Origin of the sequence: Citrobacter sp. Cpo037, from assembly GCF_030332945.1 — a bacterium.
Taxonomy (GTDB): Bacteria; Pseudomonadota; Gammaproteobacteria; order Enterobacterales; family Enterobacteriaceae; genus Citrobacter; species Citrobacter portucalensis.
Map to the genome: position 1 here is coordinate 1 of NZ_JAOWGW010000054.1, position 56,863 is coordinate 56,863.

Sequence of the window (56,863 nt, forward strand, 5' to 3'; positions counted from 1 at the left end):
TCATGATGTCCCTCTGGGATGCGCTCCGGATGAATATGATGATCTCATATCAGGAACTTGTTCGCACCTTCCTTAGATTTCAGGTCACGTAGTAAGTTACGCATAGCCAACAGAACACGTAATTGTGGGATATTTCGTGCGACCTGCTCAGGTTCAAAATCGCGGATATTCTTAAAGGTAAGGTTAATATCGTCCTTTCTGTCATCATCAGCTAACGTATTTTTAACACTTAAATTAACCACTGGTGAAAACTTGGCCAACACATCGTTAAAATTATTTTTATTAATATCTATCTTTTCACGCTCAGATAATGGTCGCTGCTCTCTGCCATTACTGAAATCACCGACAGTTAGTAGTTTTAAAGGCAATTCAACTTTCTTTTGAACGCCTCCGGTGTGTAAATCTAACTTAATATTAACGCGTGCCGTCGGCACTTCATTCTGAAAACTGTCACCCATACGTCCCTCTCAGACCGGCGACTCCTGCCGGTATTTTGCGTTTCCTAATGGAGCACGTTCCAATCGCTCAACATGTTTCTTACAACGTCATTTCTGCAGGCAGTTAACAATGGCTGTTGATGACAATTAACTATTATAATTATCACGCTAATGCAATCCGATATATTCCATAGGTAAAAACATGATCAATGTCATTAATTAATCGAATAACACATTATGTTTTTATATTTAAAATGACAATCAAGAAGATATTTATCTAATACAAACAACAATAATTATTTAATGATTAATGCATTCATTTAACGAATGCATTAATCATTAAATATCATTTACCATGAGAATATTTACTGTCATTTATATAAATATAGATACTCATTTAAATATAAGTGCTATCAATCTAATCATAAATAAAAAAAACCGGAGATATACTCCGGCTTTTCATATCTCACTCATGAGCGAGCAGAAAGATTAGTCTTCCTTCACCACAATCAGCGGTTCGATATCGCTCTCTTTTTTAATCACCAGCGACTCGTCACCACGCAGGCAGGTACCGCCATAGTTACCACCTACGGTAAAGGTACAAACCTGGATATATTTACCGGCAACTTTTGGCAGACACCAAAGCTGCTGATAAATGTTCTTCTGCTCGGCAAACTTACCGCTGGTTTTATCCAGTAGCTCTTCCTGATGACTCACCAGATCGATGTTGCTGCCACAACGTCCTGCAATAGGTTTCACCGCATAACCGGTTTGCGCCAGCTCTTCATTAACAGTGAAATCCGTATCAAGCAGATAACGGTGGTGCGGGAACAGTTGCCAAAGGATCGGCAGAATCGCTTTGTTGCCAGGGATAACCGTCCACAGAGGTTCGAAGACCAGCACTTCCGGGCGCAGCAACACATCGATTAAGCGCACTTCCTGATTCGTATGCCCGGTACGAATTGGCACCGCGGCGTACTCCGTTTCGCTGACCTCGCGCACCTGTTCAATTGCGGTTTCCCACGCCCAGGTCTTCCAGACGCAGTTCACCAGACGACCGTCCCCGTCAATCAATTGACCGGCGTCATCCCAGCGCAGTTCATCCAGACCTCGCAGAATTTTGCTGTCAAACCCGGCCTGACGCAGCGCCTGCTGCATAAACTGCGCGTGATAGTTTTCCTCGATATCCTTATCCTGCATGATGTGGACAAACGGACGTGCACGGCTGTGCTTCCAGGCACCTGCCAGTTCGTTGATCAACCCTTCAGCCGGGTTGTGTCCCTGCCCTGTGTAACCACGCTCGGCCCATCTTTCGAGAATCAAACCGGCTTCGGTATGGCACGATGCGGAATCGGCGTTGTACTCATACACCTTCAGTCCACGTTCATCCATACAGAAATCCATACGCCCCGTAATCATATGATGCCGACGACGCTGCCAGGAAAGGCGCAGGCGCGGCCAGAGGATTTTCGGGATATCAAACAGCGCCAGCAGGTTGTCGTCTTTCAGCACCTTGTCGGTCGCATGCAGATACATCAGGTGCAGCTCGTTGGTGGCTTTAATCAGCTCCTGCTCGGCGCTCTCGGTAATGGTGAAGTACTGATGAGGGTCCTGATTAATCACATGCCCATTCGCCAGCACGTAGGCTTTTTGCAGCGGATCCTGTTCATCCAGCCATTTGCCGTCAAACTGCCCATTATCTTCCAGTCGCGCACCGCTGATTTTCAGCGAGTCATTGGCGATCTCCGGCTGCGGCAGGCTGTAACGGGTATCATCGGTCTGAATCATCCAACCAAGGATAGTGGTGTCGTCAAAGGTATCACACAGGGTATAACAACCGTTCTCAACCACCATCTCCAGTTCGCGGGTCCACTGCTGTCCGGGAGGCAACGGCGTATGGAGCACGTTCTGCTCGGCAATACGGATTTTGTTTTCCAGCAACTGGGTGACGACCGCCACATGCCCGGTATCTTTAAATTCGCCGCCTTTTTGCCAGATAAGCAGAGCGCCTGCTACCGGCGCGCGGGGCGAACCATTCGGAAATGCCTGTAACGGTAGGATGTTGTCATTCACTACTTCGCGCAGGAAGCGTAAGGAGAAGATCTCCCAGGCCATACCCACATCGGTGAAGACCATGCCATAGTTTAGGAAGAGAAAGCGGCGTGCGAACTCTACGCACTGCCATTTGTGGCCCATGTATTCATCGTCGATATAGCTGCGAAATGCCGCATCATCGTCGTAGTCCCGTGGGTCGAGGGAGCTGTAATCTGAAGAGTAGATTGCTACGCCACCTGGGGCGTAGCCCAATAATGTCCCGAATGGGGCATCCTGACTGGTCGTTCCTTTGCTCATGCACCTTACCTCAAAACAATACAGCCTGAGCAGGTTGGCGTGAATTTTTCGCTCTGGTTGCCTGCTCTGCGACACTAACCGGACAGAGGTCGACATCATCATACACCTCAACGCAGCGGCTGGCGCTCAGAGGCGAAAAATTCACAGCAGGAACTACGCTTTGGTCAGGGTAACCGGTACGCTTTTATACGCCGGAGTCAAACTTTGCGTATCTACCGCATCCAGCGAAAGCAGGACATTCGCTTCTGGCAGATAGGCGCCAATTGAGCCAGCCGCCATGTTGTAAATCACCACCGTTAAACCGTACATGATGCGATCCGCGCAGGGCTGACCATTGTCGTCCAGCGCCTGAACGTTGACCACATCACCCTGGCTCAGACCGCGGCTCGTCGCTTCTTCGGCGCTTAAAAACACCACATCCCGACGACCGGTAATGCCACGATAGCGATCGTTCATCCCATAAATCGTGGTGTTGTACTGATCGTGGCTACGCAACGTCGCCAGCACCAGCGCATCGGCAGGCTGATGTTCCCGCTCCACCGCCCGCTGATTACTGACGATAAAGTTGGCTTTGCCATTCGCCGTTTGCCATTCACGGCGCGAAGCAGGCGTATCCATACGAAATCCGCCCGGCTCGGCAATACGTGCGTTGTAATCGTGGAACGCCGGGATCACGGCTTCAATGGCGTCACGGATCAACGCGTAGTCCCCGGTAAATGCTTCCCAGTTGATCGGTGAACGCGGTAGCGTGGCACGCGCCATGCCCGCCACAATCGCGGGCTCCGATTTTAGCCAGCGGGAAGCCGGCTTCAGCGCGCCGCAGGAAGCGTGAACCATCGACATAGAATCTTCGACGGTCACCGACTGGATCCCCGTCGCCTGCATGTCGCGCTCCGTTCGGCCTAATGCAGGTAGCAGGTAGTTATGCTTTGCCAGCAGCAGATGAGATCTGTTCAGTTTGGTCGCCACATGGACCTGCAGATCCAGATTTTTCATCGCCGCAAAGGTACGCTGCGGCTGGGGCATCGCTACCGCCAGATTGCCGCCCATGCAGATGAGCGCTTTTGCATCTCCCCGCTCGATGGCCCGAATACTCTCCACGCTGGAGCGGCCATGTTTGCGCGGAACACGGATAGAAAAATGCTTCTCAAGGCGTTGCAGGAAGTCTTCGGACGCCGCTTCGTTGATCCCTACAGAACGATCGCCCTGCACGTTAGAATGACCGCGTAACGGGCAGATCCCCGCCCCCGGCTTACCCATATTGCCTTTCAGCAGCAACAGATTTACCAGCTGCTGGACGTTCTCGGTGCCGTTTTTATGCTGAGTGATGCCCAGACCATAACAAACAATCGTGGCGCTGGATTTACTGTAGCTGTGCGCCAGATCTTCCATCTGACTGCGCGTCAGGCCCGAGTCCTGTTCCAGCTCAGCCCAGTTATGCTGACGTAAGTCGTCATACAGCGCTGCATATCCCGCGGTATGTTGGTCGATAAACGCATGATCGAGCGTCGGCTGCTGATCCAGTAGGATCCGCGCTTCGTCCATTTCGATTAGCGCCTTCATTATGCCTTTGAGCAACGAGGCGTCCCCGCCCATTTTTACCTGGTAGTAGTCGTTGCTCAGCTCCGTCGCCTGACCGGTGAACATCTCTTTCGCGCTTTGCGGGAAGCTAAAGCGCTCAAGCCCCCTTTCGTTCAGCGGGTTGATGGAGATAATTTTGGCTCCTCGTTTGGCAACGTCGCGCAAGGTGGTCAGCATGCGTGGATGGTTAGTACCAGGGTTATGCCCGATACAAATCACCAGATCGCAGTGGTCGAAATCATCAAGTTCAACGGTCCCTTTCCCAAGACCAATGGCCGGCGTTAGCCCTGCGCTGGTCGGTCCGTGGCACATGTTTGAGCAATCAGGAAAGTTGCTACTACCATATTCGCGGGCAAACAGCTGATACAGGAACGCCGCCTCATTTGACGTTCTGCCGGAGGTGTAAAATTCAACCTGTTGTGCTGAGTCATAGCTGCGCAGACGCTCGCCGATCTCCCGAAAGGCGAAATCCCAATCTACCGCCTGCCAGGTGTCTGACACTGCATCGTATTTCATTGGATGCGTCAAACGACCAATGTTTTCCAGTTCATAATCGCTGTAGTGCCAGAGTGTGGAAACCGGGTGACGGCTGAAAAATTCCGGTGACGCTTTCTTACTGGTTGTCTCCCAGGAAACCGCCTTAACGCCATTTTCGCACAGCTCCATTGGCGCACGATGCCCTGGGTCCGGCCACGCACATCCCGGACAATCGAACCCTTTCACCTGGTTCATTTTGAACATCGCGATAATGTCGCGCGCAACAGCCTTTTGCGAAAACACCGAAGCAGTGACGGCTTTTACCGCGCCCCACCCACCCGCAGGGCCCTGATAACCGCTTACTCCTGGAACACCATTTTTCATTATTACTGCTTATTCGCCGCCAATTTTTGATGGTGAATACGGTAGCAATTTCCGTCCAACATTGATTTCCTCTTCATGGAGTACGGGCCAGGTACAATGAACGGGTTAGATTTATCTTCCCCTTTCAGCACAAAGCGACATAAAGTCCCAATCTGTTAAATTGAGTTCTACCTAACTGCTACACTGCATCAACACAACCACTCAGAAGGCAGGTCAATATGTCAGACAATACCTATCAGCCCGCGAAAGTCTGGACGTGGGAAAAGTCGAACGGCGGCGCATTCGCCAATATCAACCGCCCGGTTTCCGGTGCCACCCACGAGAAAACGCTGCCGGTTGGCAAGCATCCGCTACAGCTCTATTCGCTGGGTACGCCAAACGGGCAGAAAGTGACGATTATGCTGGAGGAGTTACTGGCACAGGGCGTGAAGGGTGCGGAATACGATGCCTGGATTATCCGCATCGGCGATGGCGATCAGTTTTCCAGCGGCTTTGTTGAGGTGAATCCGAACTCGAAGATCCCGGCGCTGCGTGACCATTCGCAAAACCCACCGGTTCGCGTATTCGAATCTGGCGCAATTCTGCTCTATCTGGCAGAAAAATACGGTTATTTCCTGCCGCAGGATTTGGCAAAACGTACTGAAACGCTGAACTGGTTGTTCTGGTTACAGGGTGCGGCGCCGTTCCTCGGCGGTGGTTTTGGTCACTTCTATAACTATGCGCCGGTAAAAATTGAGTACGCGATCAACCGCTTCACCATGGAAGCCAAACGCTTACTCGACGTACTGGATAAGCAGTTAGCACAGCATCAGTTTGTGGCAGGAGATGAATACACCATTGCCGATATGGCGGTCTGGCCATGGTTTGGCAATGTGGTGCTGGGTAACGTGTACGACGCGGCAGAGTTCCTCGATGCAGGAAGTTACAAGCACGTGCAGCGCTGGGCAAAAGAGGTTGCCGCGCGTCCGGCAGTTAAGCGAGGTCGTATTGTAAACCGCACTAACGGGCCGCTGAACGAGCAGCTTCATGAACGTCATGACGCCAGCGACTTCGACACCAATACCGAAGATAAGCGCCAGGGTTAAAATGCCTGATGGCGACGCCGGGGCGTCTTATCAGGCCTACAAAGATGCCATGCCGTAGGCCGGATAAGGCGTTTGCGCCGCCATCCGGCATAAAATCACGCGCTGGTGACGTCGTACTCCATGCGGCGAAGTGCGTCTAACGTGGCTTTAGCTTCATCTTCATCAATGATGCTCATGGCGAACCCTACGTGCACCAGCACCCATTGCCCGACCAGCTCAGCGGTATCACCTTCACAAATTAGGGCAATATTGACATCACGTTTGATGCCGCACACTTCAACCTGCGCAAGCTGGTGAATATCTTCACCAACGGCCAGAACCTGACCAGGGACTCCAATACACATATCTGACTCCGCCCCATAGCAACCTATGGGTTATTCGACTTCAATACTTTTCACTTTCAGTGAATCGCCTGCATCAACCCGCAGACGATCGCCCTGACATAGTGGACACTGCGCATCATGCTGGGTGATTTCCACAACCTGACTGCAATCCCAGCACCATGCCTGGGCTGGTTTGTAATCAATATGCAGCTCACACCCTTGCGCCAGCGTGCCCTGACAGACGATGTCGAAACTGAAACGGACGGCGCTCTCTTCAACGCACGAGAGCGCTCCGATTTCCAGCCAAACGCCGGTTACACGTTTGACACCGTGCTGCTCTGCCTGCTGTTGAACAATCTCAACCGCGCTCTGACAAAGGGACAGCTCATGCATTTTCGCAGTTCCGACGACCCAGCAGTAGCGCGCGGCGATTTAGCTGCGGCGCATTCGGATCGCTCACCGGCAGCGATAACAGCATGCGCGCGCAATCGTCAGTCAGACGCACACCTTCTTGCGCCGACATGCTGTGCGAAAGCGGCGACATCAGTGAACAGGAAAGGTATTGCGATACGCCATCCAGTTCACCAACGGTAAAGGTCATCTCGCCATACGGCAGACGCAGCCCGATTTTTTCGCTGACTTTACGCACCGGCCAGATCTGGTCCGGTCCGGGGAAAATCAGTGCGCTGAGCATCCAGGGTGTGATAACACACCCCGTCCACTGCCCTTCAAACAGCGTAAAATCAGAGACATACACCGGCATGTTCGGATGCAAGAAAGAGAGATCGTGCATCGAACGCCGGGCAACCTCTTCAAACGCTGCCTGAATCTGCGTCTTCGGGGCCGTTTGAAAACCGACAAACTCCTCAGACATGAGCCGCCTCCCGAGGGATCGCTTCAACGCCTGATTCGCGAAGCGCGGCAAGAACCTGCTCCAGCGCCGGTTCAATCATCGCTTCAACCGTTGGCGTTAGCCCGATATGCGGTTCCAGCGATTCCGGAATAACGCCGACTAAGGTCAGCTTTTTCGGAAACTCGCCGGTAAAACGCAGGGCCGACAATACGTCGGCCAGGCCAAGCTGGTGCGGTGAGATTTTGTTGGTAAACAGCGCCGGGATCTCTTCATCCCGCAGGATCATCATCGTTCCTGGCGTGTTTTTCTTCGACACAATGGCGTCAGCAATGATCAGATGATCTCTGTTCGCCATATCGCCGAGAAGCTCCATCCCAGCCGTACCACCGTCCAGAACATCAACAAAGTCTGGCAGGATGTACCGTTGCTCTAATGCCTCAACGATACGTACCCCGATGGCTTCGTCGGTCAGCAAAATATTGCCGACCCCTAAGACTAATATCCGCATTACAGAACCTTAACTGAGACCACTTCGTTCCCGTCAACGTCCACCACATGCACCGCACATGACATACAAGGGTCGAAGGAGTGAATGGTACGAACCACTTCCAGCGGTTTGTTTGGATCGGCAATCGGCGTACCTACCAGCGAGCGCTCATATGGTCCCACTTCATCATTAAAGTTACGTGGGCCAGAGTTCCAGGTTGACGGTACAACCGCCTGGTAGTTGCTGATAATGCCGTCTTTAATCACCATCCAGTGAGACAGCATACCGCGTGGCGCTTCGAGGAAACCAACACCTTTGAATTCGCCCGTTGCCGGAATATCCGGTTTCACGAAGGTGGTGTGGTCGCCCTTACCGATGTTCACAATCAGCGCGTTGTACTGATCCTGCAGAACGTTCTGCAGTTCACAGCAGTGAACGGTACGGCCAATAATACGGCCCAGCGTAGAGTGCAACTGCGACACTTCGATAGTTTTACCAGTCAGCTTGGTGTAAATCGCGATGATTTCATTCAGCTTGGCATGGGTAGACTCGCGTTTGGCCGCCAGTTTACACAGCATGTTGGCCAGCGGACCCACTTCAACCGTTTTACCGTAGAAGGTCGGTGCTTTAACCCAGGAGTATTTGCCGTCGTCTGACCAACCGGTGTAATCAGGAACCGTTGTGCCTTCCCACGGAGCCTGCGGCGCTTCGTCTTTGTACCACGCGTGTTTCGCACTCTCCTGAATCCCTTTGATCAGGTACTCATCTGAGTGAGAGGTGATCGGACGATAGGTCGAAAGATCGGCATCGGTGATATAACCGCCCGGGAACAGGAAGCTGCCGTTTTTACCGTCTGTCGGGAATTCCGGCGCACTCAGGTAGTTAACCGCACCCTGACCACGTTCCAGCCACTCAGGATAGAACGCAGCAATAACCGCGGTATCAACCTTGTACACCTGCTCAACGAAGTCGCTCAGCTTATCGATGAAGGACTTGATGTACATCAGGCGTTCAAGGTTCAGCACACCGAGGCCGTCAAGGTTAATTGGGTTAGCAACCCCACCTACCGCCAGGTTCTGGATGTGCGGCGTTTTACCGCCTAACAGTGCCACAACGCGGTTGGCATCACGCTGGCATTCCAGCGCTTGCAGGTAGTGTGCGACCGCAATCAGGTTCACTTCCGGCGGCAGCTGCATTGCCGGGTGACCCCAGCAACCGTTAGCAAAAATGCCTAACTGACCGCTGGCAACAAGATCTTTGATCTTGTTCTGAACCTTGGTGAACTCTTCTGCGCTGTTCAGGTGCCAGGAGGACACGCCGTTCAGCATGGCAGACGCTTTCGCTGGGTCGGCTTTCAGTGCAGAAGTGATATCCACCCAGTCCAGCGCAGACAACTGATAGAAGTGAACAATGTGGTCATGCGTGGTGTGCGCGGCCAGAATGATGTTACGGATATACTGTGCGTTCACCGGAACATCAATATTCAGCGCACTTTCTGCTGCACGAACGGAAGAGATAGCGTGAGTGGTCGTACAAACGCCACAGATACGCTGCACAATCATCCAGGCATCGCGCGGATCGCGGTTTTTCACGATCTCTTCCATGCCACGCCACATGGTACCGGAAGCCCATGCTTTAGATACCACGCCATTTTCGATTTCGCAGTCGATGCGTAAATGACCCTCAATACGGGTTACCGGATCAATAGTAATTCTCTGGCTCATGCTTTGCTCGCCTCATGACGATTTTGATCGTTTTGTTTTAAAGGAGGAAGTATCGGCAGTAGACGAATGAGTACGATGTATGCACAAATCTCAATAGCCACAAAACCAATAGAAATCAACAGCTCTTCCCAGGTCGGGAAGTAGTGGTAGCCACCACCAGGATTGAACGCCACCAGCGAATAGGACAGACGCCATGTTGCACAACCCAGCAACGCGCTCAGCGCAGACAGATACAGCATGCGCGAGTCATTACGCAGCTTAGTGACGCGCAGCACCACCAGCGGGAAGACCATCAGCACGACTTCAAGCCAGAACATCAGGGAGTAAAGATCGCCTGAGAACGCATAGGACAGCTTGTCGCGATAGATCAGTTCGCCAAAGCGCAGGACGACGAAAATCGCCAGCAGCACGCTGATGGTATTCGTCAGCTTGATGAACAAACTTTTCTCGTCCGGACCGTTACCTTTCAGACCGGCTTGTACCAACGAGCCTTCAAAGATGACGATCGAGAAGCCCATAATAAAGGCGGTTAATACCGAGAAAAGCGGCAGCATTTCATAAGCTTGCCATAGCGGATGCACCTTATAACCCGCAGAAATCATCAATGAACCCATTGAAGACTGGTGCATGGTTGGCAGCAGCGCGCCGAGGGCAATAATAAAGAACATCACTTTATTCAAACGTTTGAGGGAAACTTTCCACCCCAGACGTTCAAACAGAGCCGGAGCAAATTCCAGCGCCATGATGCCGATATAGATGGTCATACAGACCGCCGTTTCGAACAGTACCGAGTTCACGTTGAAGTGGCCCGGAATGTAGAAATACGGCAGGTTCCAGTAACGACCGACGTCAATGGTGATCGACAGACCACCCAGCGAGTAGCCAAACAGGCTCGCCAGCAGCGCCGGACGAACCAATGGATGGTATTGTCCTCTGTTGAAAACGTACACCGCCCATGCCAGCGCCCAACCGCCGCACGCGAAGCCAGTACCAATCAACAGGTCAAACGCGATCCATACACCCCATGGGAAACCGCCGTTCAGATCGGAGACTGAGCCCAGTCCGAAGACCAGACGTTTCACGATCAGGAGCATACACAGGACGATAAGCGGCCCAAAAATAATGACCGGTTTGCTGATTATTTTTCCGCCCAGCGGTTTAGGATCATGACTCATGATCGTCTCCTCCATCGTGATGGTCGTTTTTCGTGTTACGACGAACCAGCACGGTTAAGCCCGCCAGCGCAGCCAGGGGTAATATCATGCCCTTGTACAGGGAATGTTGAACATGTTCGGAACGCGCACCAGTTGAAAGATCATCCAGCTTCGGCAGATCCAAATCCTCGTAAGGAACACCCGTCAGTACCATAACCTGCGTACCACCGCCTTCTTTCTCACCGTACAGGTGCGGGTAGTACTTCGGTACCGTATGCAGATAGGTATCGCCTGCTTTCACCGTCTGACGCGGATAGTGGTATTCGCTACCAGGCTTCAGCGCGAGACGTTTTTTCGCCTCAGCCATCAGCTCTTCACGCGTACCAAAAATCACCGCACCGGCAGGGCACACTTCAACACAACCCGGTAAACCACCTTTGTCCAGACGCTCAACGCCTTTCTGGTTACACAGTTCACATTTGTGAAGCGCACCAAACGGGTTGTTGTAGTCGTACTTAGGCACGTTGTACGGGCAGGCGACCATGCAGTAACGACAGCCCGTGCAGACATCTTTGTCATAATGGACGATGCCGGTTTTCGGATCTTTCTTCAGCGCGGAGACCGGGCAAACGGAAACGCAGTTCGGATCAACACAGTGCATGCACTGTTTCTTGATGTATGCGTAGCCATTTTCTTCCTGGTCTTTGTTAACGCCTGTTCCGCTACGCCACACCTGAATGATGTTATTGGTATACGGCGACAGTTTGTCGTTGTTCGACCAGGTTTGCTCGCCTTCCGGGTTACGCGCCGGGAAGTTGATATCCTGACACTTGGTGACACAGGCCTGGCAGCCTACGCACAGCGTCGAGTCATAGAGCATCCCAAGAGAACCTGGGATCGGCGGACGGTTTTCTGCAGCCGCATGGCTGATGGACGGCGCTGCGCCCAACAGCAATGCCCCGCTGGAGGCTGCTTTTATAAAGTTACGTCTGTTCACGGTTATTCTCCCCGTGAGTCAGCGTTATCTTTCTTCTGCTGACGCCCCAGTTCACGAACCGCCATCACGCTGACACCGGCAACCAGTCCTACTACGCCACCCAGCAGTCCAATCGCTCCGGCAGAAACATTGCCGCCTTCTTTCATGTTGACGTCAGGTTTCTCGGAACGCGGCGTTTGGTTTTCCACATGAGCAAGCTGGTGAATACCTTTATGGAAGCCGACGCCTTCTTCGTTACAGCCGTAGCAAGGGTGACCGATAGCCACCGGCCACACGCCACCCACATCGCAGAATTGCAGCGTTGAGCAGTTGCCGTAGGTTTCTGGCCCTTTACAGCCCAGATGGTAGAGGCACCAACCTTCACGGTGGCCTTCATCACCAAACTCTTTAGCAAAACGACCAGCATCGAAGTGCGGGCGACGTTCGCAGTGTTCGTGAATCAAACGGCCATAGGCGAATGTCGGACGGTTTTTGGTATCCAGCTTCGGCGGCTTACCATAAGTGATGATATGCGCGACCGTTGCGAGGAAGTTATGCGGGTTCGGCGGACAGCCGGGGATGTTGATGATGGTTTTGCCTGGCAGAACTTCTTGCAGGCCGACGGCACCCGTTGGGTTAACGCCAGCGGCAGCAACACCACCCCACGCGGCGCAAGAGCCGATGGCAATGATAGCGGCTGCGCCTTCTGCGGCCCGGCGGATGTGATCCACGATCGGCTCACCGGCAACCATGCAGTAAATACCATTATCTTTCAGTGGGATAGAACCATCTACTACCAGAACATATTGCCCTTTGTACTTCTCCAGAGCGTTATGTTTGTTCTCTTCGACCTGATGGCCGAAGGCGGCAGAGAGCACCTCATGGTATTCCAGAGAGATTGTCTCCAGAACGAGGTTTTCCACTGTAGGGTGTGTCGCGCGAAGCAGCGATTCAGTACAACCCGTACACTCCTGAGCACCAATCCAGATAACCGGTGGGCGCTGAGGACGAGAAACTGATTCGGCCATTTCTGCGGCGGCTTTGCTACTGAGCCCCATGGTAGCGGCCAGTGCTGCACAAAGCTTCATGAAATCACGGCGATTAATGCCGCTCGAATTGATGAGAGAGTTATCTCCAGTCATTTTATAGTTATTCCGTTGCGAAGACCTGGCTTTTATTTTGCACCATTCGCATGTTGCATATTGCGATCGGCGCGCCATTACCACACTTTTTATATGGTTATGTGCATTATAATACTTCGGCGGAGCAACAAAACGAAGGCGTAGGTCAATAGTGTAATTAATTAAAGCAAGATAATACCCCTTTCGGATCAAGCTTCGAGTCGATAGCCGGCCATGAAAAACCGAATTGTTGTACTGGACTGGTTCTCTTTAAAGAAATCCATCACCATCTCTTTATCCAGCCCATAACGGCGCGTCAGGATCCCCGCTTCCCACGCGCTGAGCTGTCGATCGCCCGTTTTTTCAAACATTCGATGTGAAAATCCCAGCACAAAACCACGCTTATAATCCGCACAAAAATTCGCCACCGAGCGTGCACTATCCGCACTTGAGGCGTTTAATCCGGCCATCAGACCTTTACCAAAATGGTTGTCCATGCATAACCTCCAATCGCTATATAATAAATTATATAGCGATTTTTTAAGCAAAGACCAGAGGTATCACGAACTTTTTATAACGGCTTAAAAGGACACCCACTCATCCGTTTTAGCGGCCGCAGACGTTTTGCTGTCTGCTGAAGAGGAAGCGGTTTGGCTGGCTGTGTATTGCACATCATTAGCGGAAAGGCGGAACTGTTGCACCGAGCGTTGCAGCTCCTCTGTTTGTCGTTCCAACGCTACTGCCGCGGCGGAAACTTGTTCTACCAGCGCAGCATTCTGTTGCGTTACGCTGTCCATCTGCGTGATCGCCACGCTCACCTGCGAGATACCCTTATTCTGTTCTTCCGAGGCAGAGGCAATTTGCTTCATGATGACAGTCACTTCGGTGGCGCCGCGCAGAATCGCCTCCATGGTTAATCCTGTTTCTTTAACCAAACGAGCACCCTGATCAACACGACGCGATGACTCGCCAATCAGCGTCTCAATCTCTTTCGCCGCCCCGGCGCTGCGACTGGCAAGGTTGCGTACTTCACCGGCAACGACGGCAAAACCGCGCCCCTGCTCGCCTGCCCTGGCTGCTTCAACCGCCGCGTTCAGCGCCAGAATGTTGGTCTGGAAAGCAATGCTATTAATAACTGACGTGATTTCCGCGATCTGTTTAGAACTGGCGGCAATGCCGTCCATCGTCTCAACCACTTCCGAAACCAGCGTGCTCCCTTTGCCTGCCGTTTCTGTGGCCGTATCGGCAAGCTGGCTGGCTTCACGCGCATTTTCTGCGTTCAGTTTTACCGTTGCGGTCAGCTGCTCCATGCTGGCAGCGGTCTCTTCCAGTGCCGCAGCCTGTTCTTCAGTACGTGAGGAGAGATCGTTATTCCCGGTCGAAATTTCCGTCGCCCCTCGCCAGATATTGTCACTACCTGAACGGATGGTACTGACGGCTTCACGCAGGCTATCCTGCATCGCGCACAATAACGGCACCAGTTGACCCACACAGTTACGACCAAAATCTTCGATGGGATGGCTGAGATCGCCCTGCGCAATCTGCTGGAACTGTTGGCGAATACGTCCCAGCGGTTTCACCATCATGGAAACAAGGTAGCGGTCGGTAAAGAAAAGGAGGGCAATCCCAAGGATAACGGCGGTGATAATTAGCGTCCGGATGATAGAGGTTTTGCCATCGACCATCACGCGGGTGGTATCGAGTCGCTCGCCTGCCGTGGCGTTAAATCGCTCGGCACTGGCGCCAAATTCACGGCTCAACGCGGGTGTAATAGTGCTGGCATGCTCCGCAAAGGCCGTAAGCGTACCCTGCTGCGCCAGCTGCATTTGCGGGATCACGCCGTTGTCCAGCAGCGCCTGCCACTTCGTCAGTACTGCGTTAGCGACGTCAGGGTCCATAGGGCCCGGAGATAATGTTTTCATCTCCTGGAGTTTTTTGCTCATATTCTCAAGGGACTGTTGCGCCGGCGCAAAATCAGGCGTTCCGCCACTCATTTTGACATCCATGGCGCGACTTAAGCGCGTTACGAAGCGAAAGTACTGATCGTTGCCCTGACTGAGAACCGTCATCTGATGGACAAGATGACGGTCAATATCATTGCCTTCAGATATTTTTGATAACGAATGAAGACTGAATAAACCCACGCCTGACCAGAGCAGGCAAAAAAGTCCCAGTATTGCCAACATGACAATACGAATAGTGAAGTTTTTCAGCAAACGCATAATAATTTCCTTGCCGTTGATGAGGAATTCGCCATCAGGCGATACTTATCCTTGTTATCGGCAGGCAACAGAGAAGATATAATGCGTTCTTTATTTTTTTACTTTCTTAAGTACATCCACTATCTCTCCACACTATATCAATATGAATGCTAATGAAATTCGGTAGCATTATTATTCAGGTAATTAGTTATAAGCATTAAATAATCTATTGTTTTCTATCGTAAATATTTGTTAAACCACGCAAGAGTACGTTCCCAGGCTAAATCAGCGGCAGCTTTATCATAACGGGGGGTCGAATCGTTGTGAAAGCCATGATTAACGCCGGGATAGATATAGGCTTCATAGACTTTCTTATTGGCCTTAAGCGCCGCTTCATAGGCAGGCCATCCTTCATTAATACGTGTATCTAATTGCGCATAGTGCAGTAATAAAGGCGCGTTTATTTTAGGGACATCTGACGCAGGAACCTGACGCCCATAAAAAGGCACCGCGCAGGCCAGTTCCGGGAATGCCACTGCGGCGGCATTCGATACGCCACCACCGTAGCAAAATCCGGTGATACCTACCTTTCCCGTGGTCCCCGAATAATGTTGCATAAATTCAATGGCGGCAAAAAAGTCGTTCATTAACTTTACGGGGTCAACCTGCTGCTGCAATTCCCGACCTTTATCATCATTGCCTGGATATCCCCCTACCGAACTTAATCCATCAGGCGCGAGTGCCATAAAGCCCGCCTTCGCCACCCGTCGCGCCACATCTTCAATATACGGATTCAGCCCACGATTTTCATGTACTACCACCACCGCCGGAACATTCCCCGTCACCTTCGCAGGTTTAACTAAATACCCCCGCACATCACCATGCCCTTCAGGCGAAGGATAGGTAATATATTCCCCCAGAATATCGGGATCGGTAAATTCTACCTGCGTTGCGAGGGCATAGTTGGGTTTCAATAAATTGAATAAGGCCAACGCCGTCATGCCACCCACTGCATATTTCGCTGCCAGATTGAGAAACTCGCGTTTCGTTATTTTGCCATGCGCGTAATAGTCATAGTAGTCGAGCAGTTCTTGCGAAAAATCTTTGGCAGTCAAACGCGGCATCGTCGCACTCCTGATTGATGTTTTTTTAAGCAAAGCACAGTGACCTGTTTTTGCCCAGTTTTTCATCTCAGTGTGACCTGGTGAACGGGATATTCACCGTGAACCCGCTAGAATAGAAACGTTGTTTCGAAATTCACCTGCACTAAGGAGATCTCATGGCCTGGTTTGCCAATCCTGAACGTTACGAGCAGATGCTCTATCGCTACTGTGGGCGCAGCGGTTTGCGTTTACCCGCGCTATCGCTGGGTTTATGGCACAGTTTTGGGCACGTTCAGGCGCTGGATTCACAGCAAGCCCTGTTGCGTAAAGCATTTGATTTAGGCATCACGCATTTTGATTTAGCCAATAACTATGGGCCGCCACCAGGCAGCGCAGAAGAGAATTTTGGCCGATTGCTGCGCGAGGATTTTGCACACTATCGCGATGAACTGATTATCTCCACCAAGGCAGGCTATGACATGTGGCCTGGGCCATATGGTTCTGGCGGTTCGCGCAAATACCTGCTCGCCAGCCTCGACCAGAGTCTGAAACGCATGGGTCTCGACTATGTCGATATCTTCTACTCTCACCGCGTTGACGAAAATACGCCAATGGAAGAGACCGCCTCGGCGCTGGCCCACGCCGTGCAAAGCGGTAAAGCGCTGTATGTCGGCATCTCATCCTATTCCCCGGAACGTACGCAGAAAATGGCCGAGCTGATGCGGGAATGGAAAATTCCATTGCTGATCCATCAGCCGTCTTACAACCTGCTTAACCGCTGGGTAGACAGCAGCGGCCTGCTGGATACGCTGGAATCCAACGGTATGGGCTGCATCGCATTTACGCCGCTGGCTCAGGGACTGCTGACGGGGAAATACCTTAACGGTATTCCGGAAGGTTCACGCATGCAGCGTGAAGGGAAAAAAGTTCGTGGGTTAACGGAAAACATGCTGACGGAAGAAAACCTTACCAGCCTGCGTTTGCTTAATGAGATGGCGCAACAGCGTGGACAGTCGATGGCACAAATGGCCTTAAGCTGGCTGCTAAAAGACAACAGGGTAACGTCGGTATTGATTGGCGCCAGTCGACCGGAGCAACTGGAAGAGAACGTTCAGGCGCTGGCGAATCTGACGTTCAGCGCCGAAGAACTGGCGCAGATCGATAAGCACGTCGCGGACGGTAAGCTGAACCTGTGGCAGGCCTCATCTGACAAATAACCGTAGGTAATCCCGTGCCGGGTAGCAACGTTGTTCTTCCCGGCACGTAATACGGGCCAGCCAGCTCCTCACACCTCTTCTGCTTTGATTTCTGGGCGCTGATATTCCGGCCACACCAGCGCGACAAGTGCAGGATAGGCTTCCAGGCTGAACTCCCTGAAGCACTGACGTAAGTTAAGCACGTCCAGATCGGCATGCGGGACTTTCTCGCCACTTAGGCAGCGTTTTTTAATATTGTCGTAATATTTATACACCGCAGAGTTGAGATCGCTGCAACGCCGCTGTGCATCAAATAGCCCTGGCGTCTCATTCAGCTCCACCATTGTCATCCGTTTGATCGTCGAGTGGATAAAATCGATATATTCGTGATTGACACGCCAATACCAAACCGGAGTAATCGAATTCATCAGTACCGAGAAATGATCTTCACCCTCTTCTTTACTCAGTATTTCCGGCTGGTTTTCAGCGTATCCATTTTCTGCATTACGGTTTTTATTTGCACTGTGCATCAACAAAAGTACCCCGCAAGTCAGCAATAGCAGGGTAATAACAGAATAAAATATACTGTTCATATACTGGCTCCATTTTTTTTGATTTTAAAATTACGCCATGCTATTGTCAACGAGGCATGGTTTATTTAAAACAACATATCATTGGCATCAAAGGATATTTCAACATGCTTCCCGAGCATCTTGTTCCCTCGCGTTTTCACTTATCCAGCTCACCTGACAATACCACCTCTACAGATAATAGTGAAAATTTGACTCAGGGGAAGATAACATTAAGCGATTACGAATCCGATATTTTGATTAGCTCAACCGCTACCGGTCAGTCACGGAATATGCTATTTGAAGAGTGCGACCGCCATTTAAAAGAGCGTCTATTTCGTGCAGCAAAAATTGAGTCATTCTCTCGCCTGCTCAATTCACTACAGGCAGAAGGCGACATTAATGCACAAGAATTAAGTAAAATTTTGACTCAAAAAACAGCCATCATAAATGAACAGGGCAACAAAATTTGGCTTAATTTAATTACCCGTGAAACCAGCGATCCTATTTTTTATTCTCTGGAAGAGAAATAAAATGAAAGATGTTGAGGATAATAATGTTTATTTGGCTTTAGATAACCATAAAAGCGATGAGTTTGTCTTAAAGCAAAATTTAGCCGTGTTGATTGCCAATAAAAACACGACACTGGAAAGCGTTGCTCAGGAGATAGCCTCTATTCCCGCTGCACTGGTGCGGATGAAATGGCAAAATCGCCGTGAAATTTACTCGCTACAGGCTAAAGAAGAGATCTACGGTGCCGCGATCGAAGCCATTATGGAGCAGCAACCAGAACTGCGGGACAAAATCATGGCCCGACTGGAAAGCACCTACCAGCATATACTCGCGCGGGAAACGGCCACCTTACGCCTGACGCGAAAGCTGTCTGAAGGGAACTACGAACCCACCAGAATAACCACGGTCGCGTTAGATGAGAACAGATAAGAACAAGTGTGCGAGGGAGTTGAATCAGGAGAGGCACGCCGGGTAAGGCGGCAACCATTACCCGGCATGATGAGGATTACTTCGCTTTCACAGTCTCTTCGCCAACCAGACCAATCTTCAGGAAGCCCGCCTGATGCAGCGTATCCATCACCTTCATCATGGTTTCATAATCAACGGTTTTATCTGCCCGGAAGAAAATCGTGGTGTCTTTCTTCCCTTCAGTTAGCGCATTTAGCTCGTTAATCATGGTTTCATCCGTCACCTGATTGTTGCCAATAAACATACTCTTATCGGCTTTAACTGACAGGTAAACCGGTTTTTCCGGACGCGGCTGCGGCGTGCTGGTGGAGGCAGGGAGATTCACCTTCACATCTACGGTTGCCAACGGCGCGGCAACCATAAAGATGATCAATAAAACCAACATAACGTCGATAAACGGCGTCACGTTGATTTCATGCATTTCACCGTTATCGTCCAGGTTTTCATTAAAGCTCATTGCCATGGAACATTATCCTACACGTAATTTCTGCGCTGCACGTACCGGATGCGCGGATGCGCTCGCGTTCAGGTCCAGATCGCGGCTTTGCAACAACAGCACCTGTGCCGCGACGTCGCCCAGCATCGCTTTATAGCTGCCAATCTGACGTGCGAAAATGTTGTAGATAACAACCGCTGGAATTGCTGCGACCAGACCGATTGCGGTCGCTAACAGCGCTTCTGCGATACCCGGCGCAACAACGGCCAGGTTGGTCGTTTGGGTTTGTGCAATCCCGATGAAGCTATTCATGATGCCCCATACGGTACCGAACAGACCGACGAAAGGAGAGATAGCCCCGATGGTGGCCAGGTATCCGTTACCGCGGCCCATATGGCGACCTACCGCAGCCACACGACGCTCCAGACGGAAGCCGGTACGCTCTTTAATGCCTTCGTTATCTTCGCTGCCTTCTGACAGTTCCAGCTCGTTCTGCGCTTCGTTAATCAACTGTGCGCCCAGGCTTTTGCCATCGAATCCTGCGGCAATCTCACTTGCCTGATCTAAAGAGCGGGCTTCCGCCAGCAGTTGCTGTTCACGCTTAAGGCGGCGTTTCTGAGTAAAGAACTCAAGGCTCTTACTAAAGAAGATAGCCCAGGTGACCACTGACGCCAAAATCAGCCCAATCATCACGCACTTAACCACGATATCGGCGTGCTGATACATACCCCAGACGGAAAGATCCGTCTGCATCAAATTATTACCCACTCTGTATCTCCAGGACGCAAATCACAAAATCTGAGCGTAATCATATCAAAACGACGTCGAATTGATAGTCGTTCTCATTACTATTTACATATTGCCGCACCTTTGGTTTCTTTTCCTTGCGCTCACGCAGTAAAAAAGTCACCAGAAGCATTTTGAGATTATTTTCTACTGTATGGCCGTTCTGCAGGATGCGTCATCTTTGATTCATGGTAGTTTAGACATCCAGACGTATAAAAATAGGTAAGACAACATGGCAGATAAGCAACTTGAAACCAAACTCGTTCACGCAGGACGCAGTAAAAAGTACACGCTGGGCTCGGTAAATAGCGTTATCCAGCGCGCTTCTTCGCTGGTTTTTGACACCGTAGAGGCCAAAAAACAGGCCACGCACAACCGGGCGAACGGCGCACTGTTCTATGGACGTCGCGGAACCCTGACGCATTTCTCTCTTCAGGAAGCGATGTGCGAACTGGAAGGTGGCGCGGGTTGCGCACTGTTCCCCTGCGGTGCGGCGGCCGTTGCCAACACCATCCTTGCCTTTGTGGAGCAAGGGGATCATGTGCTGATGACCAATACCGCCTATGAACCCAGTCAGGATTTCTGTACCAAAATTCTCGGCAAGCTCGGCGTGTCCACCGGCTGGTTCGATCCGCTGGTTGGCGCCGATATCGTTAAGCACATACAGCCGAACACGAAAGTCGTATTTCTGGAATCTCCCGGCTCTGTCACTATGGAAGTGCATGATGTTCCCGCTATTGTTGCCGCCGTCAGAAGCGTCGCGCCGGATGCAATCATCATGATTGATAACACCTGGGCTGCCGGGATGCTGTTCAAAGCGTTGGATTTTGGCATCGATATCTCTATTCAGGCAGGCACCAAATATCTGATTGGTCATTCTGACGGCATGGTCGGCACGGCGGTATCTAATGCCCGCTGCTGGGATCAACTGCGCGAAAATGCCTATCTGATGGGGCAAATGCTGGACGCCGATACCGCCTATATGACCAGCCGTGGACTGCGTACGCTGAGCGTTCGCCTGCGTCAGCACCATGAAAGCAGCTTAAAGGTCGCCGAGTGGCTGGCCAGCCATCCGCAGGTCGCCCGCGTGAACCACCCGGCACTGCCCGGCAGTAAAGGCCATGAATTCTGGAAGCGTGATTTTACCGGCAGCAGCGGCCTATTCTCCTTTATATTGAATAAGAAGCTCAATAATGAGGAGCTTGCTGCGTATCTGGATCACTTCAGCCTGTTCAGCATGGCCTACTCCTGGGGCGGTTTTGAGTCGCTGATTCTCGCCAACCAGCCGGAACACATTGCGGCAATCCGTCCGCAAGGCGAGGTGGATTTCAGCGGAACGCTCATCCGTTTACATATCGGTTTAGAGAATGTTGACGATCTGATTGCCGATTTGGCCGCAGGATTTGCCCGAATCGAGTAAAATTGCCACAGATGGACATATATGCAGACACTTCTGGTGGAAAAGTCTGCAATTGTTGCGTCCGGGATCAAGGCATCCCGGGCAATTCAGGAGTACAATCCACACATAAACGCTGTTCCACAGGAAAGTCCATGGTAGTCATTCAAGATATTGTCTCCGCGCTCTGGCAACACGATTTTGCCGCACTGGCGGATCCGCACGTGGTGAGCGTGGTGTACTTCGTCATGTTCGCCACGCTGTTTTTAGAAAATGGCCTGCTGCCCGCCTCCTTTTTACCCGGAGACAGCCTGTTATTACTGGCAGGAGCGCTGATCGCTCAGGACGTGATGAGTTTTTTACCTACCATAGCTATTCTGACGGCCGCAGCCAGTCTGGGCTGCTGGCTGAGTTATATTCAGGGACGCTGGCTAGGCAACACGCGCACGGTGAAAGGCTGGCTGGCGCAATTACCGGAAAAATACCATCAGCGCGCAACCTGCATGTTTGACCAACACGGTCTGATGGCGCTGCTGGCAGGGCGTTTTCTGGCGTTTGTTCGCACCTTGCTGCCAACGATGGCGGGCATTTCAGGGCTTCCTAACCGTCGGTTCCAGTTTTTTAACTGGCTGAGTGGCCTGCTGTGGGTCACCGTCGTCACCAGTTTCGGCTATGCGCTGAGCATGATCCCGTTCGTTAAACGCCATGAAGATCAGGTGATGACCTTTTTAATGATCCTGCCGATTGCCCTGTTAACCGCAGGTCTGTTGGGAACATTGTTCGTGGTGATTAAAAAAAAATACTGTAGCGCCTGAGTATTATCCGTAGCCGGGGTAATCCCCGGCATTTTGCCTGATGGCGCGCAGCTTTATAGCCTACGGTGTACCTGTCAGGCCTACAAGAAATCAACTCCCCTGCATCATACGAATTCTTGCCGCATCTTCCCCCGGCGTTACGCCAAAGAAACGTTTGAACTCCCGACTGAATTGCGATGCGCTCTCATAACCGACGCGCATGGCAGCCGCACTGGCCTTCATTCCATCGTGAATCATCATCATCCGCGCTTTATGCAGGCGATAACTCTTAAGATATTGCAGCGGCGACGTGCTGGTAACCGCTTTAAAATTATGATGAAACGCCGACACGCTCATGTTCGCCTCTGCCGCCAGCTGTTCTACATTGAGGTTTTCGGTGTATTTGGTTTCAATCCGCTTCAGTACCCGGCTTATCAAACTGAAATGCGTCTGGCGACTGACCAGCGCAAGCAAGGCACCGCCACGCGGCCCGGTCAACACATGGTAGAGGATCTCGCGAATAATCTGTTTCCCCAGAATGCGCGCATCCAGCGGCCGCTCCATTACATCCAGCAGGCGCTCTGCGGCACAGAGAATTTCGTCAGAGAGTGTCGCAGAGTTAATCCCACTGGCAGCCATGGCGGGCTGGAACAGTTCGTCTTCCCCAATGTCCATCAGCAGCTCCTGCAATTGCAGAATATCGACATTCAGGTAAATACCGGCCAGAGGAACCTCCGGCGTCGCATAGGTTTCACATTCAAAGGGTAAAGGTACGGTTAGCAGCAGGTATTCGTTGGCGTCATAGCGAAATATGCGCTCATTGATGTAACCAATTTTATGTCCCGAAAAGAGAAATATGATGCCTGGCTGATACATGACTGGTGTACGTGCCGCCGGCTCCGTACCGTATAGCAGGCGGACATCTGGCAGCAGTTCGTTAAGTCTATTTTCATTGCTTTTCAGCTGCTTAATTTTATCTGTCAGCAGAAGGCAGATCTCATCACGGTTCATGGAGCACCATTTCATCATCGGTTTTCGACCCTGACATAATGCGCAGATTTATCCGTTTTCTCCAGCAGTATGTAGAAATGGGCAAGACATCGGCAGAAATGAGCATTGAGAGCAGCGCGGCGGGCGACCACAATGTTCATCATCCGGCAGACACTCTCCTGCCCTCTTTTATTACCCACCAAAGGGAACGAGCAATGAACAACTTTAATCTCCATACCCCAACACGTATTTTGTTTGGTAAAGGCGCGATTGCTGAGCTGCGCGATCAAATTCCTCAGGACGCTCGCGTACTGGTTACCTACGGCGGCGGCAGCGTGAAAAAAACCGGCGTCCTGGCACAGGTTCAGGACGCGCTAAAAGGCCTGGATGTGCTGGAGTTTGGCGGTATCGAGCCAAACCCGTCTTACGAAACGCTGATGAACGCAGTAAAAATCGTGCGTGATGAGAAAGTGACGTTTCTGCTGGCAGTAGGTGGCGGTTCAGTGCTGGACGGCACCAAATTCATCGCGGCAGCGGCACAGTACGCTGACAGCATCGATCCATGGCGCATTCTGGAAACCCACGGCAGCGACGTAACAAGCGCCATCCCGATGGGCTCCGTATTAACCCTGCCTGCAACCGGCTCTGAATCTAACTCCGGCGCGGTAATTTCGCGTAAAACCACCGGCGATAAACTGGCCTTTATGACCCCGTTTGTGCAGCCAGTATTTGCCGTACTGGATCCGGTTTACACCTACACCCTGCCGCCGCGTCAGGTTGCAAACGGCGTTGTGGATGCTTTTGTTCATACCGTGGAACAGTATGTGACTTATCCGGTAGACGGGAAAATTCAGGATCGCTTTGCCGAAGGCATTCTGCTCACGCTGGTAGAAGAAGGTCCGAAAGCCTTGCAGGAGCCGGAAAACTACAACGTGCGTGCGAACGTCATGTGGGCGGCAACCCAGGCGCTGAACGGCCTGATTGGCGCAGGCGTACCGCAGGACTGGGCAACGCATATGTTGGGCCATGAACTGACCGCAATGCATGGTCTGGATCATGCTCAAACGCTGGCCATCGTTCTGCCAGCGCTGTGGAATGAAAAACGTGATACCAAGCGTGCCAAACTGCTGCAATACGCAGAGCGTATCTGGAATATCACCGAAGGTTCCGACGACCAGCGCATCGACGCCGCCATTGCCGCTACCCGTACTTTCTTCGAACAAATGGGTGTACCCACTCGCCTGTCTGACTACGGCCTGGACGGTAGCTCTATCCCGGCATTGCTGGAAAAACTGGAAGCACACGGTGGTACGCAACTGGGCGAACATCAGGACATTACGCTTGAAGTCAGCCGTCGGATTTACGAAGCTGCCCGCTAAGGTTTTTTAACCTCCGCCTTTCGTTTTTGGGTATTTATACCAGGCTTAAGTCACACCTAACTCACCGGGGGCTGCCCCGGTGACTGTAATCCAGGGGGGGAATTATGACCGGTCCAACCATTATCAAACTACAGGATGGTAACGTCATGCCGCAACTGGGCCTGGGGGTCTGGAAGGCAAGTAACGAAGAAGTCATCACCGCCATTCATAAAGCGCTGGAAGTGGGGTATCGCTCAATTGATACCGCTGCTGCGTACAAAAACGAAGAAGGTGTCGGCAAAGCAATACGCGATGCTGGCGTACCACGGGACGAGTTATTCATCACCACCAAGCTGTGGAATGATGACCAAAAACGCCCCCGGGAAGCCTTGCTCGAAAGCATGGAAAAGCTCCAGCTTGATTACCTCGATCTATACCTGATGCACTGGCCGGTTCCGGCGATCGACCACTACGTTGAAGCGTGGGAAAACATGATCGACCTGCAAAAAGAAGGTCTGATTAAGAGCATCGGCGTGTGCAACTTTCAGATCAATCATCTCCAGCGGTTGATGGATGAAACCGGCGTACCTCCAGTGATTAACCAGATCGAACTTCATCCGCTTATGCAACAGCGCCAACTGCACGCCTGGAACGCAACGCATAAAATCCAGACCGAATCCTGGAGCCCGCTGGCGCAGGGCGGCAAAGACGTCTTTGATCAAAAGATCATCCGTGACCTCGCCGAGAAATATGGCAAATCACCGGCGCAGATTGTCATCCGCTGGCACCTGGATAGCGGGCTGGTGGTGATTCCGAAATCAGTCACCCCGGCGCGTATCGCAGAAAACTTTAACGTCTGGGACTTCCGCCTGGATAAAGACGAATTAGGCGAAATCGCGAAACTCGATCAGGGCAAACGTCTGGGGCCAGACCCGGATCAGTTCGGCGGTTAACCCCTTCCCTCCAGCCCGACACTCTCGTCGGGCCTTTACTGATTTGAAATATCAGGAAACAATTCACGCACATATATTGATGTATTTCTTGCAGTCGCTGGAGCAGCATTACGCAACATAACCTGTTAATTATTAAATAAATATATTTATTTGATGAATATATTCACCATATCCATAGGTGCGTAAGCGTGACTGAGAAAAAAAGTAGCGGAGTCAAATGGCTCCCATTAATTCTTATAATATTCATTTCTGCCGGACTGTGGCAACTTACCCCTCCCTCGGGGTTAAGTGCGCCAGCCTGGCATTCGGCAATTATCTTCGTCGCGACGATTGCCTCTATCGTGGCAAAAGTTTTACCCATCGGCGCGGTCGGTATTATTGGGATTACGGTTTTTGCACTCGCCTATGCTGCCGGGGATAAAACCGCCAGCGGCGCTATCACCACGGCACTGAGTGAGCTGAACAGTTCACTTATCTGGCTTATCGTCGTGGCTTTTATGATTGCCCGCGGATTTATCAAAACTGGCCTCGGACGACGCATTGCGCTGCAGATGATCCGTCTGCTCGGCAAGCGCACGCTGGGACTCGCCTATGGTCTGGCTTTTGCCGATCTGATCCTCTCCCCGGCAATGCCGAGTAATACAGCACGCTGCGGCGGCGTCATCTATCCGATTGCTGACTCTCTGGCACGCAGTTTCCATTCGAACCCGGAAGATGAGTCCCGCAGTAAAATCGGTACCTTTCTTATCACCTGTATTGGCAACGTCAACGACGTCACCGCCGCGCTCTTTATGACCGGCTATACCGGCAATCTGTTGGCGGTGAAACTGGCGGCCAATGCAGGCGTCACGCTGACCTGGGGCGGCTGGTTTATGGCGGCGCTGCTGCCATGCCTGGTGTCCTTACTGCTGGTTCCACTGCTGGTCTACTGGATCGTGCGCCCGGAAATTAAGCACACGCCGGATGCCCCGAATCTGGCGCGCAAAGAGCTGGTGGAAATGGGCAGTATGTCTCGCGGCGAATGGCTGATGCTGGCTACCGTCGGCGTACTGCTGGTGCTATGGATTTTTGGCGATACGTTAGGCGTCGACGCCACCACTGCCTCGTTCGTGGGGCTGTCCATTTTATTGCTAAGCGGTGTTCTGAGCTGGGAAGATGTGAAGAGCGAGAAAGGTGCATGGGACACACTGATTTGGTTTGCCGCGCTGTTGATGATGGCGAACCAGCTGAAAAAACTGGGCTTCACCACCTGGTTTGGCAATCTGATCGGCGATAGCCTGAGCAGTACTATGCACGGTACCAGTTGGGTGATCGTCCTGCTGCTGCTGAACGCCGCCTACTTCTATACCCACTACTTTTTTGCCAGCGGTAATGCACAGATTGCCGCGCTGTACGCCGTTTTCCTCGGCGTCGGTCTGCATCTGAATATTCCCGCAGCCCCCACGGCATTAATGCTGGCCTTCACCAGCAGTTTGTACTGCTCGCTCACCCAGTACACCCACGCTCGCGGTCCAATCCTGTTTGGTGCCGGGTATGTTCCAACGGGCGTCTGGTGGCGCACAGGATTTATCATCAGCTTGTTTAACCAGGCGGTGTTTATCACCGTGGGTCTGATGTGGTGGAAGGTGTTGGGTCTGTACTAAACTGACTGCGTCCAGACGAATCACCTTACCTGCGGAGAAAAGGAATGACCTGTATTTTCTGTCAAATAGTTGAAGGTAAAGCCCCCTGCCATAAGGTCTGGGAAGACGAGCATCATCTGGCTTTTCTGTCGATTTTCCCGAACACCGACGGTTTTACCGTGGTGATCCCGAAAAAGCATTATCCCAGCTATGCCTTCGATATGCCGCCGCAGGCACTGGCTGATCTGATGCTGGCAACCCAAAAAGTGGCTAAGAAACTGGATAAGGCTTTCCCGGATGTCAGTCGTACAGGGATGTTCTTCGAAGGTTTCGGCGTAGACCATGTACACAGCAAATTAAGCCCCATGCATGGCACTGGCGATCTAACCCACTGGAAACCGATTGAAGCGCGGCAGAATAAATTTTTCGAGCAATATGAAGGATATCTGTCGTCACATGACCACGAACGAGCGGATGATGCAAAACTGGCCGCATTAGCGGCCAGAATTCGTGAAGCATAAATACTGCGTCTTTCTACCGGATGGCGGTACAAGGAACTTATCCGGCCTACAAAACTGTGCTGTACGTAGGCCGGATTAGCTTTCACCATCGGGCAAGACAGATTAGCGCCCTGCCACTTTCCCGCGTTTTTTGTTTGCAGCAGGCGTCTGGCGCTGATGCGCCACCGGTGTGTGCTTGGTCAACGCCGGACGGGTATGACGGTTCTGGCGACGCGCCTCGCGCATCTCTTCCAGCGTAGGTGCCGGGACCAGACATTCGCGACGACCGCCGATCAGATGCTTTTTACCCATATCTTCCAGCGCCTGGCGGATTAACGGCCAGTTAGCTGGATCGTGGTAACGCAGCAGGGCTTTATGCAAACGACGCTGCTTATCACCTTTCGGCACCACCACATCTTCACTCTTATAACCAATTTTACCCAGCGGGTTTTTCCCGGTGTAATACATGGTTGTGGAGTTCGCCAACGGCGATGGATAGAAGTTCTGCACCTGATCCAGACGGAAACGACGTTGCTTCAGCCACAACGCCAGATTCACCATATCTTCGTCACGCGTACCTGGGTGCGCGGAAATAAAGTACGGGATCAGATACTGCTCTTTACCCGCCTGTTTAGAGTAGGTATCGAACAATTCCTTAAAGCGATCGTAGCTGCCCATCCCCGGCTTCATCATCTTCGACAGCGGGCCTTCTTCGGTATGCTCTGGCGCAATCTTGAGATAACCGCCAACGTGGTGGGTCGCCAGCTCTTTGATATAGCGTGGGTCTTCAACCGCGATGTCATAGCGCACGCCCGAAGCGATGAGGATCTTTTTAATGCCTTTCAAATCACGCGCTCGACGATAAAGGTTAATCGTCGGTTCGTGGTTGGTGTCCATATGCGGACAGATATCCGGGTAGACGCATGACAGACGACGGCAGGTCTGTTCCGCGCGCGGTGACTTACAGCGCAGCATATACATGTTTGCCGTTGGGCCGCCGAGATCGGAAATCACGCCGGTAAAGCCCGGAACGGTGTCGCGAATGGCTTCGATTTCATTGATGATCGAGTCTTCAGAGCGGCTCTGGATGATACGACCTTCGTGCTCGGTGATCGAACAGAACGAACAGCCGCCAAAGCAGCCACGCATAATGTTGATCGAGAAACGGATCATCTCATAGGCCGGAATGCGGCTGTCGCCATACGCCGGATGCGGCACGCGTTTGTACGGCAGCGCAAAGACGCTATCCATCTCTTCGGTAGAGAGCGGAATGGCTGGCGGGTTGATCCAGATGTAGCGATCGCCGTGCTTTTGCATCAGCGCACGCGCACAGCCTGGGTTGGTTTCGTGGTGCAGGATACGCGACGCATGCGCATACAGCACTTTATCGCTCTTCACTTTTTCGAAGGACGGCAGCAGCACGTAGGTTTTTTCCCACGGTTTCGGGCGCGGCGGCTGTACGGTTACCGCTTTCGCTTCCTGCTTTTTCGGTGCGACCGGTTTGTTGTCAGCACACGGCAGATCTTCACCATACGGATGCGGGATCGGGTCAATCTTGCCCGGCGTGTCGAGGCGCGTGGAATCCACCCCACTCCAGCCCGGCAGCGCTTCTTTAACCATAATCGCAGTGTTACGCACGTCGCGGATCTGATCGATGGTTTCGCCCATCGCCAGACGATGCGCCACTTCCACCAGCGGACGTTCGCCGTTGCCGAACATCAGCATGTCGGCTTTGGAATCCACCAGAACAGAGCGGCGAACGGTATCAGACCAATAGTCATAGTGCGCGGTACGGCGCAGGCTGGCCTCAATACCGCCGAGAATAACCGGCACATCTTTCCATGCTTCTTTACAGCGCTGGGTATAGACCAGCGTGGCGCGGTCCGGACGTTTGCCCGCAACGTTGTCCGGTGTGTAGGCATCGTCATGGCGCAGTCGGCGATCTGCGGTGTAGCGGTTGATCATCGAGTCCATGTTGCCTGCGGTCACACCAAAGAACAGGTTCGGTTTACCCAAACGCATAAAATCGTCTTTGTTGTTCCACTCCGGCTGGGCGATAATCCCTACGCGAAAGCCTTGTGCTTCCAGCATACGTCCGCAAATTGCCATGCCAAAGCTGGGATGATCGACGTATGCATCGCCGGTAACCAGAATGATGTCGCAGCTATCCCAGCCAAGTTGGTCCATTTCGTCGCGTGACATCGGCAAAAACGGTGCCGGGCCAAAACAGGCAGCCCAGTACTGCGGCCAGGAGAAAAGGTCTCTGTCCGGCTGGATCAGGGATATTGCGCTCATAATGCTTCCAAAAATGGTAAAAAAATAATCAAAGGCCGAGGATTATACGCTGTATATCGGCAAGAAATGAAGTGGAGTCTGAACCAGACCAGTAGAAAGTTATATAAATTGTTAAATTTTACGACGATCATTTTTATCAATCATAATTAACACCATGCCAGCCAGCTGAGATAACTCTTTTTCGGCGGGGGATTTTTCATTGCGACTCAACGATTCACTGCATATTTCCCAGTTACGGGTTGTTGTTCACCTGTGCGGATTTCTGGTTCTTCTCTACAGCTTTTCTATGCTGCCACCGATGCTCATCGCTTTGTTAAATAAAGAGCGGAGCTTGTTCGCTTTTTTCAGCACATTTATGACTTTCTTCACCCTCGGCGGCGGGGCGTGGTTGGCAACCAAACATGCGGGTATTCAACTGCGCACCCGGGATGGTTTCGTCATTATCGTCCTGTTCTGGCTGTTGTTTTCGTTTATCAGCGCGATGCCGATGTGGATGGACGATGGCTTAAACCTCTCTTTTGCGGATGCCCTGTTTGAAGGAGTTTCTGGAATTACCACTACAGGCGCAACGGTGATTGATGACGTCAGCGCCTTGCCGAAGTCGTATCTGTACTATCGGGCTCAGCTCAATTTTATTGGCGGTCTGGGTGTTATTGTCCTCGCCGTAGCGGTATTGCCGCTGCTGGGTATTGGTGGCATGAAGCTGTATCAGTCTGAAATGCCAGGCCCTTTTAAAGAAGAACGCCTCACGCCAAGACTTGCTGATACTGCACGTACGCTGTGGATGACCTATGTCATTCTGGGTCTGATCTGTACTCTGGCCTACTGGGCTGCCGGGATGTCGTTTTTCGACGCCTTATGCCACGGGCTTTCGACGGTCTCTCTCGGCGGATTTTCCACTCGCAGCGAGAGCATCGGCTTTTATAACAGCCATGCCATTGAGCTTGTCGCCGGGATATTTTCACTGCTGTCTGCATTTAACTTCACCCTCTGGTACGTTGCTATCGTGAAACGTACCTTCAAACCCTTTCGTCGTAATGCCGAATTGCGTTTCTTTTTGCTTATTGCGTTGGTGGTCACTCTGATCGCCACCTGGCAAGTTTGGCGGGCAGGCATGTACGGATTAACGGACAGCCTGGTGCATGCTTTTTTTCTGGCCAGTTCGATGCTGACAGATAATGGCCTGTCGACGGCGGATTACGCGCAGTGGCCTTCGCACACGATCTTCATGCTGCTCAGCGCCAGTTTCTTCGGCGGTTGTGTGGGATCGACCTGCGGGGGGATTAAGGTGCTGCGCTTTTTGATTATGTTCAAGCAGTGCCGCCAGGAGTTACACCAGCTCGCGCACCCTCGCGCCCTGCTGAATATCAAAGTGGGCAATAGCGTGGTAAGCGACCGGGTAGTGCGTTCGGTATGGAGCTTTTTCTTTCTCTATGTTTTGCTCACCAGCTTTTTTATCTGGGCGCTCAATCTGATGGGCTACGATCTATTCTCCTCTTTCGCCACCGTCGCCGCCTGCATCAACAATATGGGGCTAGGATTTGGCGTCACCGCCACGACATTTGGCACCCTAAACGAGGAAGCAAAGCTACTGATGTGCGCGGCCATGATCATGGGGCGTCTGGAGATTTACCCCATTCTGATCCTGTTCTCGCGCATGTTCTGGCGGGCGTAACGAATACCCCGGCGCATTACGGCGCCGGGTTCACCAACATCTGTCCGATTGAGCCACGATCCGCCATTTCCAGCGTCTGGCTATTAAAGTAGAACGGGAAATGGGCCCAGGAAGGCTGTCCGTAATAAACCAGTAATTCAACCTGGCCATCAACCCAGACAGTATCTTTCCAGCCTCTGTCTTCCGGGAACGGCATCGCGCCATTCACATTACGGATCAGGAACGAGACGCCTTCAATATGGAAGGACTGGGGCATATCCGCCCGCACCGTCCAGCGCTCCCAGGAGCCCTGCTGGGCAGTAATATCCATACGATTGACGTCCCACAGCTGACCGTTGATGCCAGGATCGTCGTCCAGGCTGATATCACGGCTGCGAATCGGCGAACCGCTGAGGATTTCCGTTGGCAGCAGGCGCATTGGCAGGCTGTCAGTCACCAGCGGCAGAAGACCTGTCGGGCGCAACGTCAATACCAGCGTGGAGATGAGAATACTGGAAGGCTCAAAGAACCCGCGGATCCTGTCGACAATACTGGCCGCCTCACCACAGGTGATAGAGACCTCATTACCATTAGTCATATCCACCAGGATCTCACGACGCTCGCCCGGAGCCAGCGAGAGCTGCTTCACCGAAACAGGCGCAGGTAAAAAACCCTGATCGCCGGAAATCACATGCAGAGCACGGCCATCACTCATTTGCAGCTGGTAACGACGCGAGTTTGAAGCGTTCAGCAAACGCAAGCGCACCCAGCCGCGGGAGACTTCGACATACGGGCTTTGCGCCCCATTGACCAGCAGCGTATCACCGACAAAGCCACCGCTGCCGGGCTCGCTGTATTCCGGCGTGCCAAAGTTGTCCAGCCGCTTGTCCTGGATAATGACCGGAAAATCATCCACGCCATAGTGGTTGGGAATAGACAGTGATTTACTCACTTCATCTTCAACCAGCCACATCCCGGCAAGACCGTTATAGACCTGCTGAGCAGTACGATTTGGCGTATTAGCGTGATACCACAACGTGGCGGCATTCTGGCGAATCGGTAGCACCGGCGCCCAGTCAGCATTCGGGGACATCATGCGCGCCGGGCCGCCCATCAGCGGGCCAGGTACCTGTAACCCGGCGACGGTCATCGAGACATTTTCAGTCAGACGGTTGCTGTAGATAAGCTTGACGTCATCCCCTTTCCAGACGCGGATTGTCGGTCCCAGATAGCGGCCGTTAATTCCCCAGACAGGTGCGCGCGTGCCTTGCGTAAAGGACCAGTGCGCACGTTGCAGCGTCATAAATAGCGGCTGCCCCCGGCGGGATTCCAGCAGCGGAGGCACGGGTAACGGTTGTTGCTGACCGGCAGCATTAGCCTTCAGCGGAACAGCACCTGCACACAGTGCGATCCCCGATGCCTGAATGAACTGACGCCGACTGAATGACATATAAACTCCAAAAAAAAACTGGCTATTAACACGCAGGAAGTCATTTCCTGTAAAAAACCCGAATTGCGCGGATTAAACCTTACCGGCGGCTTCCCGCTCAGCAACTTCTTTATCGAGTTCTGCGATTTTTTGTTCCATCAGCGTGCGGCAATGCGCTGCCAGTTCACGAACCTGATCTTTCCCAAAGTGGCTAATATCCACCGGCGGCAACATCTCGACAATCGCCAGACCATTATTGAGTCGATTGAGTTTTATCTTGTTCGAGGTTGTGGAAACGCACACCGGAATGACCGGGACACCTGCAGCAATCGCTGCATGGAACGCACCGGTTTTAAACGGCAGCAGACCGCGACCACGGCTACGCGTCCCTTCCGGGAACATCCAGATAGAAATGCGACGTTTTTTGAAATGATTCACCACGGCAGCAATGGTGCTGTGCGCTTTAGCGCGGTTGTTTCTGTCAATCAACAGGTTACCGGTTAACCAGTACAGCTGCCCGAAGAAAGGGATCCACAGCAGGCTTTTTTTACCTACTGTCACCGTCGGCGGCTGAACGATATTCGCAGCGGTAACCATGTCATAGTTGTTCTGATGGTTACAAATATAGATAGCATTACCATAGTTCTGCGCGTCTGCCGGCATGCGGCACTCGACCTTCAGGCCATAAAGGGGAGCCAGGCGGCCAAACATATGACCGAACGTTGCGACGTGTTTTGGATTTCGTGGGCTGAACAGACAGTATATGCAACCGAAAATACAGACCAGAACGCAGTAAATAACAGTAATAATTAAACGAAAAATATATAGCATAACAACCTCTAAGGCCTAAGAGCCTGGCATTTTACGTCACCTGATTCATCATGCGGTATCAGGTTAGGGCTTTGTTAAGGGCGGCTCTCTGGAAAAGCGTATTGTTAATCGCAACGCACGAATAAACAACGGTTTCACGGGAATTTTTAACGTTGGCTCTCCCTGGGCTTTAACAGGGAGAGCCGGACGGTAGCGTTATTCTTCGCTGTCGCCGTGACTGGCGCGTCGAGGCGAGTCAATCTCAATGCTGTCGATACGCTGCAGACCACGCATTAGCGTGCCGCGACGACCGCGCTCACCGGTCACTTTCTGCAACTCTTCAGGACGCAGTTTGATTTTGCGCTTACCGACGTGGATGGTCAGCGTGCTCTGCGGCGGCAGCACGTAAAGTTGCGCCAGACCATCCTCGCCTTTCGCCGCTTCCGCTGAAGGGATATTAATGATCTTGTTCCCTTTGCCTTTCGACAACTGCGGTAAATCGCTCACCGGGAACATCAACATGCGACCGGCCTGGGTAATAGCCAGTAGCATGTCGGTTTCATCTTCAATCACCACCGGCTGCATCACGCGCGCATTTTCTGGCAGCGTAATCAACGCCTTACCAGCACGGTTACGTGCGACCAGGTCATTGAAGGTGCAGACAAAACCGTAGCCCGCATCGGAGGCCATCAGCAGTTTCTGATCGTCGCCTTCCATCAGCATGTGCTCAACCGTCGCGCCTGGCGGCAGCGTGAGCTTCCCGGTCAGCGGTTCACCCTGACCACGCGCCGACGGCAGCGTAATCGGGTCGATGGCATAGCTGCGTCCGGTCGAGTCCACGAACACCACCGGCTGGTTGCTCTTACCCTTCACTGCCGACTTAAAGCTGTCGCCCGCTTTATAGCTTAATCCCGGTGCATCGATGTCGTGGCCTTTGGCGCTACGCACCCAGCCACTTTGGGACAACACAATGGTCACCGGCTCAGATGGCAGCATGTCGTGCTCGCTCATCGCCTTCGCTTCTTCGCGCTCCTGCAACGGAGAACGACGATCGTCGCCATAGGCGTCTGCATCGGCCTGCAGCTCTTTCTTCAGCAGGTTACTCATTTTACGTTCGGAAGCCAGAATGGCCTGCAACTGATCGCGCTCTTTCGCCAGCACATCCTGCTCACCGCGGATTTTCATCTCTTCGAGTTTGGCAAGGTGGCGCAATTTCAGCTCAAGGATGGCTTCAGCCTGGGTTTCAGAAATGCCAAACCGCGACATCAGCTCAGGCTTAGGTTCATCTTCATGACGAATAATTTCGATTACTTCGTCAATGTTGAGGAACGCCACCAGCAAACCTTCAAGGATGTGCAGGCGCTTGAGCACTTTTTCCAGACGATAATTCAGGCGGCGACGCACGGTATCGCGGCGGAACGCCAGCCATTCGGTGAGGATCTCCAGCAGGTTTTTCACCGCCGGACGACCATCAAGACCGATCATGTTCAGGTTGATACGGTAGCTCTTTTCCAGATCGGTAGTGGCAAACAGGTGGTTCATCACCTGCTCCATATCCACACGATTCGAGCGCGGGACAATCACCAGACGGGTCGGGTTTTCGTGATCCGATTCGTCGCGCAGGTCGTCTACCATCGGCAGCTTTTTATTGCGCATTTGAGCGGCGATCTGCTCCAGCACTTTTGCCCCGGAAACCTGATGCGGCAGCGCGGAAATCACCACCGCGCCGTCTTCTTTCGTCCATACCGCACGCATACGTACGGAGCCGCGTCCGTTTTCGTAAATTTTACGAATCTCCGCGCGAGAGGTAATGATCTCCGCTTCGGTCGGGTAATCCGGCCCTTGCACGATATCCAGCAACTGATCCAGCGTCGTTTTCGGCTGCTCAATCAGAGTAATCGCTGCTTTTGCCACTTCACGCAGGTTATGCGGCGGAATGTCCGTTGCCATACCAACGGCAATACCGGTCGTGCCGTTCAGCAGAATATTTGGCAGACGCGCAGGCAGCATCTTCGGCTCCTGCATGGTGCCGTCGAAGTTTGGCACCCAGTCCGACGTTCCCTGACCGAGTTCGCCCAGCAAGACTTCCGCATATTTAGACAGGCGTGATTCGGTATAACGCATCGCCGCGAAGGATTTCGGATCGTCCGGTGCCCCCCAGTTCCCCTGCCCGTCAACCAGCGGGTAACGGTAAGAGAACGGCTGCGCCATCAGCACCATCGCTTCATAGCAGGCGCTGTCGCCATGCGGATGGTATTTACCCAGCACGTCACCGACGGTACGGGCGGATTTTTTAAATTTGGCGCTGGCATTCAGCCCCAGTTCGGACATCGCGTACACGATGCGACGCTGAACGGGTTTCAAACCATCGCCAATAAACGGCAACGCCCTGTCCATGATGACGTACATGGAATAGTTCAGATAGGCGTTTTCCGTGAATTCATGCAGCGCCAGGCGCTCTGCCATATCGCTCATTAATCGTGGTTCCTCAACTTTGTACCCCTCTATTGAAGGGCAATATTGCCGCAGATACTACCCTATCTGGCGTGTTGAGTCACAAAGAAAAGGGCCGCGAATGCGGCCCTGATTGGGATTACTTAGCAACTTTGGTAATCTGTTTCACGTCGATCTCAACGGAGTTCCAGTCTTTATCCACTTCACCCTGGATTTCAACCACATCCTGCGGTGTGACGGTTACGCCGTTCCAGCGCTTGTGGTCGATATCCACATTCACCGTGCCGGTCGCATCTTTAAACACGTACAGGTCGTCGGAAATACGCTCAACGATGTTCCCACGCAGGGTAACCCAGGTGTCATCACGCAGTGATTTGGCGCTTTCTACCGTCGTGCTGCTACCGTTCGGGCCGACAAATCCGCCGTTTTGGCTCTGCGTGATGGTTGTCGTTGGCCCAGAGAAGCCGCCCTGCTGAGCTGCCAGAACAGGTGCGGAACACAGTGCCATTACGGCAACCATTGCAGCTAATTTTTTCATCGTCATGTCTCCCTTTCATGTTGGTTTACGACTATTAAATAAGTTAATCCTTAACAAGTTCTTAAGGCAAAAAAAGATACTTTTTTTGCTGTACAGAGACTGTAGCCACAGGTTTACTGACTGCAAATGAGTTATCGCAGGGATGAACATATGCGTATTTTACTGATCGAAGATGACACGTTGATTGGCGATGGCCTGAAAACAGGTCTGAGTAAAATGGGTTTCAGCATCGACTGGTTTACCGAAGGTCGCCAAGGGAAAGAAGCACTCTACAGCGCACCTTATGATGCGGTAATCCTCGACCTGACGCTGCCGGGCATAGACGGACGGGACATTTTGCGCGAATGGCGAGCCAACGGAAAGCAGGAGCCTGTGCTGATTCTGACCGCTCGAGACGCGCTGGCAGAACGCGTTGAAGGCCTGCGCCTGGGCGCAGATGACTATCTATGCAAACCCTTTGCGCTGATCGAAGTTGCCGCCAGACTGGAGGCACTGGTACGTCGTGCCAGCGGCCAGGCCAGCAACACATTGTGCCATGGCCAGGTAACGCTCGATCCCGGCGCGCTGGTCGCCACGGCGGCGGGTGAACCTTTGTCACTCAAACCTAAAGAGTTCGCGCTGCTGGAACTGCTGATGCGCAACAAAGGTCGCGTCCTGCCCCGCAAACTGATTGAAGAAAAACTGTATACCTGGGACGAAAATGTCTCCAGCAATGCGGTTGAGGTCCACGTCCATCACTTACGCCGTAAGCTCGGCAGCGACTTTATCCGTACCGTGCATGGCATTGGCTATACCCTGGGTGACGCATGAAACTCACACAACGCCTCAGCCTGCGAGTCAGGCTAACGCTTATTTTTCTGATTCTGGCATCAGCGACCTGGGCCGTATCCAGTTTTGTGGCCTGGAGGCAGACTACCGATAATGTCGATGAACTGTTTGATACGCAGCTGATGCTGTTCGCCAAGCGGCTTAGCACGCTGGATATCAGCGATGTCACCACCTCAAGCACGATGGCCCGCACGCCAAAAAAACTGAAACATGGCCATATTGATGACGACGCACTGGCGTTTGCCATCTACTCCACCGACGGCAAAATGGTGCTACACGATGGCGACAATGGCCAGGATATTCCCTACAGCTACAGCCGGGAGGGGTTTAGCGACGGCCAACTCAGGGGCGACAACGATTCCTGGCGCTTCCTGTGGCTGAATTCCGCTGATGGAAAATATCGCATTGTGGTGGGCCAGGAGTGGGAATACCGGGAGGATATGGCGCTGTCGATCCTTACCGCACAGTTAACCCCGTGGCTGGTTGCGCTGCCGCTGATGTTGCTGATCCTGGTGGTCATGCTGAGTCGCGAACTCAGGCCGCTAAAAAAACTGGCGCAAGCTCTGCGCTGGCGCGCCCCGGAGTCAGAAGAACCGCTCGACCCGAAAGGTGTGCCAAGCGAAGTGCGCCCGCTGGTTGAATCGCTTAATCAGCTGTTTACCCGTATCCACTCTATGATGGTCCGCGAACGACGCTTTACCTCTGACGCTGCTCACGAGCTACGCAGTCCGTTGACCGCGCTGAAGGTGCAAACCGAAGTGGTGCAACTGTCAGACGACGACCCGCAAACGCGGGAAAAAGCGCTGGTGCAGCTGCATGCGGGAATTGAACGCGCCACCCGACTGGTCGATCAGCTCCTGACGCTTTCGCGCCTCGACTCCCTCGATAATCTTCAGGATGTGGCAGAAATCTCGCTGGAGGAGCTACTGCAATCCGCGGTGATGGATATCTACCACCCGGCCCAGCAGGCGCATATTGACGTACGTTTGCAGATTAACGCACACAATATAACGCGCACAGGACAGCCGCTGTTGCTGAGCCTGATGGTACGAAATCTGCTGGATAATGCCATTCGCTACAGTCCGCAGGGGAGCATTGTGGAAGTGACACTCAACGCCCGTAACTTCAGCGTCAAAGATAATGGTCCTGGCGTTGCGCCGGAGGTACTTACACACATCGGTGAACGCTTTTATCGTCCGCCGGGACAAAGCGTGACTGGCAGCGGTCTCGGTCTGTCGATTGTCCGCCGTATCGCGATATTACATGGGATGTCAGCCTCGTTTGGCAATGCCCCGGAAGGTGGCTTTGAAGCAAAAGTCAGTTGGTAATTGCGTTATTGTTGCTCACATAGCAAAAGACTTTGCACATTTTGCTAATTTCACCGCACCGCTGGTGGGAGTAAAATCGTCCTCAAACGTATTTCCTTGAGGACACAAAATGAGCAACATTCTAATTATCAACGGGGCGAAAAAATTCGGCCATTCTAATGGTCAACTGAATGACACCCTGACCGAGGTCGCGGACGGTATCCTGCGCGACCTCGGGCATGATGTTAAAGTCGTACGCGCAGACAGCGATTATGACGTAAAAGCAGAAGTGCAGAATTTCGTCTGGGCCGATGCGGTTATCTGGCAGATGCCTGGCTGGTGGATGGGCGCACCGTGGACCGTGAAAAAATACATCGATGACGTGTTTACCGAAGGTCACGGTACGCTGTACGCCAGCGACGGCCGCACACGTTCAGATGCCTCTAAAAAATACGGCTCCGGCGGGCTGATTCAGGGCAAAAAATACATGCTGTCCCTGACCTGGAACGCACCGATGGAAGCCTTCACTGAAAAAGACCAGTTTTTCCATGGCGTTGGCGTTGATGGCGTCTATCTCCCGTTCCATAAAGCAAACCAGTTCCTGGGAATGGAAGCGCTGCCGACCTTTATCACCAATGACGTGATTAAAATGCCGGACGTCCCGCGTTATATCGCAGAATATCGCAAGCATCTGACCGAAATTTTTGGTTAACTGGTAACCTGGAATTAGAAGGAGTTAACCATGCTTACCGTTATTGCAGAAATCCGTACACGTCCAGGTCAACATCACCGCCAGGCGGTACTGGATCAGTTTGCCAAAATCGTTCCGACCGTACTGAAAGAAGAAGGCTGCCACGGCTATGCGCCGATGGTGGATCATGCCGCAGGTGTGAGTTTTCAGACCACAGCGCCAGATTCAATCGTGATGGTTGAGCAGTGGGAAAGCATCGCGCATCTTGAAGCGCATTTGCAGACCCCGCATATGAAAGCCTACAGCGAAGCCGTGAAAGGTGACGTGCTGGACATGAATATTCGTATTCTGGAGTCGGGCATTTAAGATTGTCGATTTGCCGGGTGACGCTTAGCTATCCGGCATAAATCGCTTCGTCAGATGAGAGCCGGATAAGGCATTTTACGCCCGTCTCCGGCTTTTCTACATGCAATTACCCTTCGAGATCCGCCAGGTCGCCTTTCTCTTGCAACCAGTTTCGACGATCTTCAGAACGCTTTTTGGCCAGCAGCATATCCATCATTGCGTTGGTACGCTGATCGTCTTCATCATCGATAATGAGCTGCACCAGGCGACGGGTGTTCGGATCCAGCGTAGTTTCACGAAGCTGCATCGGGTTCATTTCACCCAGACCTTTAAAGCGCTGCACGTTCGGCTTGCCTTTCTTGCGCTTTAACTGCTCCAGTACGCCCGCTTTCTCTTCTTCCGTCAGCGCGTAATACACCTCTTTACCAAGGTCGATACGGTATAACGGCGGCAGCGCCACGTAGACGTGACCGTGTTTCACCAGCGTGCGGAAGTGTTTCACAAACAGCGCGCACAGCAGCGTGGCGATGTGCAGGCCATCGGAGTCCGCATCCGCCAGGATACAGATCTTGCCGTAGCGCAATTGGCTCAGATCGTCGCTGTCCGGATCGATGCCGATCGCCACGGAAATATCGTGAACCTCCTGCGAAGCCAGCACTTCATCGGAAGAGACTTCCCATGTATTGAGGATCTTACCTTTCAGCGGCATGATCGCCTGATATTCACGATCGCGCGCCTGCTTGGCCGATCCGCCCGCCGAGTCACCTTCGACAAGGAACAGTTCGGTGCGATTAAGATCCTGTGCGGTACAGTCCGCCAGTTTACCCGGCAGCGCCGGACCGCTGGTCAGCTTTTTACGCACTACTTTTTTCGCCGCACGCAGACGACGCTGCGCGCTGGAAATCGCCATCTCAGCCAGCAGTTCGGCTGACTGCACATTCTGGTTCAGCCACAAACTGAATGCATCTTTCACCACGCCAGAGACGAATGCCGCACACTGACGCGAAGAGAGGCGCTCTTTGGTTTGTCCGGCAAACTGCGGATCCTGCATTTTTACCGACAACACATAAGCACAGCGATCCCAGATATCTTCCGCCGACAGCTTCACGCCACGCGGCAGGATGTTACGGTATTCACAGAACTCGCGCATCGCATCCAGCAGTCCCTGACGCAGACCGTTAACGTGCGTACCGCCCTGCATGGTTGGGATCAGGTTCACATAGCTTTCGGTCAGCAGCTCGCCGCCTTCCGGCAGCCAGAGCAGCGCCCAGTCCACCGTCTCCGTCTCACCGCTGAAATTACCGATAAACGGTTTTTCCGGCAGCGTCGGTAAGCCATTCACCGCTTCGCTCAGATAGTCATTTAAACCATCCTGGTAGCACCAGCGCTGCTCGCTGTTGTTGACCTCATCCTTAAAAGTGATCTCAACGCCTGGGCACAGTACCGCTTTTGCTTTCAGTACGTGCGTTAAGCGCGAAACAGAAAAACGCGGGCTGTCAAAGAAGCTTTCATCCGGCCAGAAGTGCACGCTGGTCCCGGTATTGCGTTTGCCGCAGGTACCGACAACCTGTAAATCCTGCACTTTATCGCCATTCTCAAACGCGATGTTGTATACCTGCCCGTCGCGGCGTACGTTCACTTCCACACGTTTGGACAGGGCGTTGACGACGGAGATACCCACACCGTGCAGACCGCCGGAGAACTGGTAGTTCTTGTTAGAGAACTTGCCGCCCGCGTGCAGACGACAGAGGATCAGCTCAACCGCCGGAACGCCTTCTTCAGGGTGAATATCTACCGGCATGCCGCGTCCGTCATCAATGACTTCCAGTGACTGGTCGGCATGTAAGATCACGTCCACGCGTTTTGCGTGACCCGCCAGTGCTTCATCCACACTGTTATCAATCACTTCCTGTCCAAGATGGTTCGGACGGGTCGTATCGGTGTACATCCCAGGGCGACGGCGTACCGGCTCAAGCCCAGTGAGTACCTCAATGGCATCAGCGTTATAAGTTTGCGTCATGGTTTAAATAAGCAATTCGAATTGATCGTCAGAAACTGTGCAGTCCAAGGAAATCGACAATCGGGTTGAAATAATCTTCGAAGCCCGTGAATGCGTGGTTTCCGCCCTCAATAACTGTCTGACGGCAGGAGGCGTAATACGCCACCGCCTGGCGGTAGTCCAACACTTCATCGCCCGTTTGTTGGAGCAGCCAGATCAAATCCGGCGCTTCCAGCGGGTCAATCTGCATGACTTTAAGATCGTAAATATGGCGTGACTCTAGCACATATTGCTGCCCCGTGTAGGGGTTCTCGTTTTGACCGAGATAGTCGACCAGCAGTTCATAAGGCCGTACGGCAGGGTTCACCACCACTGCCGGCAGCATAAAACATTGCGACAGCCAGGTGGCGTAATAGCCGCCTAAAGAGGAACCGACAATCCCCAGCGACTCTCCGCCGTGTTCAAGAATGATCGATTCCAGCATCTCTGCGGCCTGCGCCGGATACGGAGGTAGCTGCGGCACGATCATCTCAACGTGCGGGTGGTGTTCCGCCAGCCAGTTTTTCAGTAAACACGCCTTCGCCGAACGAGGAGAGCTATTAAATCCGTGAAGATAGAGAAGCGTAGACATCAGTAGCCTTCTGAAGCGGTATCAGGGTGGAACCGATTACCCTGCAGGCGACGTACCTGAGTCTGCAACGTCCCGTCGGCAAAAAGCTCCAGCGTCCGCCAGCCTGGGCTGATGGTATCCAATGTGAAGTTGGAACAGTGCGGTTTAAACTGCACGCAGGTCGACGGCGTCGCCAGCAGACGGCGACCGTTCCAGTCCAGATCCAGCTCCTGATGAATATGCCCGCACAATAGATACCTGGCGCGAGGATAATTCACCAGCACGTTATCCAGCTCAGCGGCATTTCGCAGACTGTGCTGATCGAGCCAGCTGCAGCCCGCAGGCAGGGGATGATGATGCAGTAGTAGCAAGGTGTTACGCTCTGGCGCATCAGCAAGTTTACGCTCCAGCCATTCGAGCTGGAATTCACTTAACTCACCGTGGGGAACGCCGAACACCTGGCTGTCGAGCAGCAATATTTGCCACTGTTCGCCAATGAAAACGCGTTTGGCCGGGGAAATGCCCGCATCCTGCAGCGCGCTGTACATTGCCGGCTGAAAATCGTGATTGCCCGGTAGCCAAACGCAGGGCGCACGAAAACTTGCGATGCCCTCAGCAAAATGCTGATAAGCCGCAGCGGATTGATCCTGCGCCAAATCACCCGTCGCGACGATCAGATCGTACTCAGGCGACTCTGCATGTATTGCATCCAGTACGGATTGATAGCTGTCCCAGGTGTTCACACCCAGCAGCGTTTCATGCTTTTCGGCAAACAGGTGAGTGTCTGTAATTTGTAAGATCCTGACTCTGGCCTCACCAGCCAAAGGAAGGGTTAACAGGCTTTCCAAATGGTGTCCTTAGGTTTCACGACGCTAATAAACCGGAATCGCCATCGCTCCATGTGCTAAACAGTACCGTAACCAGTCGGCCAGAAACTGATTAATTTGATGCTTTTCGTCGCGTTGATGCAACTTTTTATTTGGATAATCATACCGCGCTTTGAAGCGAAAGATCTGCTGACTTGAACACACTTCAGCCACCCTTGCGTCATGATACAGGCGCACAGTCAATGACGGCAGGCTCCAGTAAGTGACGGCCGGTGCCGTTTGTTCGATCGCGACAAGCGTAGTGTATCGGGTCGATTCAACGATCGTTAACCGATATTGTGCGTTTGCTACCTGATAGCTCACTGTTTCACCGGCTGCATCATTACGTGGCAGCAGGCGGCGCAATTGCGAATAGTTGGTTTCGCACAGACGCATCATTTCAGGGAAGTCAGGTGTGTAACGCTTCATTTTTTCCACTCAGTTTTTAACTCTTGATAGTGCAGCTGTAACCATTGCAAGGCGATGACAGACGCTGCGTTGTCGATTTTCCCCTCTTCTACCCATTGGTAAGCCTGTTCCCGGCTTACCACATGAACACGAATATCTTCGTTTTCATCAGCCAGACCGTGTATTCCGCTCGCGGTCGTGGCGTCCACTTCGCCGACTAAAATAGACAGACGCTCACTGGTGCCACCCGGGCTTGCCAGATAGCTCAGAACGGGTTTCGTCCTTTTAACTTCCAGCCCGGCCTCTTCCATTGCTTCACGACGGGCTACATCTTCAACGGTTTCGCCCTCTTCGATCATTCCGGCTACCATTTCCAGTAGCCACGGGCTTTCGCTGGTATCAAATGCCGCAATACGAATCTGCTCGACCAGCACAACTTCATCCCGCTCAGGGTCAAAGGGTAGCAAGACAGCCGCGTGTCCGCGCTCAAAAATTTCGCGCGTTACCTCACCGCTCATCCCCCCGTTAAACAGGCGGTGGCGAAACCGATAAAGATCCAGTGAAAAAAAACCGCGGTATAGCGTTTCTCGTGCAATAATTTCTACATCATTTTTAGTGAAAGTCATTGGCAAGTTGTCTGGTTTACGCATTGTGCTGTCCTGAAACCAATAGTGATTAAAATGTGAATTTCAAGGTCGTTTGACTGATGTTTGAACGCCCTTGTGTTAAATTGATGCAAATTAACGCCGTATGGCACGTAACGCCAACTTTTTGAAGTGGCGGATTCTGCTAGAATCAGCAAATATTTTTACAATTTGATCAGCGCTAAATACTGCTTCACAACAAGGAATGCAAATGAAGAAATTGCTCCCCATCCTTATCGGCCTGAGCCTGTCGGGGTTCAGTACTTTGAGCCAGGCAGAAAACCTGATGCAGGTTTATCAGCAAGCACGCCTGAGCAACCCGGAATTGCGTAAATCCGCCGCCGATCGCGATGCTGCATTCGAAAAAATTAACGAAGCGCGTAGTCCATTGCTGCCGCAACTGGGTTTAGGTGCCGATTACACCTACAGCAATGGCTACCGTGATGCAAATGGCGTCAACTCCAATGCAACCAGCGCATCTTTGCAGTTAACTCAGTCTATTTTTGACATGTCTAAATGGCGTGCCCTGACGCTGCAAGAAAAATCAGCGGGCATCCAGGACGTGACCTATCAGACCGATCAGCAAACGCTGATCCTGAATACCGCCACAGCCTATTTTAACGTATTGAACGCAATTGACGTGCTTTCTTATACCCAGGCACAGAAAGATGCGGTCTATCGTCAGTTAGATCAGACCACTCAGCGTTTTAACGTTGGCCTGGTTGCCATCACTGACGTACAGAACGCCCGTTCACAATACGATACTGTACTGGCGAACGAAGTTACCGCGCGTAACAATCTGGATAACGCGGTAGAACAGCTGCGCCAGGTAACCGGTAACTACTACCCGGAACTGGCTTCACTGAACGTTGATGGTTTTAAAACCAATAAACCGCAGGCGGTGAACGCGCTGCTGAAAGAAGCAGAAAACCGCAACCTGTCATTATTGCAGGCCCGTTTGAGCCAGGATCTGGCACGTGAGCAGATTCGTCTGGCGCAGGATGGTCATTTACCGACTCTGGACCTGACCGCCTCTACCGGGGTATCTGACACCTCCTACAGCGGGTCAAAAACCCACGGTGGCGCGACGGGTAATCAGTACGACGACAGCAACATGGGCCAGAACAAAATTGGTCTGAGCTTCTCGCTGCCGCTGTATCAGGGCGGAATGGTTAACTCGCAGGTGAAACAAGCGCAGTACAACTTTGTTGGCGCGAGCGAACAGCTGGAAAGCGCGCACCGCAGCGTGGTGCAGACCGTGCGTTCTTCGTTCAACAACATTAATGCTTCCATCAGTAGCATTAACGCGTACAAACAAGCGGTTGTCTCGGCCCAAAGCTCTTTGGATGCGATGGAAGCCGGCTATTCCGTAGGTACACGTACCATCGTGGATGTGTTGGATGCCACCACCACGCTGTACAACGCCAAGCAGCAACTGGCGAATGCGCGTTATACCTATCTTATTAACCAGTTAAACGTCAAATCTGCGCTCGGTACGCTGAACGAGCAGGATCTGGTAGCACTGAACAATACGCTGGGTAAACCCGTATCCACGACTCCGGATACGATCGCGCCGGAAAACGCGCAGCAAGATGCCGCGTCGGACGGTTATACGTCCAACAGCGCGACGCCTGCGGCTCAGCCAACGGCCGCGCGTTCAACCAGCAGCAACGGCAACAACCCGTTCCGTAACTGATGCTGATGACGGGGCTTCGGCCCCGTCTGAACGTAAGACAACGTAAAGATCCGCCTCTTCTTCCGCATTCTCGCCTCTTCCCGCTTCAATTTCGACCAGTCATCCTCTATTCTGAGCAGAGTTACCACTGGGTACTGGAAGACATAAATGAAACGGACAAAATCTATACATCACGCCTCGTTCCGCAAAAGCTGGAGCGCGCGCCATCTGACTCCTGTCGCCCTGGCAGTTACCGCTGTGTTTATGCTCGCGGGCTGTGAAAAGAGCGACGAAACGGTTTCGCTTTATCAGAACGCTGACGACTGCTCTGCAGCTAACCCGGGTAAAAGCGCCGAATGTACTACTGCGTTTAACAATGCGCTGAAAGAAGCTGAACGTACCGCGCCAAAATACGCCACTCGTGAAGACTGTATCGCTGAATTCGGCGAAGGCCAGTGCCAGCAGGCTCCTGCGCAAGCAGGTATGGCGCCGACCGGTGAAGGCCAGGCTCAGGCGCAGAATCAAAGCAGCGGCAGCTTCTGGATGCCGCTGATGGCGGGCTACATGATGGGCCGACTGATGGGCGGCGGAATGGGCGCTCAGCAACCGCTGTTCAGCTCGAAAAACCCAGCCAGCCCGGCTTACGGCAAATACACGGATGCTAGCGGTAAAAACTACGGTGCAGCAACGCCGGGTCGCACCATGACCGTACCGAAAACCGCTATGGCACCGAAACCTGCCACTACCTCTACCGTAACCCGCGGCGGATTTGGTGAGTCTGTGGCCAAACAGAGCACCATGCAGCGTAGCGCAAGCGGCACCACCACACGTTCAATGGGTGGCTGATCGTCATGGAAAGAGTCAGTATTGTTGAGCGCCCGGACTGGCGCGACAAAGCCACCGAATACGGTTTCAATTTTCACACGATGTACGGCGAGCCGTACTGGTGTGAAGACGCGTACTATAAGCTCACCCTTGCTCAGGTCGAAAAGCTGGAAGAGGTCACCGCAGAGCTGCATCAAATGTGCCTCAAGGTGGTGGAAAAGGTCATCGCCAGCGATGAGTTGATGACCAAGTTTCGCATTCCGAAGCATACCTGGGGCTTTGTCCGCCAGTCCTGGCAGACGCAGCAACCGTCGCTCTATTCACGTCTCGATCTGGCATGGGACGGCACGGGTGAACCCAAGCTTTTAGAAAACAACGCCGATACGCCAACCTCGCTGTACGAAGCCGCGTTTTTCCAGTGGATCTGGCTGGAAGATCAGCTCAATGCGGGCAACCTGCCGGAAGGCAGCGATCAGTTCAACAGTCTGCAGGAAAAACTGATCGAGCGTTTCACCGAGCTGCGTGAGCAGTATGGTTTTCAACTGCTTCATCTGACCTGCTGTCGTGATACGGTGGAAGATCGCGGTACGATCCAGTATCTACAGGATTGCGCGGCCGAAGCTGAGATCGCTACAGAATTCCTCTATGTAGAAGATATTGGTCTTGGTGAAAAAGGTCAGTTCACCGACATGCAGGATCAGGTAATCGCTAACCTGTTCAAGCTCTATCCATGGGAATTCATGCTGCGTGAAATGTTCTCCACCAAACTGGAAGATGCTGGCGTTCGCTGGCTGGAACCGGCCTGGAAGAGCATTATCTCCAATAAAGCACTGTTGCAGCTGTTATGGGAAATGTTCCCGGACCATCCGAACCTGCTGCCAGCGTACTTCGCCGAAGACGATCATCCGCAGATGGATAAATTCGTCGTCAAACCGATCTTCTCACGCGAGGGGGCTAACGTCTCCATTGTTGAGAACGGTAAAACGATCGAAGCAGTGGAAGGGCCGTACGGTGAAGAAGGTATGATCGTGCAGCAGTTCCATCAGCTACCGAAGTTTGGCGACAGCTATATGCTGATTGGCAGCTGGCTGATCAACGATCAACCAGCCGGGATCGGCATTCGTGAAGACCGCGCGTTGATCACACAGGATCTGTCACGTTTCTATCCGCATATTTTTGTCGAATAATTGAGAGTGCCGGGTGGCGGCTCCGCCTTACCCGGCCTTCAGCATGAACTTATTGCCCGATAAGCGCAGTGCCATCGGGCATTCATCATCCAACCTGCACCGACAACATACTTAAACTTCCCATCTCAATACCATCTACCGGGATCGTGACAGACTCTTTACCGTCCCATGCCCCGAGTACATACAGCAGCGGCAGATAGTGATCCGGCGTCGGGTTTGATAACGATCCACCTTCATGATCGAGATAGTTCACCAATGGGTGCTGCTCAACCGGTCCCTGCCATGTCAGGTTTGCCTTAACATAATCATTGAATGAAGTCGCCCACGGATAAGGCGTGTTCTCACCGTGCCAGCGCGCAGTGCGCAGGTTATGCACCACGTTACCACTGGCCACCAGCATAATGCCCTCATCACGCAGCGCCGCCAGCTTACGGCCCATCTCAAAATGCCATGCCGCGGGTTTGGTGCTATCAATGCTCAGTTGCACCATCGGAATATCCGCATTCGGGTACATCTTGATCAGCACGCCCCAGGAACCGTGGTCAAAACCCCACGCTTCTTTGTCCAGGGTAACAGGCACTGGAGCAAGCAAGTTAACCAGATGCTGTGCCAGTTCAGGCGAACCAGGAGCCGGGTAATGGGTGTCATATAATGCTTGCGGAAAACCGCCAAAATCGTGGATCGTTTTGGGGGCTTCCATCGCAGTCACACCCGTTCCACGGGTGAACCAGTGCGCCGAGACCACCACAATGGCTTTCGGACGCGGCAACGTTTCCCCCAGTTGCTGCCAGGCACGGGTATAAACGTTATCTTCCAGAACATTCATCGGGCTACCGTGGCCCAAAAACAATGCTGGCATACGAGTTGAAGACATGATGATATCCTTACTGAGGGAGTCATTTTGATACCACCACAATACGCTTATTCGGTTGATGAAGAACTCAGATAACCATGATGAAGATCATCAGTTATTTTGACGATCCAACCCGGACAGCAGATTGATAAGGAGTTTTATTTGTCGATGTCAGTACCTTTACTTCTGACTTTACTGGCAGGTGCCGCCACGTTTACCGGCGCATTTCTCGGCGTGTTAGGGCAAAAACCGTCTAACCGCGTTCTCGCCTTTTCTTTAGGCTTCGCCGCCGGGATTATGCTACTGATCTCCCTTATGGAGATGCTACCTGCTGCGCTGGCCGCTGAAGGTATGTCGCCAGTGCTGGGCTACGGAATGTTTATCGTCGGCTTACTGGGCTACTTTGGTCTGGACCGTCTATTGCCGCACGCGCACCCTCAGGATCTGGTACAAAAAACAACGCAGCCTCTACCCGGCTCTATTAAACGCACCGCGATTTTATTAACGCTCGGCATCAGCCTGCACAACTTTCCTGAAGGGATTGCGACGTTTGTTACCGCCAGTAGCAACCTTGAGCTGGGCTTTGGTATTGCCCTCGCCGTTGCATTACACAATATTCCTGAAGGATTAGCGGTGGCGGGTCCCGTCTATGCCGCCACAGGCTCCAAACGTACGGCGATATTCTGGGCAGGGATTTCAGGTATGGCAGAAATACTGGGCGGCGTACTGGCGTGGTTAATTCTCGGTAGCCTTATATCACCGGTGGTGATGGCGGCAATAATGGCGGCTGTCGCAGGTATTATGGTGGCGCTGTCCGTCGATGAATTGATGCCGTTGGCAAAAGAGATCGATCCCAATAATAATCCCAGCTATGGGGTGTTATGTGGAATGTCGGTGATGGGGTTAAGCCTCGTCATCCTCCAGTCGATGGGAATCGGATAATCCAGAGGGCGGATGCCACTCTGCAAATTTACAGCATCCGCTCATCCATAGCAGAATATGAAGGACTAATCCTGTTCCTTAATCGCGCTGTTATCTTCACCAGAACGGCGAAAGAGTTTGTTTCGCGCTTCAAGTAAGGCATCTCTGTCCTGGCGGAATGCCCGACAATAACGTTTCATATGACAATAATAACCCACCGCAACGAGTGCAATTAATACAATCCAATACCAGGCAATAAACATTCTTCTACCCTTAAAATTTAACATCATTAAACATTTAACGTTAAAATTTTACACAACCTTATTCTGACATACTCATATAGTGGCATATTTCAGAAACAAATATATGATTTCGATCATATAAATCAGCGGCTAAGCTATTAGCCAAACTCGTTATAAACAATTAAAACAATGTCGACAAGATCACACTACGCAATAATAAATATTGTTCTTAAAATATCGCACTCATACTATCCAGAAAATAATAAAAATTAGCTCCTGCAGAATAATACATTTCATCAACATTAATTAATACATTGTGAAATGTAGCATTAGTAATACCATTTTATTTTATCAAAATAGTAAAAACATAATATATTCAGCAAAATTATATTTATAGGTAATATAAGGAGATATATCCATGTTTACACAATACCGAAAAACACTTCTGGCTGGGACTCTGGCACTGACATTTGGATTGGCAGCAGGAAACTCTCTTGCCGCTGGTTTTCAACCGGCCCAGCCTGCAGGAAAATTGGGCGCAATAGTAGTTGACCCTTATGGAAATGCCCCGCTTACTGCGCTGGTTGAATTAGATAGCCACGTTATTTCAGATGTTAAAGTTACCGTCCATGGTAAAGGTGAAAAAGGCGTTCCGGTGACTTATACCGTCGGCAAAGAGTTGCTCGCCACGTACGATGGCATTCCTATTTTTGGCCTTTATCAAAAGTTCGCAAATAAGGTAACCGTTGAATATAAAGAAAATGGCAAAACCATGAAAGATGATTACGTGGTGCAAACATCCGCCATCGTTAATCACTATATGGATAACCGCTCTATATCTGATTTACAGCAAACAAAAGTGATTAAAGTAGCACCGGGTTTTGAAGATCGCCTTTATCTGGTGAATACCCATACCTTTACCCCGCAGGGTGCAGAATTCCACTGGCATGGTGAAAAAGATAAAAATGCCGGCATCCTGGATGCGGGTCCGGCTGGCGGCGCACTCCCTTTTGATATCGCACCCTTTACCTTTGTCGTCGATACGGAAGGCGAATATCGGTGGTGGCTGGATCAGGACACCTTCTATGACGGCCACGACATGGATATCAACAAGCGCGGCTACCTGATGGGTATTCGTGAGACACCGCGCGGCACATTCACCGCCGTACAAGGCCAGCACTGGTATGAATTCGATATGCTGGGCCAGATTCTGGCCGACCATAAACTACCGCGCGGATTCATGGATGCATCACATGAATCGATCGAAACGGTCAATAACACTGTATTGCTGCGCGTAGGTAAACGCGACTATCGCAAAGAGGATGGTCTTCACGTGCATACCATCCGCGACCAGATTATTGAAGTCGATAAATCTGGACGTGTTGTTGACGTGTGGGATCTAACCAAAATTCTCGACCCGATGCGTGACGCGCTGCTGGGTGCGCTGGACGCAGGCGCGGTATGCGTCAACGTGGATCTCGCTCACGCAGGCCAACAGGCGAAACTGGAGCCAGATACCCCCTATGGTGACGCCCTCGGCGTTGGTGCGGGCCGTAACTGGGCTCACGTCAACTCCATTGCCTATGACGCTAAAGATGACTCCATCATTCTTTCTTCCCGCCATCAGGGTGTCGTCAAAATCGGTCGCGATAAACAGGTGAAATGGATTCTGGCACCGTCTAAAGGCTGGAATAAGTCGCTGGCAAGCAAATTGTTAAAACCGGTTGATGATAAGGGCAATGCGCTGAAGTGTGATGAAAACGGTAAGTGCGAGAATACTGATTTCGATTTTACCTACACCCAACACACCGCCTGGCTCTCCAGCAAAGGAACGCTAACCATCTTTGACAATGGCGATGGGCGTGGACTCGAACAACCGGCGCTACCAACAATGAAATATTCCCGGTTCGTCGAATATAAAATTGACGAGAAAAAAGGAACCGTTCAGCAAATTTGGGAGTACGGGAAAGAGCGCGGTTATGATTTCTACAGTCCTATCACGTCGGTAATTGAATATCAAAAAGACCGCGACACCATGTTTGGATTTGGTGGTTCTATTAATTTATTTGACGTTGGACAGCCAACCACCGGCAAAATCAACGAAATTGACTACAAAACAAAAGAAGTCAAAGTCGAAATTGATGTCCTTTCCGATAAACCAAACCAAACGCACTACCGCGCATTACTGGTTCGCCCACAACAAATGTTTAAATAGTATCGTTAGATTAAGGATTAATTATGTCATCTAAATGGATTACTTCATTATTTAAAAGCGTGGTATTAACGGCGGCGCTGGTAACACCATTTGCAGCATCGGCTTTTACTGAAGGTACTGACTATATGGTGCTGGAGAAACCGATTCCCAATGCTGATAAAACGTTGATCAAAGTATTCAGCTATGCCTGCCCATTCTGCTACAAATATGATAAAGCCGTGACCGGCCCGGTGTCAGAAAAAGTTGCCGATCTCGTCGCCTTCACACCTTTTCATCTCGAGACCAAAGGAGAATACGGTAAACAGGCCAGTGAAGTATTTGCAGTAATGATTGCGAAGGATCAGGCCGCAGGGGTCTCATTGTTTGACGCCAAATCACAGTTCAAAAAAGCCAAGTTTGCTTACTACACTGCCTACCACGACAAGAAGGAACGCTGGTCTGACGGTAAAGATCCCGCTTCATTCATCAAAACAGGGCTGGATGCTGCGGGTATGAGTCAAGCAGACTTCGAGAACACCTTAAAAGAACCCGTAGTTCAGGAGACCTTGGAAAAATGGAAAGCGGCCTATGATGTTGCCAAAATCCAGGGGGTTCCGGCTTACGTCGTCAATGGTAAGTACCTGATCTACACCAAAAGCATCAAATCGATTGATTCCATGGCTGAGCTTGTCAGAGAGCTGGCGACAAAATAAACAGGGAACCGGCTATGGATTTTATCAAAGGATTGTGGCGAGACTTATGTACCGCACCGGTTGATACCCTGGTGAGATGGCAGGAGCGACGCTTTTTGTGGTTGCTAATGGCTTGTGCCATGGGTGGGTTAATTATTCTGGCGCACTCGTTCTTCCAAATCTATCTCTACATGGCCCCTTGCGAGCAATGTGTATACATCCGCTTTGCCATGTTTGTGATGGTTTTCGGTGGGCTGATCGCGGCAATAAACCCTAAAAACCTCATCCTAAAACTGGTCGGCTGCATTGCGGCATTTTATGGCAGCATTATGGGCATTAAGTTTTCAATCAAACTTAATGGCATCCATTATGCAGTACATAACCCGGACCCGGATTCACTCTTTGGTGTACAGGGATGTTCCACCGATCCGACATTCCCTTTCAATTTGCCACTGGCAAACTGGGCTCCAGAATGGTTTAAGCCCACTGGAGATTGCGGCTATGACGCACCTGTCGTTCCCGATGGCGTAGCGCTCAGCAGTACGCAAAAGTGGTTTGTCGATCTGTACCAGCAGTCCGAAGGCTGGTATCTGCTCCCGCCATGGCATTTTATGAATATGGCGCAGGCCTGCCTGCTCGCCTTTGGTTTGTGTTTAGTGCTGTTGCTGGTAATGAGCGGAGCCTGGGCACTTAAGCTGGCCAGAAAAAAATAGCCAGGCCGCAATAACAAAAAACCGAAGCCAGAAAACTGACTTCGGTTTTTTTATCCCTACCACGGTTGTCGCGGTAGTCAGCAATTAGCTGGCTTTGCGCTCATGCGCCTGACGGTAAGCCACCAGGTCTTCGATAGTAACCACAGCCATATTATGCTTACCGGCAAATTCGATGCATTCTGGCGCACGCGCCATGGTGCCATCGTCATTGGTCAGTTCGCACAGCACACCCGCCGGTTTAAACCCTGCCAGCGTCATCAGGTCGATGGTTGCTTCAGTATGACCACCGCGGGTCAACACGCCACCTGCCTGAGCACGCAGCGGGAAAACGTGCCCCGGACGGTTAAGATCGGAAGGTTTAGCGCCATCCTTAATTGCCGCACGTACCGTAGTAACACGGTCTGCAGCGGAAACGCCAGTGGTCACGCCTTCTGCGGCTTCAATGGTCACGGTAAAACCGGTACCGTAAGCGCTGGTGTTGTTTTCCACCATCATTGGCAGATCGAGCTGTTTGCGTCGGTCTTCAGTGATGCACAGACATACAATACCGCTACCGTGACGGATGGTCAGCGCCATCTGTTCAACAGTCATGGTTTCTGCCGGGAAAATCATATCGCCTTCGTTTTCACGGTCTTCGTCGTCAAGCACCATTACACCGCGTCCTTCACGCAGCGCAGACAGCGCATGTTCAACACGTTCGAAAGGCGTACCAAAAGAGGAAAGTAGCGTCTGATTCATGGTAAAAAAACCTCACTAAAATTATGGTTACCAGAATCAGGGCAGTCTTAGGAGTACCGTCTAAGCGGCAAAAAAATAACGTGAGCGGGTCCATGCCCGACTGGATCGTTACTCTCTCCCATCCGGACTCTAACCGTCGGCCCCGGAATTACACCGGATCTGCTGACCTTTTTGCCGTAACAAAAAGCGCTCGCGGGCTTTCAACATCAGTTGATTTACCGCCGGTGGGGAATTTCGCCCCGCCCTGAGAATAAGCGGGTTAACTATAACGCTATTGATTACCTTCATCAACGCCTTTACTCGTCTTAGCTTCACACAATTCTGGTTTATGCCTGTGTCAGTTCGCACTACAATAGGCAGCAACACGTACCAGTTCAGGGAAACCACAATGATTGACCCGAAAAAAATTGAGCAGATTGCTCGTCAGGTTCACGAGTCGATGCCGAAAGGGATCCGCGAGTTTGGCGAAGACGTCGAGAAGAAAATTCGTCAAACGCTGCAGTCACAGCTGACCCGTCTGGATCTGGTAAGCCGCGAAGAATTCGATGTACAGACTCAGGTTTTATTGCGCACGCGCGAAAAGCTGGCGATGCTTGAGCAACGTCTGACTGAGCTTGAATCACGTGATAAAACGGCAGAAATTAAACCTGCCCCCGCGATCCCGTCAGTCGATCCGCAAGAGTAAAAACGACAACGGGCCGCAAGGCCCGTTTTTCTGTTAGTGTTCCAGTTCTAGCTTCCTGGCTTCCGTCGCCTGCTGGCAGTACAGCGCATAGCGTTTGCAAAACCAGCTACGATGTTCTTCATCCATGTTCCCGGTTATCGCCTGGATATCAATGGGATGGCCCTCAGCCTGCATCCTGGCAAAACTACGGGCCAGGAAATCGAAATTGTTTAGTGAATACATATTGCTGTTCATGAGCATACCCTCCAGTTATTGAATATCTGCTAAGGCCATATGCTTTTTCTAATTTCAGTATTTCCCTGGATACGAAGTTATTCTGTACATATTGTGCGCAAAACTACTGCGCGGGTTCACAGTTTCCTATGAAATCTAAGAAGGCTTGAAGTATGGCGGGTATATCAGGGAAAGAGGCGCAGCGGCTGAAGAATAAAGCGAAAAAAAGCCGGATTGTGACGCGCAAACGTCTTATCCGGCCTGTAATCGGTACATCCTGTAAGCCTGAAGAAACTTCGCTTATCCGGCTATCAGGTCAGGGTTCACTTATCGCTGTCTTTCTGGATCTTCTTGATGATATTAGTCGTGGAGCAGCCATCTTCGAAGTTCAGCACCAGCACTTCACCGCCGTTCGCCCACACCTCTTCACTGCCCGCAATCTGCTCCGGCTTATAGTCGCCGCCTTTGACCAGCAGATCCGGCAGAATGCCAGCAATCAGACGCTGCGGCGTATCTTCTTCAAAAGAGACCACCCAGTCGACAGATTCCAGCGCGCCCAGTACGATCATACGCTGTTCCAGCGGGTTGACCGGACGCGTTTCACCTTTCAGACGTTTGGTCGAAGCATCGCTGTTGACCGCCACGATCAGGCGATCGCCCAGCTTGCGCGCATTCGCCAGATAGGAAACATGGCCCGCATGCAGGATGTCGAACACACCGTTGGTCATTACCACTTTCTCGCCGCGCTTGCGGGCGCTGGCAACGGCCTGTTTCAGCTCAGATTCGCTCATCACGCCAAAGCCAGTATCAGCCCGACCGCGCACGGCGTTTTCCAGCTCGATCGGTGAAACGGTAGAGGTCCCCAGCTTACCAACGACAACACCGGCTGCGGCGTTAGCAAAATAGCACGCCTCTTCCAGTGAGTTACCCGCCGCCAGCGTCGCCGCCAGCACGCCAATAACCGTATCGCCTGCACCGGTCACGTCATACACTTCCTGCGCCTGCGTCGGCATATGCAGCGGCGATTTGCCCGGTTGCAGTAACGTCATCCCCTGCTCGGATCGCGTGATCAGCAGTGCGGAAAGGTCGAAATCAGCAATCACTTTCATGCCGCGTTCAACCAGTTCATCTTCGCTTTTGCACTTGCCCGCCACCGCTTCAAACTCAGACAGGTTCGGCGTCAGCAGCGTTGCGCCACGGTAGCGTTC

General features: G+C 52.1%; 56 protein-coding genes and 1 riboswitch (1 of these 57 cut by a window edge). Of the genes, 23 read left to right on the plus strand and 33 right to left on the minus strand.

The features are described 5' to 3' along the window. Positions 1–44 precede the first annotated feature (44 nt). The 3 genes from tssB to OGX94_RS09340 form a co-directional block, all read right to left on the minus strand. Positions 45–458, minus strand: coding sequence for a type VI secretion system contractile sheath small subunit (gene tssB / locus OGX94_RS09330; RefSeq protein WP_286569098.1), 414 nt, complete (start codon positions 456–458; stop codon positions 45–47). Positions 459–926: 468 nt separating this feature from the next. Further along, entirely contained in the window at positions 927–2,789 is a 1,863-nt protein-coding gene (gene gss, locus OGX94_RS09335; RefSeq protein WP_003828343.1) for a bifunctional glutathionylspermidine amidase/synthase, read from the minus strand. A 153-nt stretch (positions 2,790–2,942) separates the two neighbouring features. Further along, positions 2,943–5,231 (minus strand): FdhF/YdeP family oxidoreductase, encoded by a 2,289-nt coding sequence (locus OGX94_RS09340; RefSeq protein WP_126317418.1) that lies wholly within the window; start codon positions 5,229–5,231, stop codon positions 2,943–2,945. Between the two features lie 218 nt (positions 5,232–5,449). Here OGX94_RS09340 and yghU point away from each other — a divergent pair, with 218 nt between their 5' ends. Beyond that, positions 5,450–6,316: a glutathione-dependent disulfide-bond oxidoreductase gene (yghU, locus tag OGX94_RS09345; RefSeq protein ID WP_048215544.1), complete on the plus strand. Its 867-nt coding sequence runs from the start codon at positions 5,450–5,452 to the stop codon at positions 6,314–6,316. Between the two features lie 95 nt (positions 6,317–6,411). On the opposite strand, the gene hybG is transcribed toward yghU, so the two are convergent. From hybG to yghX, 11 genes are all read right to left on the minus strand, one after another. Further along, positions 6,412–6,660 carry a hydrogenase maturation factor HybG gene (hybG, locus tag OGX94_RS09350; protein ID WP_003024459.1) on the minus strand — a complete coding sequence of 83 codons (249 nt, stop codon included), beginning with the start codon at positions 6,658–6,660 and terminating at the stop codon, positions 6,412–6,414. Positions 6,661–6,690: 30 nt separating this feature from the next. Then, entirely contained in the window at positions 6,691–7,032 is a 342-nt protein-coding gene (hypA, locus tag OGX94_RS09355; RefSeq protein WP_003828349.1) for a hydrogenase maturation nickel metallochaperone HypA, read from the minus strand. Next, positions 7,025–7,513: a hydrogenase-2 assembly chaperone gene (gene hybE / locus OGX94_RS09360; protein WP_003828350.1), complete on the minus strand. Its 489-nt coding sequence runs from the start codon at positions 7,511–7,513 to the stop codon at positions 7,025–7,027. Before hybE ends, hypA begins: the two co-directional genes overlap by 8 nt. After that, on the minus strand, positions 7,506–8,000 hold the full coding sequence (locus OGX94_RS09365) for a HyaD/HybD family hydrogenase maturation endopeptidase (protein WP_003828351.1): 495 nt from the start codon (positions 7,998–8,000) through the stop codon (positions 7,506–7,508). Before OGX94_RS09365 ends, hybE begins: the two co-directional genes overlap by 8 nt. Then, positions 8,000–9,703, minus strand: a complete 1,704-nt coding sequence (hybC, locus tag OGX94_RS09370; RefSeq protein WP_003828353.1) for a hydrogenase 2 large subunit — start codon at positions 9,701–9,703, stop codon at positions 8,000–8,002. The genes OGX94_RS09365 and hybC overlap by 1 nt, the downstream gene beginning before the upstream one ends. Next, positions 9,700–10,878, minus strand: a complete 1,179-nt coding sequence (hybB, locus tag OGX94_RS09375; RefSeq protein ID WP_003828354.1) for a Ni/Fe-hydrogenase cytochrome b subunit — start codon at positions 10,876–10,878, stop codon at positions 9,700–9,702. The genes hybC and hybB overlap by 4 nt, the downstream gene beginning before the upstream one ends. Further along, positions 10,868–11,854 carry a hydrogenase 2 operon protein HybA gene (hybA, locus tag OGX94_RS09380; RefSeq protein ID WP_003828357.1) on the minus strand — a complete coding sequence of 329 codons (987 nt, stop codon included), beginning with the start codon at positions 11,852–11,854 and terminating at the stop codon, positions 10,868–10,870. The genes hybB and hybA overlap by 11 nt, the downstream gene beginning before the upstream one ends. Positions 11,855–11,856: 2 nt before the next feature. Next, positions 11,857–12,975, minus strand: coding sequence for a hydrogenase 2 small subunit (gene hybO, locus OGX94_RS09385; RefSeq protein ID WP_003024486.1), 1,119 nt, complete (start codon positions 12,973–12,975; stop codon positions 11,857–11,859). A gap of 188 nt (positions 12,976–13,163) precedes the next feature. Further along, positions 13,164–13,451 (minus strand): DUF2623 family protein, encoded by a 288-nt coding sequence (locus tag OGX94_RS09390; RefSeq protein WP_003024490.1) that lies wholly within the window; start codon positions 13,449–13,451, stop codon positions 13,164–13,166. An 84-nt stretch (positions 13,452–13,535) separates the two neighbouring features. Next, positions 13,536–15,176: a methyl-accepting chemotaxis protein gene (locus OGX94_RS09395; RefSeq protein WP_063941825.1), complete on the minus strand. Its 1,641-nt coding sequence runs from the start codon at positions 15,174–15,176 to the stop codon at positions 13,536–13,538. A 215-nt stretch (positions 15,177–15,391) separates the two neighbouring features. Further along, entirely contained in the window at positions 15,392–16,279 is an 888-nt protein-coding gene (gene yghX, locus OGX94_RS09400) for a YghX family hydrolase (protein ID WP_126957693.1), read from the minus strand. A gap of 155 nt (positions 16,280–16,434) precedes the next feature. Here yghX and OGX94_RS09405 point away from each other — a divergent pair, with 155 nt between their 5' ends. Continuing rightward, positions 16,435–17,475 carry an aldo/keto reductase gene (locus tag OGX94_RS09405; protein WP_257662107.1) on the plus strand — a complete coding sequence of 347 codons (1,041 nt, stop codon included), beginning with the start codon at positions 16,435–16,437 and terminating at the stop codon, positions 17,473–17,475. 68 nt (positions 17,476–17,543) lie between these two features. On the opposite strand, the gene OGX94_RS09410 is transcribed toward OGX94_RS09405, so the two are convergent. Continuing rightward, positions 17,544–18,047 (minus strand): ESA_00282 family adhesion-associated protein, encoded by a 504-nt coding sequence (locus tag OGX94_RS09410; protein WP_003828365.1) that lies wholly within the window; start codon positions 18,045–18,047, stop codon positions 17,544–17,546. 104 nt (positions 18,048–18,151) lie between these two features. On the opposite strand from OGX94_RS09410, the gene OGX94_RS09415 reads away from it, so the two are divergent. Together OGX94_RS09415 and OGX94_RS09420 are read left to right on the plus strand one after the other, a co-directional pair. Then, complete coding sequence (locus tag OGX94_RS09415) at positions 18,152–18,556, plus strand: hypothetical protein (RefSeq protein ID WP_003828367.1); 405 nt, start codon at positions 18,152–18,154, stop codon at positions 18,554–18,556. A 1-nt stretch (position 18,557) separates the two neighbouring features. Then, entirely contained in the window at positions 18,558–18,965 is a 408-nt protein-coding gene (locus OGX94_RS09420) for a hypothetical protein (RefSeq protein ID WP_003828369.1), read from the plus strand. A gap of 76 nt (positions 18,966–19,041) precedes the next feature. Here the strand turns inward: OGX94_RS09420 and exbD are convergent, their stop codons facing one another. Together exbD and exbB are read right to left on the minus strand one after the other, a co-directional pair. After that, the gene (exbD, locus tag OGX94_RS09425) at positions 19,042–19,467 is read right to left on the minus strand and encodes a TonB system transport protein ExbD (RefSeq protein WP_003828370.1); all 426 of its coding nucleotides are present in this window, start codon (positions 19,465–19,467) and stop codon (positions 19,042–19,044) included. A gap of 6 nt (positions 19,468–19,473) precedes the next feature. Further along, the gene (exbB, locus tag OGX94_RS09430; RefSeq protein ID WP_003828371.1) at positions 19,474–20,208 is read right to left on the minus strand and encodes a tol-pal system-associated acyl-CoA thioesterase; all 735 of its coding nucleotides are present in this window, start codon (positions 20,206–20,208) and stop codon (positions 19,474–19,476) included. Positions 20,209–20,458: 250 nt separating this feature from the next. Between exbB and metC the strand changes: the two genes are divergently transcribed. Next, positions 20,459–21,646, plus strand: coding sequence for a cystathionine beta-lyase (gene metC, locus OGX94_RS09435; RefSeq protein ID WP_257662108.1), 1,188 nt, complete (start codon positions 20,459–20,461; stop codon positions 21,644–21,646). 131 nt (positions 21,647–21,777) lie between these two features. Further along, a complete protein-coding gene (gene yghB, locus OGX94_RS09440) occupies positions 21,778–22,437 on the plus strand; it encodes a DedA family general envelope maintenance protein YghB (protein ID WP_003024510.1) in 660 nt (219 codons plus the stop codon). Between the two features lie 90 nt (positions 22,438–22,527). Here yghB and OGX94_RS09445 read toward each other — a convergent pair whose 3' ends face one another. Then, positions 22,528–23,427 (minus strand): AraC family transcriptional regulator, encoded by a 900-nt coding sequence (locus OGX94_RS09445; RefSeq protein ID WP_032934199.1) that lies wholly within the window; start codon positions 23,425–23,427, stop codon positions 22,528–22,530. Positions 23,428–23,621: 194 nt separating this feature from the next. On the opposite strand from OGX94_RS09445, the gene yqhD reads away from it, so the two are divergent. The 4 genes from yqhD (at position 23,622) to OGX94_RS09465 (ending at position 27,860) form a co-directional block, all read left to right on the plus strand. Further along, a complete protein-coding gene (gene yqhD, locus OGX94_RS09450) occupies positions 23,622–24,785 on the plus strand; it encodes an alcohol dehydrogenase (RefSeq protein WP_126317410.1) in 1,164 nt (387 codons plus the stop codon). 104 nt (positions 24,786–24,889) lie between these two features. Beyond that, entirely contained in the window at positions 24,890–25,717 is an 828-nt protein-coding gene (dkgA, locus tag OGX94_RS09455; protein WP_008785816.1) for a 2,5-didehydrogluconate reductase DkgA, read from the plus strand. Positions 25,718–25,905: 188 nt separating this feature from the next. After that, positions 25,906–27,360 (plus strand): DASS family sodium-coupled anion symporter, encoded by a 1,455-nt coding sequence (locus tag OGX94_RS09460; protein WP_193134702.1) that lies wholly within the window; start codon positions 25,906–25,908, stop codon positions 27,358–27,360. A 44-nt stretch (positions 27,361–27,404) separates the two neighbouring features. Then, entirely contained in the window at positions 27,405–27,860 is a 456-nt protein-coding gene (locus OGX94_RS09465) for an HIT family protein (RefSeq protein WP_008785817.1), read from the plus strand. Positions 27,861–27,962: 102 nt separating this feature from the next. Here the strand turns inward: OGX94_RS09465 and OGX94_RS09470 are convergent, their stop codons facing one another. Beyond that, on the minus strand, positions 27,963–30,134 hold the full coding sequence (locus OGX94_RS09470) for a YgiQ family radical SAM protein (protein WP_286569103.1): 2,172 nt from the start codon (positions 30,132–30,134) through the stop codon (positions 27,963–27,965). Between the two features lie 199 nt (positions 30,135–30,333). Here OGX94_RS09470 and OGX94_RS09475 point away from each other — a divergent pair, with 199 nt between their 5' ends. Next, positions 30,334–31,809 (plus strand): TrkH family potassium uptake protein, encoded by a 1,476-nt coding sequence (locus OGX94_RS09475; protein WP_003828387.1) that lies wholly within the window; start codon positions 30,334–30,336, stop codon positions 31,807–31,809. A 16-nt stretch (positions 31,810–31,825) separates the two neighbouring features. Here OGX94_RS09475 and ftsP read toward each other — a convergent pair whose 3' ends face one another. The 4 genes from ftsP to OGX94_RS09495 all read right to left on the minus strand — a co-directional run bounded on the left by ftsP (position 31,826) and on the right by OGX94_RS09495 (position 37,019). After that, positions 31,826–33,238 (minus strand): cell division protein FtsP, encoded by a 1,413-nt coding sequence (ftsP, locus tag OGX94_RS09480; protein WP_008785819.1) that lies wholly within the window; start codon positions 33,236–33,238, stop codon positions 31,826–31,828. Positions 33,239–33,310: 72 nt separating this feature from the next. Then, positions 33,311–34,048 carry a 1-acylglycerol-3-phosphate O-acyltransferase gene (gene plsC / locus OGX94_RS09485; protein ID WP_003024540.1) on the minus strand — a complete coding sequence of 246 codons (738 nt, stop codon included), beginning with the start codon at positions 34,046–34,048 and terminating at the stop codon, positions 33,311–33,313. A gap of 195 nt (positions 34,049–34,243) precedes the next feature. Continuing rightward, complete coding sequence (gene parC, locus OGX94_RS09490) at positions 34,244–36,502, minus strand: DNA topoisomerase IV subunit A (protein WP_286569104.1); 2,259 nt, start codon at positions 36,500–36,502, stop codon at positions 34,244–34,246. Between the two features lie 118 nt (positions 36,503–36,620). Continuing rightward, positions 36,621–37,019 carry a YgiW/YdeI family stress tolerance OB fold protein gene (locus OGX94_RS09495; protein ID WP_257662110.1) on the minus strand — a complete coding sequence of 133 codons (399 nt, stop codon included), beginning with the start codon at positions 37,017–37,019 and terminating at the stop codon, positions 36,621–36,623. A 150-nt stretch (positions 37,020–37,169) separates the two neighbouring features. Here OGX94_RS09495 and qseB point away from each other — a divergent pair, with 150 nt between their 5' ends. The 4 genes from qseB (at position 37,170) to OGX94_RS09515 (ending at position 40,211) form a co-directional block, all read left to right on the plus strand. Further along, positions 37,170–37,829, plus strand: a complete 660-nt coding sequence (qseB, locus tag OGX94_RS09500) for a quorum sensing response regulator transcription factor QseB (RefSeq protein WP_003828394.1) — start codon at positions 37,170–37,172, stop codon at positions 37,827–37,829. Further along, the gene (gene qseC / locus OGX94_RS09505; RefSeq protein ID WP_166465309.1) at positions 37,826–39,175 is read left to right on the plus strand and encodes a quorum sensing histidine kinase QseC; all 1,350 of its coding nucleotides are present in this window, start codon (positions 37,826–37,828) and stop codon (positions 39,173–39,175) included. Before qseB ends, qseC begins: the two co-directional genes overlap by 4 nt. A 109-nt stretch (positions 39,176–39,284) precedes the next feature. Then, positions 39,285–39,866, plus strand: coding sequence for an NAD(P)H-dependent oxidoreductase (locus tag OGX94_RS09510; RefSeq protein WP_003828397.1), 582 nt, complete (start codon positions 39,285–39,287; stop codon positions 39,864–39,866). A gap of 30 nt (positions 39,867–39,896) precedes the next feature. After that, positions 39,897–40,211: a putative quinol monooxygenase gene (locus OGX94_RS09515; protein ID WP_003024557.1), complete on the plus strand. Its 315-nt coding sequence runs from the start codon at positions 39,897–39,899 to the stop codon at positions 40,209–40,211. Between the two features lie 106 nt (positions 40,212–40,317). Here the strand turns inward: OGX94_RS09515 and parE are convergent, their stop codons facing one another. The 5 genes from parE to nudF are packed head-to-tail and all read right to left on the minus strand — an operon-like array spanning position 40,318 to position 44,723. Next, on the minus strand, positions 40,318–42,210 hold the full coding sequence (gene parE, locus OGX94_RS09520; protein ID WP_003024571.1) for a DNA topoisomerase IV subunit B: 1,893 nt from the start codon (positions 42,208–42,210) through the stop codon (positions 40,318–40,320). Positions 42,211–42,238: 28 nt separating this feature from the next. Further along, a complete protein-coding gene (gene yqiA, locus OGX94_RS09525) occupies positions 42,239–42,820 on the minus strand; it encodes an esterase YqiA (RefSeq protein WP_003024575.1) in 582 nt (193 codons plus the stop codon). Continuing rightward, complete coding sequence (cpdA, locus tag OGX94_RS09530) at positions 42,820–43,647, minus strand: 3',5'-cyclic-AMP phosphodiesterase (protein WP_008785825.1); 828 nt, start codon at positions 43,645–43,647, stop codon at positions 42,820–42,822. The genes yqiA and cpdA overlap by 1 nt, the downstream gene beginning before the upstream one ends. A 24-nt stretch (positions 43,648–43,671) precedes the next feature. Continuing rightward, positions 43,672–44,094, minus strand: a complete 423-nt coding sequence (locus OGX94_RS09535) for a DUF1249 family protein (protein ID WP_003024582.1) — start codon at positions 44,092–44,094, stop codon at positions 43,672–43,674. Next, on the minus strand, positions 44,091–44,723 hold the full coding sequence (gene nudF, locus OGX94_RS09540; RefSeq protein WP_048225550.1) for an ADP-ribose diphosphatase: 633 nt from the start codon (positions 44,721–44,723) through the stop codon (positions 44,091–44,093). The genes OGX94_RS09535 and nudF overlap by 4 nt, the downstream gene beginning before the upstream one ends. A gap of 205 nt (positions 44,724–44,928) precedes the next feature. On the opposite strand from nudF, the gene tolC reads away from it, so the two are divergent. The 3 genes from tolC to OGX94_RS09555 all read left to right on the plus strand — a co-directional run bounded on the left by tolC (position 44,929) and on the right by OGX94_RS09555 (position 48,404). Beyond that, a complete protein-coding gene (tolC, locus tag OGX94_RS09545) occupies positions 44,929–46,413 on the plus strand; it encodes an outer membrane channel protein TolC (RefSeq protein WP_286569107.1) in 1,485 nt (494 codons plus the stop codon). 147 nt (positions 46,414–46,560) lie between these two features. Continuing rightward, the gene (locus OGX94_RS09550) at positions 46,561–47,238 is read left to right on the plus strand and encodes a DUF1190 family protein (protein ID WP_003024591.1); all 678 of its coding nucleotides are present in this window, start codon (positions 46,561–46,563) and stop codon (positions 47,236–47,238) included. A 5-nt stretch (positions 47,239–47,243) separates the two neighbouring features. Then, positions 47,244–48,404 carry a glutathionylspermidine synthase family protein gene (locus tag OGX94_RS09555; RefSeq protein WP_257662112.1) on the plus strand — a complete coding sequence of 387 codons (1,161 nt, stop codon included), beginning with the start codon at positions 47,244–47,246 and terminating at the stop codon, positions 48,402–48,404. 85 nt (positions 48,405–48,489) lie between these two features. Here OGX94_RS09555 and ygiD read toward each other — a convergent pair whose 3' ends face one another. Beyond that, complete coding sequence (ygiD, locus tag OGX94_RS09560) at positions 48,490–49,278, minus strand: 4,5-DOPA-extradiol-dioxygenase (RefSeq protein WP_126317407.1); 789 nt, start codon at positions 49,276–49,278, stop codon at positions 48,490–48,492. A 147-nt stretch (positions 49,279–49,425) separates the two neighbouring features. Here ygiD and zupT point away from each other — a divergent pair, with 147 nt between their 5' ends. Further along, the gene (zupT, locus tag OGX94_RS09565) at positions 49,426–50,199 is read left to right on the plus strand and encodes a zinc transporter ZupT (protein WP_257662113.1); all 774 of its coding nucleotides are present in this window, start codon (positions 49,426–49,428) and stop codon (positions 50,197–50,199) included. A 65-nt stretch (positions 50,200–50,264) separates the two neighbouring features. Here zupT and OGX94_RS09570 read toward each other — a convergent pair whose 3' ends face one another. Further along, a complete protein-coding gene (locus OGX94_RS09570; RefSeq protein WP_003828416.1) occupies positions 50,265–50,441 on the minus strand; it encodes a hypothetical protein in 177 nt (58 codons plus the stop codon). 397 nt (positions 50,442–50,838) lie between these two features. On the opposite strand from OGX94_RS09570, the gene assT reads away from it, so the two are divergent. The 3 genes from assT to dsbI are packed head-to-tail and all read left to right on the plus strand — an operon-like array spanning position 50,839 to position 54,019. Next, the gene (gene assT, locus OGX94_RS09575; protein ID WP_286569112.1) at positions 50,839–52,635 is read left to right on the plus strand and encodes an arylsulfate sulfotransferase AssT; all 1,797 of its coding nucleotides are present in this window, start codon (positions 50,839–50,841) and stop codon (positions 52,633–52,635) included. A 23-nt stretch (positions 52,636–52,658) separates the two neighbouring features. Then, positions 52,659–53,327, plus strand: coding sequence for a thiol:disulfide interchange protein DsbA/DsbL (locus OGX94_RS09580; protein ID WP_200921158.1), 669 nt, complete (start codon positions 52,659–52,661; stop codon positions 53,325–53,327). Between the two features lie 14 nt (positions 53,328–53,341). Then, positions 53,342–54,019 carry a protein-disulfide oxidoreductase DsbI gene (gene dsbI / locus OGX94_RS09585; protein WP_003828423.1) on the plus strand — a complete coding sequence of 226 codons (678 nt, stop codon included), beginning with the start codon at positions 53,342–53,344 and terminating at the stop codon, positions 54,017–54,019. An 84-nt stretch (positions 54,020–54,103) separates the two neighbouring features. On the opposite strand, the gene ribB is transcribed toward dsbI, so the two are convergent. Further along, positions 54,104–54,757, minus strand: coding sequence for a 3,4-dihydroxy-2-butanone-4-phosphate synthase (gene ribB, locus OGX94_RS09590; RefSeq protein WP_003828424.1), 654 nt, complete (start codon positions 54,755–54,757; stop codon positions 54,104–54,106). A gap of 106 nt (positions 54,758–54,863) precedes the next feature. Continuing rightward, positions 54,864–55,013: riboswitch (FMN riboswitch) on the minus strand. A gap of 132 nt (positions 55,014–55,145) precedes the next feature. Here ribB and ubiK point away from each other — a divergent pair. After that, the gene (gene ubiK / locus OGX94_RS09595; RefSeq protein WP_003828426.1) at positions 55,146–55,442 is read left to right on the plus strand and encodes a ubiquinone biosynthesis accessory factor UbiK; all 297 of its coding nucleotides are present in this window, start codon (positions 55,146–55,148) and stop codon (positions 55,440–55,442) included. A 33-nt stretch (positions 55,443–55,475) separates the two neighbouring features. Here the strand turns inward: ubiK and glgS are convergent, their stop codons facing one another. Together glgS and hldE are read right to left on the minus strand one after the other, a co-directional pair. After that, positions 55,476–55,682 carry a cell surface composition regulator GlgS gene (glgS, locus tag OGX94_RS09600; protein WP_008785836.1) on the minus strand — a complete coding sequence of 69 codons (207 nt, stop codon included), beginning with the start codon at positions 55,680–55,682 and terminating at the stop codon, positions 55,476–55,478. Positions 55,683–55,978: 296 nt separating this feature from the next. Then, positions 55,979–56,863, minus strand: the 3' portion of a protein-coding gene (gene hldE, locus OGX94_RS09605; RefSeq protein WP_003828429.1) for a bifunctional D-glycero-beta-D-manno-heptose-7-phosphate kinase/D-glycero-beta-D-manno-heptose 1-phosphate adenylyltransferase HldE. It continues 549 nt past the right edge of the window; 885 of the gene's 1,434 nt are visible here — the last part of the coding sequence; its start codon lies beyond the right edge, outside the window; its stop codon occupies positions 55,979–55,981.

Bases quoted from the DNA above. Each gene is read 5' to 3' on its own strand.
- tssB (WP_286569098.1), bottom strand. From the start codon at position 458: ATGGGTGACAGTTTTCAGAATGAAGTGCCGACGGCACGCGTTAATATT.
- gss (WP_003828343.1), bottom strand. From the start codon at position 2,789: ATGAGCAAAGGAACGACCAGTCAGGATGCCCCATTCGGGACATTATTG.
- OGX94_RS09340 (WP_126317418.1), bottom strand. From the start codon at position 5,231: ATGAAAAATGGTGTTCCAGGAGTAAGCGGTTATCAGGGCCCTGCGGGT.
- yghU (WP_048215544.1), top strand. From the start codon at position 5,450: ATGTCAGACAATACCTATCAGCCCGCGAAAGTCTGGACGTGGGAAAAG.
- hybG (WP_003024459.1), bottom strand. From the start codon at position 6,660: ATGTGTATTGGAGTCCCTGGTCAGGTTCTGGCCGTTGGTGAAGATATT.
- hypA (WP_003828349.1), bottom strand. From the start codon at position 7,032: ATGCATGAGCTGTCCCTTTGTCAGAGCGCGGTTGAGATTGTTCAACAG.
- hybE (WP_003828350.1), bottom strand. From the start codon at position 7,513: ATGTCTGAGGAGTTTGTCGGTTTTCAAACGGCCCCGAAGACGCAGATT.
- OGX94_RS09365 (WP_003828351.1), bottom strand. From the start codon at position 8,000: ATGCGGATATTAGTCTTAGGGGTCGGCAATATTTTGCTGACCGACGAA.
- hybC (WP_003828353.1), bottom strand. From the start codon at position 9,703: ATGAGCCAGAGAATTACTATTGATCCGGTAACCCGTATTGAGGGTCAT.
- hybB (WP_003828354.1), bottom strand. From the start codon at position 10,878: ATGAGTCATGATCCTAAACCGCTGGGCGGAAAAATAATCAGCAAACCG.
- hybO (WP_003024486.1), bottom strand. From the start codon at position 12,975: ATGACTGGAGATAACTCTCTCATCAATTCGAGCGGCATTAATCGCCGT.
- OGX94_RS09390 (WP_003024490.1), bottom strand. From the start codon at position 13,451: ATGGACAACCATTTTGGTAAAGGTCTGATGGCCGGATTAAACGCCTCA.
- OGX94_RS09395 (WP_063941825.1), bottom strand. From the start codon at position 15,176: ATGCGTTTGCTGAAAAACTTCACTATTCGTATTGTCATGTTGGCAATA.
- yghX (WP_126957693.1), bottom strand. From the start codon at position 16,279: ATGCCGCGTTTGACTGCCAAAGATTTTTCGCAAGAACTGCTCGACTAC.
- OGX94_RS09405 (WP_257662107.1), top strand. From the start codon at position 16,435: ATGGCCTGGTTTGCCAATCCTGAACGTTACGAGCAGATGCTCTATCGC.
- OGX94_RS09410 (WP_003828365.1), bottom strand. From the start codon at position 18,047: ATGAACAGTATATTTTATTCTGTTATTACCCTGCTATTGCTGACTTGC.
- OGX94_RS09415 (WP_003828367.1), top strand. From the start codon at position 18,152: ATGCTTCCCGAGCATCTTGTTCCCTCGCGTTTTCACTTATCCAGCTCA.
- OGX94_RS09420 (WP_003828369.1), top strand. From the start codon at position 18,558: ATGAAAGATGTTGAGGATAATAATGTTTATTTGGCTTTAGATAACCAT.
- exbD (WP_003828370.1), bottom strand. From the start codon at position 19,467: ATGGCAATGAGCTTTAATGAAAACCTGGACGATAACGGTGAAATGCAT.
- metC (WP_257662108.1), top strand. From the start codon at position 20,459: ATGGCAGATAAGCAACTTGAAACCAAACTCGTTCACGCAGGACGCAGT.
- yghB (WP_003024510.1), top strand. From the start codon at position 21,778: ATGGTAGTCATTCAAGATATTGTCTCCGCGCTCTGGCAACACGATTTT.
- OGX94_RS09445 (WP_032934199.1), bottom strand. From the start codon at position 23,427: ATGAACCGTGATGAGATCTGCCTTCTGCTGACAGATAAAATTAAGCAG.
- yqhD (WP_126317410.1), top strand. From the start codon at position 23,622: ATGAACAACTTTAATCTCCATACCCCAACACGTATTTTGTTTGGTAAA.
- dkgA (WP_008785816.1), top strand. From the start codon at position 24,890: ATGACCGGTCCAACCATTATCAAACTACAGGATGGTAACGTCATGCCG.
- OGX94_RS09465 (WP_008785817.1), top strand. From the start codon at position 27,405: ATGACCTGTATTTTCTGTCAAATAGTTGAAGGTAAAGCCCCCTGCCAT.
- OGX94_RS09470 (WP_286569103.1), bottom strand. From the start codon at position 30,134: ATGAGCGCAATATCCCTGATCCAGCCGGACAGAGACCTTTTCTCCTGG.
- ftsP (WP_008785819.1), bottom strand. From the start codon at position 33,238: ATGTCATTCAGTCGGCGTCAGTTCATTCAGGCATCGGGGATCGCACTG.
- plsC (WP_003024540.1), bottom strand. From the start codon at position 34,048: ATGCTATATATTTTTCGTTTAATTATTACTGTTATTTACTGCGTTCTG.
- parC (WP_286569104.1), bottom strand. From the start codon at position 36,502: ATGAGCGATATGGCAGAGCGCCTGGCGCTGCATGAATTCACGGAAAAC.
- OGX94_RS09495 (WP_257662110.1), bottom strand. From the start codon at position 37,019: ATGAAAAAATTAGCTGCAATGGTTGCCGTAATGGCACTGTGTTCCGCA.
- qseB (WP_003828394.1), top strand. From the start codon at position 37,170: ATGCGTATTTTACTGATCGAAGATGACACGTTGATTGGCGATGGCCTG.
- qseC (WP_166465309.1), top strand. From the start codon at position 37,826: ATGAAACTCACACAACGCCTCAGCCTGCGAGTCAGGCTAACGCTTATT.
- OGX94_RS09510 (WP_003828397.1), top strand. From the start codon at position 39,285: ATGAGCAACATTCTAATTATCAACGGGGCGAAAAAATTCGGCCATTCT.
- OGX94_RS09515 (WP_003024557.1), top strand. From the start codon at position 39,897: ATGCTTACCGTTATTGCAGAAATCCGTACACGTCCAGGTCAACATCAC.
- parE (WP_003024571.1), bottom strand. From the start codon at position 42,210: ATGACGCAAACTTATAACGCTGATGCCATTGAGGTACTCACTGGGCTT.
- yqiA (WP_003024575.1), bottom strand. From the start codon at position 42,820: ATGTCTACGCTTCTCTATCTTCACGGATTTAATAGCTCTCCTCGTTCG.
- OGX94_RS09535 (WP_003024582.1), bottom strand. From the start codon at position 44,094: ATGAAGCGTTACACACCTGACTTCCCTGAAATGATGCGTCTGTGCGAA.
- nudF (WP_048225550.1), bottom strand. From the start codon at position 44,723: ATGCGTAAACCAGACAACTTGCCAATGACTTTCACTAAAAATGATGTA.
- tolC (WP_286569107.1), top strand. From the start codon at position 44,929: ATGAAGAAATTGCTCCCCATCCTTATCGGCCTGAGCCTGTCGGGGTTC.
- OGX94_RS09550 (WP_003024591.1), top strand. From the start codon at position 46,561: ATGAAACGGACAAAATCTATACATCACGCCTCGTTCCGCAAAAGCTGG.
- OGX94_RS09555 (WP_257662112.1), top strand. From the start codon at position 47,244: ATGGAAAGAGTCAGTATTGTTGAGCGCCCGGACTGGCGCGACAAAGCC.
- ygiD (WP_126317407.1), bottom strand. From the start codon at position 49,278: ATGTCTTCAACTCGTATGCCAGCATTGTTTTTGGGCCACGGTAGCCCG.
- zupT (WP_257662113.1), top strand. From the start codon at position 49,426: ATGTCAGTACCTTTACTTCTGACTTTACTGGCAGGTGCCGCCACGTTT.
- OGX94_RS09570 (WP_003828416.1), bottom strand. From the start codon at position 50,441: ATGTTTATTGCCTGGTATTGGATTGTATTAATTGCACTCGTTGCGGTG.
- assT (WP_286569112.1), top strand. From the start codon at position 50,839: ATGTTTACACAATACCGAAAAACACTTCTGGCTGGGACTCTGGCACTG.
- OGX94_RS09580 (WP_200921158.1), top strand. From the start codon at position 52,659: ATGTCATCTAAATGGATTACTTCATTATTTAAAAGCGTGGTATTAACG.
- dsbI (WP_003828423.1), top strand. From the start codon at position 53,342: ATGGATTTTATCAAAGGATTGTGGCGAGACTTATGTACCGCACCGGTT.
- ribB (WP_003828424.1), bottom strand. From the start codon at position 54,757: ATGAATCAGACGCTACTTTCCTCTTTTGGTACGCCTTTCGAACGTGTT.
- ubiK (WP_003828426.1), top strand. From the start codon at position 55,146: ATGATTGACCCGAAAAAAATTGAGCAGATTGCTCGTCAGGTTCACGAG.
- glgS (WP_008785836.1), bottom strand. From the start codon at position 55,682: ATGCTCATGAACAGCAATATGTATTCACTAAACAATTTCGATTTCCTG.